We start from the raw sequence: 57671 nt of genomic DNA, 5'->3' as shown, positions 1-57671 counted from the left end.
AGACGGCCGAACCCGCCGGGTGGGTGCCGGCCGTGCCGGCGGAGTCCGTACCGGCGACCCGTGTGGAGTCGACCCGCGCGACCCGGGTGGGGTCGACTCGGGCCACTCCGGTGGGGTCGACCGGAGCGCTGCCGGTGGGTGGATGCTCGGCCACCCGGGTCCGGTCCACACCGACGCGGGTCATCGCGTCCGGCGTGGGTGTGACCGTGGTGGCGTCCAGCCCCTCGACGGGTTCCGGGGGCACCGGTCGGGCGGCGGGGGACGGGGTTGCGCCGGTCGGACCGGCGATCAGCCGCCGCAACAGCTCGGGGGCCTCCGGGCGGGCGTCGGCGTCCTTGTTCAGACAGTCGGCGAGGACGTCCACGAGGGGTCGCGCCACTCCGTCCAGGTCCGGCGCCCCGCCGAGGATGCGCGCGATGCGTGAGGCCTGGGTGGGTGCCGGGAACGCCTCCCGGCCGGTGGCGGCGAACACCATCACCGCGGCCCAGGAGAACACGTCGACGGCGGCGGTCAGGCGGGCGCCCTCCAACTGTTCGGGCGCCATGTAGCCGATGGTGCCGACCACTCCGCTGGCGGTCACCGAGGTGGCCTCCACCGCACGGGCGATACCGAAGTCGATCACCCGCGGGCCGTCCGCCGCGAGCATGATGTTGTCGGGCTTGAGGTCACGGTGCACCACACCGGCGGAGTGGATCGCCGCGAGCGCCGTGGCCGTGGACACCGCCAGACGGTGCAGTTCGCTGCCCGAGCGCGGGCCCTCCTCCTGCACCGCGTCCTGCAGCGTCGGCCCGTCGATGAACTCCGAGGCGATCCAGGGCCGCTCGGCCTCCAGGTCGGCGTCCAGGATCCGCGCCACGCAGAACTCGCTCACCCGGCGCGCCTGCTCCACCTCCGCGGCGAAACGCCGCCGCATGTCCTGGTCACCGGCCCAGCCGACGTGCAACAACTTGACCGCCGCACGAGAGCCATCCTCGGTCTCGCCGAGGAACACCTCACCGAATCCACCGCGCCCCAGGGACCTCAGCAGCCGGTAACCACCGATCACGCTTTGGTGCGCGTCCTGGCTCCGGAGGTCGTCCACAGCCTGCCCCGTCTCTTGCTCGTCGTGTCTCCCACAGGCCCCGCGGGGCCTCTCCCCGACAGGGTGTCACAGGGTGGGACCGTCCAGGCCCCGCCCGGGTTCCCCTCCGGGCCCGAATCGATGTCGGGACGTTACCGTCGCCCGGCGTGGTCGCCGCGCAGGACCCGTTCCACCAGGTCGTCCCGGAGGGTGCCGTAGCCGGTGGCCGCCCACACGCTCTCCTGCGCCGGCACCTCGAAGTAGGGGATCTCCGCCCCGTCGTGATGAGCGGGCAGCACCGTGGGACGGACGCGGCCGCGAACGGCGCGGGCGCACTCTGCGCACAGGGGCACCCGGATCGTACGGGAACCGCCGAATTCGCGCCACTGGGTGGTTCTGGTACCGGTTCCGTGCAGAGGGTTGGCGTAGCACGGTCGACGTGGGGTGCGCCGCCCCACCAGGGCGTCCTCGGCCAGGTCCAGCAGGACGAGTACGCCCACCGCGTCGGGCAGGGTGGGCCCTTCGGCGACCATGCGGTCGTGGACCCGAGCGGCGGCGTCGCGGGCGTCCAAGGCCCGGGACAGGTTCTGTGCGTCGATCAGGTCGGCGGCCTGGAGTCGCTCCCCCAGTTCGATGAGGTCGTGCGCGCCGCTCTCGACGACGGACTCCAGGCGAGCGCGGTCGGCGTTGTCGAACGCGGCGTGCTGTGCGACGGGCGCGGCCGATCGCCGTCGTGTACGCACGTAGAACAGACAGAGTCCGACCCCGACCAGCCCCACCAGGACGACCACGCCCAGGTCCCGGAGTGCGGGATCCATGGTCGATACGGGGTTGGTGAAGCCGCCCGTGCCGCTCTCCTCGCGGTAGGCGTCCATCGCGGCCTCGTAGGTGGCCTCGGGGTCATCCGACAGGGCCGCCTCTATCGCGGCCTCCACCTCGGTGGGGATGAGGCTCTGGCCGCTCATCGTCTCGTATCTCGCGGCGAGCGCCCCGTAGAAGGCGGGCTTGCTCCAGTCGTCGGAGGCGGTGCCCAGGTCGTGGCCTTCCAGATCACCCGAACTGTTGTAGACCAGGTAGTGCCGCTCGCCTTCGCCCAGGCGGTCGTGCACCGCCGAGGCCACGGCCTCGCTCTCGCCGTTCCAGGTGCCGCCCTCGACGAGGGGGACGACGATGACGTACAGGTCGAGGTCGCTGCCCGCGATCCGTTCGGCGACGCGTTCGCGCGCTTCGACGGAGAAGGCGTCCTCGTAGGCGGGGTCGACGTGGACGGGCGACTCCGTCAGGCTCTCGGCGATGGCCTGCGCGGGGGTCACCTCGCCCGGGTCGGTCCCCTCTGTGGGGCCGGTCCCCTCGGCGGGGTCGGCCAAGGCCGCGGGCGCGAAGGCCACGGCCGCGGCCAGCGTCAGGACGGGAACCAATGCCCGCAGCGCCGCCCACGGGCTCCGGTCCGGGGTACGCGGTTCAGTGGACACGATTCACCTCGAGGAGTTCTTCGATCATCCGTTCAGGCCTCTTGGCGCCGAACGAGTACCGGATCCAGGCGTTCTCCGGCGCCTTCCGGTAAGAGTGCGCCGAGCTCTCGGTGCGCAACTTCAACATCCTGATGGCACGCTGGTTCTCATCGAGCACGCCGCAGCCCTCGCACAGGTGGGCGTTCCCGCCGGCGACCCGGGTGCGGTGTCTCTTCCCGGAGAACGGGTGCAGCGGGTTGACCGCGCAGGGATCGGTGGCCGCGTCCGGGTCCTCGGCCACGGCCAGGACCCGGCGGGCGAGCACCACGACGCCCAATAGGTCCAGTACCTCCAGGTCCCGGTCGACGAGCATCAGCACCGCCTCCGCCTGCGGCATGTACCGGGGCGGGATGCCCTCCGGGTCACGGTCGAGCAGCCCGCGCACCCGACCCGCCTCCTTGACCGCCAGGCGGCGCAGCCGACCGGTCCCCACGACGGTCACCAGGCCACCGCCGCGATACCGCTCTCGGAAGAAGGCACCCAGGTAGGTCAGCCCGATCACCAGGGCCGCGAGCAACGGCCCCAGGAACAGCGCCCCGGGAAGGAAGCCCTCTCCGCCCCAGAAGCGCTCACCACGGGGCTCGGGCAGGTTCGGCTCGTCGTCGGCGAAGAGCGGCGTGAAACCGTCGCCGGGCGTGAACTCAAGCTCCGCCAGGTCGGCTACCGTCCGTTCCAGGGCCGCCGCCGGGGTCGGTTCCTCGACACGGCTCAGGGGCGACCACAAACCGAACGCATCGATCTCCAGTCCGCTCGGGGCGGCTCCGACGACGGGTTCCTCGATCCCGGGTCCGATGACCACGTAGACACCGTCCTCCTCGGCCACCGACGCCAGGGCCGCGGCCAAGACCTCGGCCTCGCCCTCGACCTCGTCGTCGGTGGCCAGGGGCACCACGGCCGCGTAGACGGGAACGGAGGAGTCGGTGAGCGTCTCGCGTACCTCCGCCAGCCCCTCGCGGGACAGCGAGGACAACGGATCGACGTACAGGGGGTCCTCGGCCAGCTCCGCGGCCAGGCGCTCGGCCCGTCCGGGGTCGGTCACGTAGGGGGCCTCCAGGCGCACCAGATCCTCGGGATCGGCGACCTCCGCGCCACCGACGGGCGCGCTCATCGTGTACACGTAGCCGACCGCCACCGTCGTCCCGGAGACGGCCAGCGCCGCCACGACGGCGACCACGGGGAGCACGCGCCGGTCCTGACGCACCCAATACCAGGCCGCCCAGCCCCCGACGATCACCACGGCCGCTCCGACCGTACCCACCAGCAGGCCGAGGTTGGCGGGACCGTTGAAGCCGTTCGGATCGACCTCTCCGAGGAACCCCTCGGGCCGCCGCTCCAGGTCGACCGCCGGCGGTTCCTCGCCGGCCAACCCGGCCGCCAGAACCGGCGCCACGTCCCCCACCGGGGCGATGTACAGCTCGGCGTCACGCAGGGCGTCGGTGGCTCCCCGCACCGAGAGATCCACCCCGTACACCTGGAGCTCGGTGGGCAGACCCTTGGGAGGCAGGAGTACGTACACACCGTCGGCACCGAGCCGATCGTGCACGGCCGGCATGATCTCGTCCATGCCGCCGGGCGTACCGGCACCGACGAACGGGGAGACCACCACGTGGTAGGGCGCCCCGAGGGGTTCGAAGGCCGCGTGCAGTTCCTCGGCCAATTCCTCGTGCGGGGTCGCCCCGCCCACCGCGTCGTCCACCACCACGGCCGCGCCCTCGGGCTGCTCGGACAGCAGCCCGGCGTAGTGCTCGGCCATGGTGGGCGGGTTCTCGTACGCCGCGGCGGAATCGGGTGCGGGTTCGGCCATCGCGGCGGGCGACGACGCGAACAGGAGGAACAGCGCCCCCACGAGCAGGGCCGGGATCCGGGAGACGCGGGAGGGGGACCGAAGGACCCGTGGGGATACAGGCATGCTCCGATATTAACCCGGGCCCCCCACGACCGAGACGATCTCCCCTGGTCAGCGCCGGTGATCTCCCCGAAGGACCCGCTCGACGAGGTCGTCGCGCAACGCCCCGTAACCGGTGGCCGCCCACACGCTCTCCTCGGCGGGCACCTCGTAGTAGGGCACCTCCCGCCCTTGGTACCGGGCGGCCATCACCGTGGGTCGGACCCGGTCCCGGACGGCCTTGGCGCACACGGCGCACAAGGGCACCCGGATGTCCGCGGACCCACCGAACTCACGCCAACGCGTCACCTTGACGTCGGTCCCGTGCAGCGGGTTCGCGTAACAGTGCGAACGCGTACGCGCCGAACCCCGCTTCTGGGCGGGGAGCACGGCTCGGGCCATGTGGTCCTCCGCCATGTCCAACAGCACGAGAACGCCGGCGATGTCCTCCATCGCTCCCTCGTCGGGAAGCCCGTCGAAGACGTTCCGGGCCGCCGCGTGCGCGTCCAGGGCCCGGCCCAGCGCCTCGGTCGCCCCGGAGTCGTCGGGCGAGGTTCGGGCCGAACCCACGCGTTCGCCGAGCTCCACGAGTTCGCGTTCGGCCTTGCGCACCAGCTCGCCCCGACGGGCCAGGTTGGCGTTGTCGAAGGCGGCGTGCTGGGGCACGGTGGGCACGGCGCGGGGCCTGCGCCACCGGTGCACCCCGAACCCGAGTCCGACCAGGGCGAGTACGGCGACGACCCAGGGCAGGATCGTGACCAACGAGTACCCCCACGGGCCGAGGGAGTAGAACCAGTCGATCGGTCCCCTCTCCTGGGACTCCACCGCCTCGTCGTAGAGCGCCTTCGGGTCCTCGGACAAGGCGATCTCCACCGACCGTTCCAACTTGTCCACGGCCGGGGAGTCGTACTCGAATTCGTAGGAGACGGTGAGAGCGGAGTAGAAGGCCCGCGAACCCGACTCGTCGTTTCCCGTACCGAAGTCGTGGCCCGAGACGCTCCTGCCGTCCATCACCAGGTAGTGCGCCTCGCCGCCGATCCTGTCGTGCACCGCCGCGACCATCTGGTCGGCCTGACCGGACCAGTCGCCGCCCTCGATCAGCGGCACGGCCAGCACCCGAAGCGGCACGTCCGAACCCTCGATCTGCTCCTCCAGCGCGTCCGCCCGTTCCTCGGGCAGGGCGGAGGAGAAGGCGGGATCGACGTGGACCGGGGACTCCTCCAGTTCGGCCACGACCCGTTCGGTCGGGCTCACCGTATCCGTCTCGGTATCGGCCGTGGCGATCCCGGGGAAGGCGGTCGTGAGGAACACGGCCGAGAGCGCGGCGGCGACCACGACAGGACGGGTCCTCACCGTTCGGTGGTCAGTGGACATCGGACTCCTTCAGCAGGTCTTCCACGTTGAGCCGGTACTTGGTCCCGTATCCACCGCGGTTCCACTCCCGGTCCAGTTCCAGGTAGGGGACACGGCCGCCGCCCGGTCCGGCGACCAGGAGGGTACGGGCCCGCCGCTGGGATTCCGTCAGAGTCGAACAAGACCGGCAGAGGGGTTGTGGCAGCACCACGTTCCGCTTCCTCCCCTTCCCACGCACGGCCCCTTGACGGATGGAGGTCCCGTGCAGGGGGTTGACCGCGCACACGGGTTCCTCGGCCCGGGCCGCGGTCTCCGGGTCCGGGTCGAGACGAAGGACGGCCCGGTCGGCCAGCACCGTGACCCCTACGAGGTCGAGTTCGTCCGGGTGCGCACCCAGGACGGTCAGGGCCATGTCGGACTCCCTCAGGGCCTTGTCCCGTCCGGGGTGGGCTGCCGGGGCGGTCTGGAGCGCCTTGGCCATCCGACGTACCGCGCGGTCGGCACGCGGACGCAGGGCGCGGCCGGGAACGGCCCGCGCCCGGTTCACCAGACGGTTCGCGCACCAGGCCAACGTCAGGAGCACACCGGCGACGATCGGGCCGATCAGGAACAACGACGTGAGGAAGTCACCGGAGAAGAACCGGGAGATCCGTGAGGGTTCCGGTCTGGGGTCGGCCCGAGACTCCACCGTGTAGGGCACCTCCGAGGCCTGGCCCGGGGCGCGTTCCACCTCCTCCTCCACCACGCCCAACAGGCCGTCCAGGGCCTGGGCCGGGGTGGAGCCGTCGAGATATCCGGTGACCCCCTCCAGGTGTGTCCAGTCGCGTTCGCCGTCCGAGTAGTCCACGCCGAAGCGGGCCGTTTCCACCCGGGTCGAGACCCCGGCCTCGCCGGACACGACGACGTAGAACCCGTCCTCGTCCATGACGTGGTGCAGGGCGTGGACGAAGACCTCCCCGTCGCCGCCCGACTCGTCGTGCGGGTTCATCGGCATCACCGCGACGTGGACGGGAACGTTCTCGGGCAGTCCTCGCTCGACGATCCGGTCCAGTCCCTCGGTGTCCACCTGCGCCTGTGGATCCACGTAGATGGGGTCCTCGCGCAGCGCCTCGGCGACACGTTCCAGACGAACGGTGTCCACCACGTAGGGTGCCGTCTCCGGCGGCACGGGGGCCACCTTCTCGACGTCCTCGGGCAGGGTCCCCCGGTCGAGCTGGACCAGGGACGCGGCCACGACCACGACGCCGGTGGCGGTGGCCACGACCATGCCCACCATCAGGGCCCGGTCGCCTCGGAGCCGACCGGTGTGACCGGCCTCGGCGGCCCGTCGACGGCGACCCGAACGCATCACCCCGAACGCCAGCGCCAGGGTGATGGTCACCCCCACCGTGAGGGCTGTGGCCTCACCGAGTCGTTCCGGCGAGTCGTAGGTCTCCATGCGCAGCGGGCGCAGGTGCGACTCCGCCCACCAATAGAGCGGCCCGAGTCGCTGCCAGGGCGAACCCCACCCTTCCTCGAACCTCTCATCGAGGTCGGGGGCGACCAGGGTCCGCGCGAAGAGTTCGGCACTGGTGTCGATGGGCAGGTAGGTGACGAGGTTCTCCTCGTTCAGGAGCACCCTGTTGGCCCTCTCCACGGGCAGACCCACCTCCCTGGACACCGCGGTCACCTCGGCCGACCCGGGTCGCAGGTAGACGTACAGGCCGGGTCGACCGACCCGGTCCTGTACCGCGGCCAGGAAGTCCAGGGGCATGGTGGAGTGTCCGGGCAGGGCGCCGGCCACGACGTAGTACGGAACGTCCAGCGGGGCGAACGCCTCGTGCAGGTCCGTCTCCAACTCGTCCAGGTCGTAGAGACCGGCGATCGAGTCGTCGACGATGACGGCCTCGCCCTCGGGTTCCTCGGTCAGCAGGCCCGCGTAGTACTCGGCGGGCCCCACTCGATCCTCGACGGACCGCTCGGAATCGGCCTGGGCCGATGAGGCCCCCGACAACACGAGGATCGCCAGCAAGGGCACCGAGAGGAACCACGAAGCGCGGCGGGACGCGCTGAGGCGGTGGGGATACATCCGATCTTCCTGTCTCGGCTCGCCGCCGGGGGTCTTCGGGACTTGGGGAACGTGGGGCGCCGGGGGCAAGGGGTGGTCGGGGCCACTCCGCGAGTGGAACCGACACGAAGTGAGCATATCCGGACGTCGCGTACCTGCCGAAACACGGGCACCCGTTCGCCGACGGTCCCGGCCGGGTTCGGAACCCGAACACGAAGAAGGGCCGCCACCGTCGTGTGAACGGTGGCGGCCCGGTGAACCGCGCGTCGTGCCTGTGGGCACGGAGCGGAGCTCGGTGGGACTACTTCGCGATCAGCTGGCGCAGCACGAACTGCAGGATGCCGCCGTTGCGGTAGTAGTCGGCCTCACCCGGGGTGTCGATCCGCACCACGGCGTCGAACTCGACGCCGGTCTCGGTGGTGACCCTCACCGTGGCGGGGATGCGGCCCTCGTTGAGCTCGGTCACACCGGTGATGGAGAAGGTCTCCTCGCCGGTCAGACCGAGGGAGGTGGTGGACTGCCCCTCCGGGAACTGCAGCGGCAGGACGCCCATGCCGATCAGGTTGGAACGGTGGATGCGCTCGTAGGACTCGGTGATGACCGCGCGCACGCCCAGCAGGCTGGTGCCCTTGGCCGCCCAGTCACGCGAGGAACCGGAACCGTACTCCTTGCCGCCCAGGACGACCAGCGGAGTGTCCTGCTTCGCGTAGTTCTGCGCGGCGTCGTAGATGAACGACACCGGGCCACCGGACTGGGTGAAGTCGCGGGTGTAGCCGCCCTCGGTGCCCGGCGCGATCTGGTTGCGCAGGCGGATGTTGGCGAACGTACCGCGGATCATCACCTCGTGGTTGCCGCGACGCGAACCGTAGGAGTTGAAGTCGCGACGCTCCACACCGTTGGACTTGAGGTACTCGGCCGCCGGGGTGCCCGGCTTGATGGCGCCGGCCGGGGAGATGTGGTCGGTGGTGACCGAGTCGCCCAGCTTGGCCAGGACACGCGCGCCGGAGATGTCGGTGACCGGCTCGGGGTCCTGACCCATCCCGTCGAAGTACGGGGGCTTGCGGACGTAGGTCGACTCACCCTCCCACTCGAAGATGTTGCCGGTCGGGGTGGGCAGCTCGCGCCAGCGGTCGTCACCGGCGAACACGTCCGAGTACGCCGACTCGTACATGTCGGAGGCGATCGCGGAGTCCATGACCTCCTGGATCTCCTCGGCGGTCGGCCAGATGTCGGCCAGGTAGACCGGCTCGCCGTCCTTGTCCGTGCCCAGGGGCTCGGTGGTGATGTCGATGTCCATCGACCCGGCCAGCGCGTAGGCGACCACCAGCGGCGGCGAGGCCAGGTAGTTCATCTTCACGTCCGGGTTGATCCGGCCCTCGAAGTTACGGTTGCCGGACAGGACCGCGGAGACCGCGAGGTCGTTGTCCTGGACCGCCTTGGAGATCTCCTCGGGCAGCGGACCCGAGTTGCCGATGCAGGTGGTGCAGCCGTAGCCGACCAGGTTGAAGCCCAGCTTGTCCAGGTACGGGGTCAGGCCGGAGCGCTCGTAGTAGTCGGTGACGACCTTGGAGCCCGGAGCCATGGAGGTCTTGACCCACGGCTTGCGGGACAGGCCCTTCTCCACCGCCTTCTTGGCCAGCAGGGCGGCGCCGAGCATGACCGAGGGGTTGGAGGTGTTGGTGCAGGAGGTGATCGCGGCGATCACGACGGCGCCGTGGTCGACCTCGGTCTCGGTGCCGTCGGCCATGGTGACCGGGATCGGGCGGTGCGGACGGTCACCGTTGGCGACCTGGGCCGGGGCGTCAGAGGCCGGGAAGGACTCCTCGCCCGCCTGGTCGGCCTCGTCGGAGACGTAGTCGCTGACGTCGTGGCGCCAGGTGCGCTTGGCGGCGGACAGCGCGATGCGGTCCTGCGGGCGCTTGGGGCCGGCGATGGAGGGGACGACCTCGGCGAGGTCGAGCTCCAGGTACTCGGAGAACTCCGGCTCCTGGGACGGGTCGTGCCAGAAGCCGTTGGCCTTGGCGTAGGCCTCGGTCAGGGCGACCTGGTCCTCGGAGCGGCCGGTCAGGCGCATGTAACGGATGGTCTCGTCGTCGATCGGGAAGATCGCGGCGGTGGAACCGAACTCCGGGCTCATGTTGCCGATGGTGGCGCGGTTGGCCAGCGGCACGGCCGCGACACCCTCGCCGTAGAACTCGACGAACTTGCCGACCACACCGTGCTCACGGAGCTTCTCGGTGATGGTGAGCACCAGGTCGGTCGCGGTGGTGCCGGGCTGGAGCTCGCCGTTCAGCTTGAAGCCGACCACGCGCGGGATGAGCATGGAGATCGGCTGGCCGAGCATGGCGGCCTCGGCCTCGATGCCACCGACGCCCCAGCCAAGGATGCCCAGGCCGTTCTGCATGGTGGTGTGCGAGTCGGTGCCGACACAGGTGTCGGGGTAGGCCTGGCCCCCACGGGACATGGTCACGCGCGCCAGGTGCTCGATGTTGGCCTGGTGCACGATGCCGGTGCCGGGCGGGACGACCTTGAACTCGTCGAAGGCGGTCTGGCCCCAGCGCAGGAACTTGTAACGCTCGTAGTTGCGCTCGTACTCGATCTCGACGTTGCGCTCGAAGGCGTCGGGACGACCGAAGAGGTCGACCACGACGGAGTGGTCGATCACCAGTTCGGCGGGGGCGAGCGGGTTGATCTTGTCCGGGTCGCCACCGAGGTCGCGGACGGCCTCGCGCATGGTGGCGAGGTCGACGACACAGGGGACGCCGGTGAAGTCCTGCATGATCACCCGCGCGGGGGTGAACTGGATCTCCTGATCGGGCTGCGCCTTGGGGTCCCAGTTACCCAGGGCCCTGATGTGCTCGGCGGTGACGTTCTTGCCGTCCTCGGTGCGCAGGAGGTTCTCCAGCAACACCTTCAGGCTGTAGGGAAGTCGGCCGGCACCTTCGACGGTGTCCAGCCGGAAGATCTCGTACGACTCGTCGCCGACGCGCAACGTGTCACGGGCACCGAAGCTGTTCGCGGACACGGTGTATGCCTCCTGATCTCGCCACTTTGTCCCCAGCATCCTGCCGCATGGGAAGGACGCGGGACCTACTGAGGCCGCCCTGACCGAATTCCCCGAGGGCGGTGGACACTGTCCGGTGCCCTGCCACCCCTGGAATCCCTCAGGGCCGCTTTGACCTGCGACGACGCCACATCGTCGCCGGTAGTGCGACCCATCGGCCGCGGACGCCCCCTCGTTCGGAGCGCGACGTCGAAAAGCGGTCGACCTCACACGCCCGAACCGGGAGCGGGTCGGGGGGAGCCCCGCTATATCTTGACGTCAAGGTATCTAACTTGTATCTCGATATCAAGTTATCGGGTGCTCCCCCGGCCCTCACGGGCACCCCCGACCAACGAACCGCTAGTCCAGCCGCGGCGCCACCGCCGAGGCCACCAACTCCAGGTGGTCCAGGTCGGCCATGTCCAGGACCTGCAGGTAGATCCTCTCCGAACCCACGGCACCGAACCGACCGATCTTGTCCACCACCTCCTCCGGGCTGCCGGCCAGACCGTTACGACGCAGCTCGTCGGGCTCGCGCCCGATGGCGGCGGCCCGCTCGGCCACCTCCGCGTCGTCACGCCCCACGCACAGCACCTGGGCCGCCGAGTAGACCATGGGCGCACCGCGCCCGGAGACCCGGACCGCCTCGGTCGTGCGGTCGAAGGCCGCCTCGGTGTCCTCCAACGAGGCGAACGGAACGTTGTACTCGTCGGCGAACTTGGCCGCCAGACGCGGGGTCCGCTTGAGCCCGGTGCCACCGATGATCACCGGTGGACGCGGCCCTTGCTGCGGTTTGGGCAGTGCCGGCCCCTCCGCCAGACGGTAGTGCCTGCCCTCGTATCGGAAGGTCTCCCCCACCGGGGTCGTCCACAACCCCGTGATGATGTCCAACTGTTCCTCGTAGCGCTCGAAGCGCTCACGGGCCGCCGCGGGGAAGGGGATGCCGTAGGCGGCGTGCTCCTGCTCGAACCATCCCGCGCCGAAGCCGAACTCGACCCGACCACCGCTCATGCGGTCGACCTGGGCGACGGAGATGGCGAGGGGGCCGGGGTGGCGAAAGGTCGCCGCGGTCATGAGGGTGCCGAGGCGGATACGGGAGGTGTCACGAGCCAGTCCGGCCAGGGTGATCCAGGCGTCCGTCGGGCCGGGGAGCCCGTTCAGGTGGTCGCCCATGTGGAGGTAGTGATCGGAACGGAACAGGGCGTCGAACCCCAGGTCCTCTGCGGCCCTGGCGACGGCGAGCTGGTCCTCGTAGGTGGCCCCCTGTTGGGGCTCAAGGAAGATCCTCAGACGCATACGCCCCAGTTTCTCCCACCCCCGGCACCGATACCGAACCCGCCGCGCGGGTATCGTCGAAAAGGCGTGGTCAGACCACCGGGATCCACCAGAACCGGATCCACCAGAACCGTTCCCCCTCCCCACCGCGATAGCCCTTCACGTGAAGTTCCTCCGCCGTGCCCGACAGCGCGCCCCCGAATACGGACCGGACAGCCCCGACCCGGTGCTGCTGTCCGCCGTGGCCGCAGGGGAGACCGACGCCCTGGAGATCCTGCACCGAAGACACGCCCCGTGGCTGCGTCTTCGTCTGCGTTACCGCTGTTCGGACACAGACCAGCTCGACGCCGCACTCCAGGAGACCTTCCTGGCCGTGTGGCGCAACGCCGGTTCCTTCCGACCACGCCCCGGCGACACCGACGCCGGAGCGTGGCTGTGGACCATCGCGATCCGCCAGCTCATCTCGCAGCTGCGCAAACGCGCCAACCGCTGGATCGCCGAGACCGAACCCGAACCGTACGAGACCATCGGCGACGCCTCCGCCGAGGACACCGTGCTCCTCAACATCGAGCACGGCCCTCTGGGCGCCGCCCTGCACGAACTCTCCCCCGAGCTGCGTTCGGCCATCCAGGCGACCGTGCTCGACGGCCTCACCGTCCGCGAGGCCGCGGAGATCCTCCGCATACCCGAGGGAACCGTCAAGACACGGGTCATGCGCGCCAAGGCGCGGCTACGGGAGGCACTGACCACATGAGCTGGCACTTGACCCACGACCAACTCCACCGCTACGCGACCCACACCGCCGACGACGTCACCGCCATGTCGGCGGAGGCCCACCTGACCCACTGCGCCCACTGCCGCGACCGACTGCCCACCGACGAGGCCTGGCTGGATCGCAGCTGGGCGAACCTGCGCGACGTCGTGGACCGCCCCCGCCTCTCCCCACTCGAACGCCTGTTGGGCACGCTGGGACTACGCGAGGGCACCGCCAAACTGCTGGCGGCCACACCGACCCTCTACCGGGCCTGGTTGGTGGCCATGGTGATCGTGCTGGCCACCACCCTGGTCCTGGCCCACGAGATCCCGCGCGGCACCCTGCTGTTCTCCTTCACCGTCCCGGTGATCCCGCTGGCCGGGGTCGCCCTCGCCTACGGACGCGGGGTGGACCCCGCGCACAGCCTGGCCTCGGTCACCCCCTGGGCCGGACCCCGACTACTGCTCCTGCGCACCTGCGCGGTGCTGGCACCGGCGTTGACCCTGTGCACGGTGGCGTCCGCGCTGATGCCCTCCGTCGCCACCGCGTACGAGGCCGTGTTCTGGCTACTGCCCGCCCTGGCCATGGTCGCCGGCTGCCTGATCCTGGGCCGCTGGCTGCACCTGAGCGCGGCCGGCGGACTCATCGGCGGGGGCTGGCTGCTGCTCATGGCCATGTTCGCGCTCATGGAGGGCGCCGACCCGTTCCAACTGTTCTCGCCCCTGGCACAGGCCGGTTGGGCCACCGCCCTGGCCCTGTTGGCCGCCATCGTCGCGCTGAGGATGAGGACGGCATGACCACGACGGCCGAACCGACCGGGCTCACGGGCGGGGTCCGCGCCCGCGGCCTGGTCCGCACCTACGGCACCCGCAGGGCCCTGGCCGGGATCGACCTCGACCTGGGCCCCGGGGTGACCGGGCTGCTCGGCCGCAACGGCGCGGGCAAGACCACCCTCCTGCGCTGTCTGGCCACCGACCTGGAGGCCACCCTCGGAGAACTGAGCGTCCTGGGACTGGACCCGGAACGTTCGGGCGAACGCACCGCGATCCGCCGCCGGCTCGGCTACCTGCCGCAGAACCCGTCGTTCTACCCGCACTTCACCGCGTTCGGGTTGCTCGACTACATGGCGGTCCTGAAGGAAAGGGGCGGGCGTCGGGAGCGCCACGAGGAGGTACGGCGCGCGCTGCGCGGAGTGGACCTGTACGACCGCAGGCACACCCGGATCCGGCGACTGTCCGGCGGGATGCGACAACGGTTGGGGCTGGCCGCCGCCCTGATCGGCGACCCCCGGTTGCTCCTGCTCGACGAACCCACCATCGGGCTCGACCCCGAACAGCGCATCCGCTTCCGCGACCTGGTCTCCGAGCTCGCGGTGCATAGCACGGTGCTGCTGTCCACCCACCAGATCGAGGACGTGGCGGCGCTGTGCCGTCGGGTACTGGTCCTGGACCAGGGGCGGATGATCTTCGACGGAGCCCCCGCCGAGTTGGTCGCCCGCGCCCGGGGCCGGGTGTGGGAACAGGGATCACGTCCACCCGCCGGGGTGACGTCGTGGCGGCTGGCCGACGGCCGCTATCGGGTCCTGGGTCCGGCGGAGTCCGACGTACCCGACGCCGTGGACCGGGTCCCGGTGGAACCGTCGTTGGAGGACGCCTACCTGCTCCTGACCGGATCGGTCCCCCGTTGAGCGGCCCCGTTCGGACCGTACGGTGGTCGAACGCCGTCACCTTCGTACGACTGACCGGGTTCAACCTGCGCCACCTGTCAACGAGCCCGCTCTTCCTGCTCCTGGTCCCGGCCGTGATGGCCCTGGTGTGGCTGACCTCCCACGCCTCCGGGCTGCCGACCATGGGCGAGCTCTTCAACGAGGCCGTGCTGTGCGCCGCCGGGGTGGGTGCCGCCATGTTCGCGGTCACGACCTTCCCGGCCCTGCGCGAAGTACGGCACTCCCGGTCGATGGCCCTGCCCCTGTCCCCGGGGGCCCGGCTGGCGTCGTTGGCCCTGGCCTCGATCACCCTCACCACCGCGCTGATGTGCGCCTTCTTGACGGTGTTCGTGGTGACCGCGCCGGCCCCCATCGCCGGGACACCGCAGCCGGCGGCGTTCGTGGGCGTCGTCGTCCTCGGCTGGGCCGGGCCGATGGGCGCGGTGGCCTCGGTCGCCTGGACCCGGTCCTACGCCCCACTGATCGCGCTCACCCTGCTGTTGCCCCTGTACCTGTCGTCCTCGCTGCTGGCCCTCGGCACCCGTACGGACGTCATCGTCTCCCGTATGGGCAGCCTGCTCAGCATGGCGTTTCAACCGCTGCCGGTCTCCTACCCCGACACCGCCACGACCGCCCTGTTCTACCTGGCGCACACCGTGTCGATGGTGCTCTGCGCCGGTCTGCTCACCCTGGCCGCGCGCCGCGACACCCGGTTCCTGCGGCCGGTCGGCCTGGCCGTCACCGCCGTGGTCTTGGTCGGGATGGCCGCGCTGCACGTCCACGCCCAGCGCGAGTACTCCTACGACGCCCTGAGCGCCAACGCCCGGCCCCGGACCCCGTCGACCGGTTCCTGCCAGGGGTTGGACGGCATGACCTACTGCCCGCTGCCCGGTTACGAGTCGTGGGTGGTGTTCTGGCACGCGGACCTGGAACCGGTGCTGCGCACCCTTCCCGAGGACGTTCACCGACCCACGGTGTGGCAGGCCAACCCCACCCTGCGCGCGGACGTCCTGATCCACCCGCCCGACGACGGCATCGTGCTGACCGAGTACTGGCGACCCGACGAAGAGACCCACCGTGCCCGGTTGCGCTCCGACCTGGTCTCACACGTGCTGGGCATGGGCCGAACCGACGACATGGGATACGTGGGTACCGGGCAGGCCCGAACCGTGGTCGGTGCCTGGTTGGTGTCGGTCGAGGGCGAGGGGGTGGAGGCCGCCGAATGGTTCCTGACGGACTTCTCACCCGGCCGGGACGACCTGCGGCTGACCCACGCGTTGCTCGCCCTGCCAGAGGAACGGGTGGCGGCGGTGGTGCACGAGCACTGGGACGTCCTGACGTCTTCGGCCACGGACCTCGCCACCCTCGCCGAGCTGCTCGGGTTGTCGCTGACCGGGCCCGAAGCGATCCCCGAACCCGACTGGGATCGCTCCACCCTCGATCCGGAGTTCATCGACGGCCAGAACACACCACCGGCCGGCACCTGACGTTCGCCCTGCCCCGGACCACCCCGGTCACACCCCGGGCGCTACCGTGAGGAGGATGAACTACCACTGGCACAAGGTCCTGCCGCCGCTGAGCGCCTGACCGGGCGCACCGGCCGACCACTCCTCCACGCGAAGGCCCCACCCACACGGTGAGCGGCCCGTCCGTCGTGCGCCCCGCGGTTGCCCTTCAGGCGTCGAGACGGAAAGTACGAACGTGCCAGAACACACCTCCCCCACATCGGTGAACCGAAAGAACCCCGCCCCGCCCCGACTCACCGGCGGCCCCCTGCCGATCCTGGGCGCCGCGGTGCTGTGGGGCACCACCGGCACCGCGAGCTCCTTCGCCCCCGACGGCGCCCACCCCGCCGCCATCGGCTCGGCCGGGCTGGTCCTGGGCGGAATCCTGCTGTTCCTCACCGGCCGGGGATCATTCGCCCTGCTCACCCGCTCCGATGGGCGTACTCGGGCGATCCTGCTGCTGGGCGCGATCGCGGTCGCCGGATATCCACTCTCCTTCTATCCTGCGGTCGCCCACGCCGGTGTGGCGGTGGGAACCGTGATCACCCTGGGCAGCGCCCCGGTGTTCGCCGGGCTGCTGGCCTGGCGACTGGAGCGGGTGCGCCCCGACCGGCGCTGGACGGTGGCCACCGTCGCGGCCGTGATCGGCTGCGCCGTGCTCGTCCTGGGGCCCGATCTGGTCGGCAGCCCCACCTCGGTGCGTCCTTCGGGGGTGCTCCTGGCCCTGGTGGCCGGGTTCTCCTACGCGCTGTACACGATCATCGCCGAACGGCTGATCCGCCGGGGGCAAACCTCCGGCGCGGTGATGGGGACGATGTTCGCGGGCGGTGGCGTCCTGGTGCTGCCGGTGGTGGTGGCCACCGGGACGGCGTGGCTGGCCACGGTGGAGGGCGCGCTGGTGGCCCTGCACCTGGCGCTGTTCACCGTGTTCCTCGCCTATCGGCTGTTCGGGCACGGGCTGCGGCACACCTCGGCCTCCACCGCCACCACGCTCAGCCTGGCCGAACCGGCCGTCGCCGCGGTACTGGGCGTGGCCCTGGTGGGTGAGCGTCTGCCGTGGGTGTCCTGGTCGGGGTTGGTCGTCCTCGCACTGGGCCTGGCCGTGCTGAAGGCCCCCTCTCCCCGGAAGCTTCGAGCACGCCGATAGTGCCGGGCGCCCCGTGCCCGCACGGGTGCGGGGCGCCCGCCTCAGTCCTCGTCTCGCCCCTCCACCTCGATCTTCACCCGTCCCGGGTAGAAGGCGACGTGGTCGGCGATTGCGGCGACCCCCTCGTAGGGCCGCTCGTAGGTCCACACCGCGTCGGCGAGTTCCTCCCCGCCCAGGTCCAGGCCGTAGTAGGCGGCGGTGCCCTTGTACGGGCAGTAGGTGGTGGTCTCGGCGCGACGCAGGACCGTGGGGTCCACGTCGGAGATCGGGACGTACTGGACCGGTCGGTACTTCGCCTCGCTCAGGGTGAGCGCGGACGTGGTCCGGGCGATCACCTTGCCGTCCACTCGCACCGTCACGGGCGCTCCGGTGGGTTCGACGGTGATGGGATGGTCCTCCCCCGGTTCGCGCTGTGCCATGGGCGTGTCCCCTCTCACCGGTAACGGCCCCCGCCCTTCGGCGGGTTATCGAAATCCCTATAGCCCTTCCCCTGGTGGCCGCGATACGAACATCAGTACGCTGCGCGACACGTCTCCCCCGATCAAAAGGATCCCCCTGTGCGCAGACCCGCGGCGGCCCTGGCCGCCCTGTCCCTGCTGTCCACGACCGCCGTGCTCTCGGCCCCCGACCGCCCCGCCGAGGCCGCGCCCCTGGACGAGGCCACGGTGGTGCCGGTCCAGGTCACCGGTGACCCCTCCGAACGGTTCAACCTCGTCCTGTTGGGCGACGGCTACACCGAGGACGAGATGGACCTGTACCACGAGCAGGTCGAACAGCACCTCAACGTGCAGTGGAGCATCGAGCCGTTCCGCTCCTACCGGCACTACTTCAACGTGTATGTGGTGCAGACCCCCTCGGTCGAGTCCGGTGTGGACTGCGACCCCGCCGACGGTTGGGAGCAGCGCGACACCGCCCTGGGCATGGGCTTCTTCAACGGTTGCGACGAGGACGCGCTGGAGAGGCTGTTGACCGTGGACTCCGAGGCGGCCGAGGCCGCCGCGGACATGGTCCCCGGTGTGACCGACGACAACCGGCAGATCCTGGCCCTGGCCAACAGCGAGACCTACGGCGGGGCCGGCGGGCGCCTGGCGACGGCGTCCTCGGGCAACGCGCTCTCGGCGCTGATCAGCCCGCACGAACTCGCCCACTCCCTGGGCGAACTCCAGGACGAGTACCCCTACTACTTCCGTGACACCAGCCTGGGCCGCTATGAGGGGGAGGAACCCGACTCGGCCCACCACACGCTGATGACCTCCGAGGAGATGATCGAGGAGGAGGCCCGATGGTGGCGCTGGCTGGGTGAGGAGAGCGAGGCCGGCGGAACCATCCGGGCGGCCGATCCCGACGGGCACGAAGGCGGCCTGTACCACTCCGAGGGCGTGTGGCGGCCCAGTGCCCACTCCATGCTCAAGACCCTGGGCTACTACTTCGACCAGGTCGGCCGGGAGGTCATGACGCACCGGATCTCCGGCCTGCGCGACCAGGCGTCCATGCCGGTCTCCGCCACCCCCGAAGGCGAGGTCGGCGCCGAGGACGTGCTGTGGGTCGAGGGTCCGCACCCGGTCTTCCACGAGCTGGAGTACACCTGGTCGGTCGACGGCGAGGAGGTGGCCGAGGCCGCCGGGGCACACCACCTGGCGCTGGACGAACTGGACCCGGCCGAGGGCGCCGAGGTGTCGGTGACCGTGCAGGACCCCACCGAGTTCGTCCGTGACCCGGCCATCCGCGGGTCCGAGGCGATGACCCGCACGCTCACCTGGACGGTCGGTGAGCCCCTGGAGCCGGTCGAGACGGAGGTCGCCTTCGACAAGCACCGCGACACCGAACGGGCCGTGGCCGCCGAAGAGGTCGTCTATGTCGAGACCACCCGTCCCACCGACCGGGTGCTCGACGTGGCCTGGGAGCTGGACGGAGAACCCGTGTCCACCGCGACCGACGGACGCACCCTGGACCTGGGCGCGTTCGAACACGAGGCGGGCGACCACACGCTGACCGCCACGGTCACCGACCCCGAGGGGTCCGGCTCACAGACGCTCACCTGGACCGTGGACGCGACCGACCCCGAGGCTCCGCGCGAGCTGTCGACGCCGGCCGCCACGGTGACCGGCGAGGAGCACCACCTGTTCCTCAACGAGTTCTCGATGAAACTGACACCCGAGGACGACCGCAACGGGCACGTGGTCGGCGAGTTCCGGGTCGACGGCGACGGCTGGCACCACTACTACGGCTGGCCCCAGGACTCCGAGGCCCCGTTCCGGTTCACCCCCGACGGGATCAACGTCGACGACCTCGTCTACGGCAGCCTGGGCAGCGGTGGCCTGTCCATGGCGGTCTTCGAGGTGGACGGACACGAGAGCGGCTGGGGCACCCACACCGTGGAGCACCGCGCGATCGACTCCGCCGGCAACATCGGCACGCCCGACGACTTCCGCGCCACGGTCGTGCCCGGGGCCGACCTGGAGTGCACCGAGACCGTCACCGACGACGTCTTCGGCGGGTTGACCGTCGACGAGGGCGTGGTCTGCCTCGACGACGTGAACGTGCGCGGCCCGGTCACCGTCGCCGAGGGCGCGTCCCTGGTGATCGAGGGCGGCGCCCTGCGCGGTGGCCTGTCCGCCACGGGCGCCGACACGGTGCGACTGACCGACGCCGACGTGCGCGGCGCGGTCTCCATCACCGGCACCACGTCCGAGGTGACCATCCTGGGCACGGCACTGACCGGTTCGGTGTCCCTGCACGACAACACCCAGGTGCCGGCCGACACCTGGACCGGTGAGGACGGGTACGGCCCCGTCGTGGCGGGCTCCAGCGTGCGCGGTTCGCTCTCCTGCTCCGGCAACGGTCCGGACGTGACCGACTTCGGCGCGGCCAACGATGTCACGGGGGCGGTCTCCGGAGACTGCTCCGGTCTGTAACGGCGGCGGGGCCGGCCCGGAACGTGTCCGGACCGGCCCCGCGGCGTTTCTCGTCAGTCCTGGTCCTCACGGTGACGACGGGCGAGCTTGACCGGCTCCAGCACCGCGACGCACTCCACATGGTGGGTCATGGGGAAGGCGTCGAAGGCGCGCAATCCCACCAGCTGGTAGCCGGAGCGCTCGAAGTCGGCCAGGTCACGGGCGAGCGTGGCCGGGTCACAGGAGACGTAGGCGACACGGCGCGGCTTCATGCCCGCCACCTTGCGCACGACCTCCTTGCCCAGTCCGGCGCGCGGCGGGTCCAGGGTGACCACGTCGGCGCGCACGTCGGCCCACTCACGCATCTGCTTGGCCACGTCGGCGCGTTCGACGCGCACCTGCGGCTGGTCCTTGAGGTTGTACTGGGCGTCGCGAACGGCGTTCTCCCCGTTCTCCACCCCCATCACCCGGCCCTCGGGGCCCACGGCCTCGGCGAGCGCACCGGTGAACAGGCCGGCGCCGCAGTACAGGTCCAGGGCCGTCTCGCCCGGCTTGGGCTCCAGCGCCTCCAGGACCGCGGCGGAGAGCGTCTCGCCCGCGGCCGGGTGGACCTGCCAGAACCCGCCGGCGCCGACCCGGTACTCACGGCCCGCGACGTCCTCGCGCACACCCTTACGGCCGCGCACCGACTGCACCCGACCGCCCTTGAAGCGACGCAGTACCGCGCTGGAGGCCTTGAGCTCGGGCAGGTCTCCGAGCTTGGCAGTGGTGGGGGTGACGACGATGGCACGGTCGGCGCGGGTCGCCGAGGCGACCGCCTCCACCTCCCTCACGTCCTTCCAGGTCACGTCGGTGACACCGAGTTCGTTGACGCCGGGGTGGGCGATCAGGCAGCGGTCGACGGGCTCGATGTCGTGGGAGCGGTGACGGCGCAGGCCGGCCTGGCCGTCCTCGTCGACGGAGAAGCGCACGCGGGTGCGCCAGCCCAGGCCATCGGGGGTGCCGGGCAGTTCCTCCACGTCGACCGCCATGTCGATGCCGGCGATCCGGCTGAGCTGGTCGGCGACGACCTTGCCCTTGAGGCGGCGCTGGGCTTCCAGGGAGGCGTGCTGCCAGTCGCAACCGCCGCACATGCCGGGCCCGGCGAACTCACAGGGCGCCTCGACGCGGTCGGGTGAGGCGGTGAGGACCTCTACGGCCTCGCCTCGCAGGAAACGGGTGGTCTGTTCGGTGACCTTGACCCGGACGCGCTCGCCGGGCAGGGCGTGGCGGACGAAGACGACCTGTTCGCCGTGGCGTCCCACGCACCAGCCGCCATGGGCGACGTCGTCGACGTCCAGTTCGATCTCGGTACCTACAAGGGTCATGGTGGTGTCCTTCGGTGTTCGGGTCCTACGGTGACCCTGCGCGCACAGCCACCCATCCGCCCCAATCTACCGGGCCTTTTCGGGTTCGCGGACTGGATCCGGCATTGCCCGCCGGGGTGGTCGCACGTGTCACACGGATGTGTGCCAAGGTGGAACCATCGGGCCACGGGACCGGAGCCGTGCCTCCCGAAGGTGGACGGGGAGTGCTGACGAGGTGCACATCGTGATCATGGGGTGCGGACGGGTGGGTTCCACCCTGGCGCACACGCTGGTGGATCTGGGCCACACGGTGGCGGTGATCGACCAGGACCCGGACTCGTTCCGACGGTTGCGCGGCTCGGTGGCCAAACACGCGGTGCGCGGCGTTGGTCATGACCGTGAGGTGCTGTTGTCGGCCGGTGTGGACCGCGCGTCCGCGTTCGCCGCGGTCAGCAACGGTGACAACTCCAACATCATCGCGGCGCGGGTGGCCCGCGAGGCGTTCGGGGTGGAGAACGTGGTGGCGCGCATCTACGACCCGCGCCGGGCCGAGGTGTACCAGCGCCTCGGGATCCCCACGGTGGCGACGGTCAGTTGGACCGCGGACTCGATCCTGCGCCGGGTGCTGCCCGGTGACGGCGGGCTCGACACGGCCCCCGAGTGGCAGGACGCCTCGGGCACCCTGGCGATGCGAGAGATGCCGCTGCCCGCGGGGTGGGCGGGGTCGACCGTCGCCGAACTGGAGGAGTCCGTCCCCCTTCGATTGGTGTACCTGGTGCGCCGGGGCCGGATCACACTCGCCGCCTCAGGCGAGACGTTGGTCGAGGGCGACGTGCTGCACGTGGTGGCGCAGGGCCGCGACATGGGTGAGCTGACCGAGCGGTTGGGCAAGCCGCGCGAGGACGAGACGGGGCGTGGGTGAGATGCGGATCGCCATCGCCGGAGCCGGAAGCGTGGGCCGTTCCATCGCCACGGAACTGGCGGGCAGCGGACACGACGTGTTGTTGATCGACCGGGACACCCGGGCGATCGGTGTGGACGACCTGCCCCAGGTGGAGTGGTTGCTCGCCGACGCCTGCGAGCTGGCCACCCTGGAGGACGCCCGGCTGGGCGACTTCGACGTGGTCATCGCCGCCAGCAGCGACGACAAGGTCAACCTGGTGGTTTCCCTACTGGCCAAGACCGAGTTCGAGGTGGAGCGGGTCATCGCCCGCATCAACCACCCCGACAACGAGTGGCTGTTCAACGACTCCTGGGGCGTCGACCTGGCGGTCTCACCTCCACGATTGATCGCCGACCTGGTCGAGGACATGCCCGGCGAGGAGGACTACCCGGAGGAGGAGGGCACCCTGCCGCCGCTGCCGGGCGCGGAGGTCGCCGAGTCGGTGCTGCACGCGGGCAGCCCCTTCGTGGATCGCACCGAGTCCGAGCTCACCGGGGCGCTTCCCGAGGGCGTGGCGCTGGTGGCGGTCCTGGGCCCGGGCGGAGTGCGCCCACCGGACCCCGAACGCACCCTCGCGGTGGGCAACACCGTGGTGTTCCTGGCCGAACCGGACTCCCTCGGACCCTTGGAAGAGGTCTTGGGGCCGGTCGACGAAGCCGACCCGGCCACCATCGACTAGGGGTTGTCCCAAGACTGTGGGACAGGCGCCCACCGGCCCGTTCGACGGGGACGGTGGGCGGGCCGAAGGTCTAGTCGCGGTCGGGGGCCGAGGCCGTGTCCTGTTCGGAGCGCTCTCGATCCTGGTCCAGCGGGGTACGGCCACGGGCCAGTACCCACACCATGCCGGTGAAGGCGGCCACCTGCAGTGGCCAGCCCATGGCGACCTTGGAGAAGCCGAGGATCGCGAAGGTGTCGGCCCAGCCCTGGTTGTCGGCGAGCCACAGCGGATACTGGACCAGGACGCGGATGACGCACGGCAGCACCAGTAGCCAGGTCAACCGGGAGGCCAGCTTGACCACGGCGGGGTTGCTCCGCCAGGAGGTGAAGTCCTCCTTGTGCCCGATGAACGGGCCGATCATCAGCCCGATCGCCGGCCAGCGCACCAGGACCGAGAGACTCAGCACCAACGCGTACACGGCGTTGTAGATGACACCGGGCAGGAACGCGTCGGCGGCGTTGCCGCTGCGCATGGCGAACAGCGCGGCGATACCGATGCCGAACAGGCTGGTGACGACGTACTGCACCGAGGAGCGCTGCACCAGGCGGACCACGCCCAGCAGCAGCGCGGCGACCACACCGAGGATGATCGACAGTCGCAGCTCCGAGCCGACGATGTAGGAGATGGTGAAGGTCAGCGTGGGGATGGCCGCCTCGACCATGCCGCGCTTGCCGCCGAGGGCCTCGGCGAGTTTGCTGCGGACCAGGACCTCCACCGTGCCCTCGGTGATGGTGGCGGCCTCCGCCCGGTCCGCCTCCTGGGCCGCCTCTTCGGAGGCCCGTTGCTGCTCAGTCATCCCACTCCCGCATCTGGACCCCTAGGGCCGCCGGCCATGATGCACCACCCTACGCGAGTGGACACCGGGCGGGTTCGGTGTTCTCGGCGACCGCAGGGGTGGATCGACCGGCCTTGCCCACCTTCGTCACGGCTTGTCTCATGCGACTTGTCACCGGCTCTTTATACGCCACGGAACGCGGCGGGCCCTGGCGTCACGTCGCCGTCGTTCCGTAACCTGACGGCCCACCCGCACGCGCCGAGGAGGCCCGTTTGAGCACCACCGGACAGGATCGTCCACCCCAGGAGGACCACGCACGCTTCGCCGCCGTCCTGGAACGGGAACTGTGGGACGCCGGCACCTCCCACATCTGGTCGCCGTACTCGGTCGGCTCGGTGCTCACCCTGCTGGCCGAGGGCGCCGCCGGCCGGACCCGAAGCGAACTCACAGACCTTCTGGCCCCGGGCGGGGACCTGGCGGAACACGTGAGGGCCCTGGACGAGGCGGTGGCGGCCGCCGAGGGGTTGGACCTGGCGGTGCTGAACGGGCTGTACGTGCCCGCCGACCTTCCGGTGCGCGCCGACTTCGAGGAACGGGTCCGGACTCGGGCCGGCGCGGAGGTGGACCTGGTCGACTTCCGAGGCGACGCCGAGGGGGTGCGCCGGAAGGTCAACGCGCGCGTCGGCGAGGTCACCCAGGGGCTGATCGACGAACTCCTCTCCCCCGGCACCATCGACCCCGACGTGCGGATGCTGCTGGTCAACGCCCTGTGGGTGAAGATGGTCTGGCTCGATCCCTTCGAGGTGGGCCGGACCCGGGACCGCGTCTTCCATGCGCCCGGGGGCGAGCGCAAGGTGCCCACCATGCGTCGCACCGGACGCATGGTCCACGCCGAGCACGACGGTTGGCGGATGGTGAGCCTGCCGGGAGAACACGGACTCACCTTGGACGTGTTCCTGGGTGAGGACGGTCCACCGGATGACCGGACCCTGAGCGCCCTGTACCGGAAACGTCGAGGGGAACAGGTCGAATTGGCGCTGCCCCGGTTCACCGTCGACAGCGACATCGCCCTGCTCGACCCCCTGGCCGCCACCACGGCCCCGGTGCGTGCTCTGGCCACCGACGACGCCGACTTCTCGGGGATCAGCGAGGAACCGCTCAAGGTCGACGCGATCGTGCATCAGTCGGTACTGCGCGTGGACGAGCGCGGCGCCGAGGGCGCGGCCGCCACCGCCGCGGTGATGACGATGGCGGCCGGCTTCCCGCCCAAGCCGAAGAGGTTCACCGTGGACCGCCCCTTCCACGTCGCCCTGCGTCGCGGCCCCGCCCTGCTGTTCACCGGGCACGTCACCGACCCCGTCGACCCCGGCCCCGCCCGATCGGGATCGTGAGCCCGGAGGCCGGGCCCACCGAGGATCCGTCCGCCGACGAGGCACTGGTGCGGTCGTTGTTGGAGTCCCAGCACCCGGATCTGGCCGAGGCGGAACTGCGCCTCGTCGACGGTGGCTGGGACAACCGGATGTGGCGCCTGGGATCCGACCTGGCGGTGCGCATGCCGCGCACCGCGCGCGCCCCCGAACTGCTACGGAAGGAACGTCGGTGGTTACCGTCACTGGCGCCGGAGCTTCCCCTGCCGGTACCCGTTCCCGTCCGTGCCGGGGCGTCCTCCCCCGCTTTCCCGCACGACTGGACGATCACGACATGGGTCCCCGGCGAACCGGTCGACCGGGCTTCGCTCCACGATCCGCGTTGCGCCCGGGTCCTGGCGCGTTTTCTGTCCGCCCTTCACCGACCAGCGCCCGACGACGCCCCCACCAGCGCCCAGCGAGGCGTGCCGTTGTCGGCGGTCGCCGACGGGTTCGAGGAGCTCCTCCGGCGCGGGGCCGTCGATGGCGACATCGACCGGGTCGGACAGGTGTGGGAGGGGGCACGAGTGGCCCCCGCGTGGGATGGGCCACCGGTGTGGTTGCACGGTGACCTGCATCCCGCCAACGTCGTGGGTGCCGGCGGCGCACTGACCGGTGTGATCGACTTCGGCGACATGTGCGCCGGTGATCCGGCCACCGATCTGTCCGCTGCCTGGCTCCTGCTTCCCTCGGGTTCGGCCGAGCGGTTCTTCGCCGAATACGCCCGTGCCGACGAGGCCACCGTCCTGCGTGCGCGTGGGTGGGCACTGCTGCGCTGTCAGGGGCTCATCGAGATCGGTCGTGCCGGGGAGTCCGGTCTTCCCGGTGGTAAACCCACCTGGACGAGGCCGGCTCTGGAAGCTCTGGCCCGGGTCCTCGACTGATCCCCCGACCGTGCGCGTTCAGGAGGTCAGGAACGGCGAGGTGGCCTCGGCCAGCCTCTCGTGGGCCTCCTCCTCGCCCAGCTCCGGTTCCTCGTCACCGGCCTGGGCTCCGTAGGCACCGAACTGGGCGTGGTTCATACCCTCCACGGTCACGGTGACGGTGTCGGCCGGCAGAGACGATCTTCGTTCCGCGATCTCGGTCAGGGGCAGGACCCCGTCTCGGTCGCCGGCGACCGAGAGCACCCGTAGATCGTCACGGTCGGCCAGGTCCGCGGCCTCCACCGCGTAGGAGGCCCACAGCACCAGCCCGGCCCAGTCGACGTCGGTGTCACCGGTGCCCACGTGTTGGGCGGCGAAGGCACCGCCCATGGAGTGTCCGCCCAGGTACCAGGTGTCCACCTCCGGCAGTTCGGTCACCACGTCCTCGGCGCGATCCTGGTCGAACAGGGCCAGGTTCAGGCGCATGTCCGGTACCACCACGGTGACCCCGGTGGCGGCGACGATCGGGGCCCAGGTCGCCACGTAGGCGTCGGGCTCCACCCGGGCACCCGGGTAGAACACGACCCCGGTACCCGATGGCTCCCCGGCCGGGGACAGCAGGATCCGGTCCTGGCCCCGGATCACCTCCACGTCCGGGTTCTCCTGCGCTCGTCGCAGCGCTTCGGGCTCGGCCCGATGCGGGGTGAGCGCCCAGCCGAAGAAGGCCGCGGTCACCACGAGCGACAGCACCACCACCGTGGCCAGGATCCACGACAGGACCCTTCTCAAACGGGATCCGCTCACCACGGCCTTGCCCATCGAACCCTCCCTGCGGTCCTCAGACCTCGAACACCTCGAAGGAGGTGGCCAGCGCCACCCCCACCTGCTCCCCCGCCCGCACGGCTCCCTCACGCAGGAAGGTCTTCTGGTCGAACCCGTCCAGATCGCCCAGGTACACCTCGTGCGCGTCGAGGGAGGCGATCCCCGCGGCCAGGTTCTCCTCGCCCAGTTCCACGTAGTGCGTCGACTCCGGCGCCGCCCCGAAAGCCACCATCCGCACCCCGGACCATGGCCGGTTCCCCTCCGCCGGCTGTTCGGGGAAGACCCACCGGTTCGCGGCGTCGCGCACCGCGTCCAACAGCGCCGGTCCCAACACACGGTGGTCGGCGTGGTTGAACCCGCCACCACCGGCGAAGTGCTCCCGGAAGTTGATGGACACGATCACGTCGGGGCGATGCCGGCGGATCGCCTCGGCCAGGGCTCGCCGCAGTGGCAGCCCGTACTCCAACATGCCGTCGGGAAAGTCCAGGAACTCCACGGTGCCGGCACCGACCGCCTCCGCCGAGGCGTGCTGCTCGGCCATGCGCACCGGGGCGCAGGCGCCCGGATCCAGCGAGTCGATCCCCGCCTCGCCCTTGGTCACCAACAGTTCGACGACGTCCTTGCCCTGCGAGGTCCACCGGTGGATCGCCGAGGAGACGCCGAACTCCAGGTCGTCGGGGTGGGCCACCACCGCCAGGGCACGCTGCCAGTCCTCCGGGAACGGTCGGGGGGCGCTGTTTCGCGTTGTCTCGTCCATGGGGACACACTACGAAAACAAACGCCCCCGGGACCGTTGTCCACAGGCCGTTTCCTCGGAACCGGAACCTTTCCCGGTTCCTCGGGGCCGTGCCTACCTCAGGCCTGCACCGGACCACCGGTGCCGGGCCCCTCGGCCGAACCGTTGGGCGAGCGGCCGGAGTTGCCGTGCTGCGCCGACTGCTGGGCGGCGCGCTGCTTGGCCGCGGCGGCCATCTTCTCCTGGATCTCCTTGGGCACGGTGATCGGCAGCAGTTCGCTGGGCGGCGCCGGCTGGTCCCCGCGCACCACCACGATGTCGGAGAACACCTGCTCGATCTCCGACATCACCTCGGGCTTGGAGGCGCCTTCGCCGCGGATGACACCGCGCAGCACCCAACGCGGCCCGTCCACGCCGATGAACCGCACCCGCTGGCCCAGTTGACGACCGTCCTCGGTCGTCTTGCCCTTGATCGGGATGACGGCCCGCAACTCCGGGCCGAAGGTGCCCTCGTGGTCCTCGACCTTGCCGCCCTGCTGCGTGACCTGTTCGCGCAGCTCCTCGCGCATCTCTTCCCACAACCCGGAGGACTTGGGCGCGGCGAAGGGCTGCACCTGCAGGGCGGTCTTGCCGCGCACCAGGGTCACCCCGATGATCTTCTGCTTGCCCTTGCCGTCCTGGGCGACGTTCACCTGGATCTCGGCACCCTGCTCCGTGGGCAGGAGCATGCTGCCCAGGTCCATCCGCTTGGTCTCGGGAGCACCCTCGGTGGAGTCCCAAGGGCCGCCGACCCGGTAACGGTCCTCGTCCTTGTCGGGCTGCGCCGAGGGGCGCTCCGGTTCCACCTCGTTGTCGAACGAGACGGCCCCGGCGGCTCCACGTCGCTCCTTCGGACGGGTCTCCTCCGCTGCTCTCTCGGTCTCCTGGTCCCGCTTCTTACGGCGGCGTCCGAACACGCCTTCACCTCTTCGCTTCTTCGTGGGTCCCGGAATCACACCGGGGAGTCGGGGACGTCATCACCGTGCGGCGTGGCCCCCGGTCGAACCGAAACCACCCGATCCCCGCACCGAGTCCGGCAACGTGTCCGCCTCGACGAACGCCGCGCGCTCCACGCGTTGGATCACCAGTTGGGCGATCCGGTCACCGCGCGCGAGCTCCACCGGGGTATGGGAGTCGGTGTTGAGCAGGGTCACCCTGATCTCGCCCCGGTAGCCGGCGTCCACGGTCCCCGGAGCGTTGACGACCGTCAGCCCGCAGCGGGCGGCCAACCCCGAACGGGGATGCACGAAGGCCGCGTAGCCGTCGGGCAGGGCGATCGCCAGGCCGGTGGGCACTGTGGCGCGCTCCCCCGGGGCCAGGACCACGTCGGTGGCGGTGTACAGATCCGCGCCCGCGTCACCGGGGTGGGCGTAGGCGGGCAGGGGCAGCCCGGGGTCCAGACGACGGACCGTGACGGGCACCCGGGTGCCTTCCAGGGATGAGGTACTCACATCTGCCGAGCCTATCGTTCCCCGGGCGTTGCCCGGGTGGCCCGACCGTGTGATGCGCCGGGTCGTGGCGAAGCGTTCCACGAGGTGACCCGAGGATGAACGAGGGCGGGGCGGCCCCGGATGTGTTCCCGGTGCCGCCCCGCCCTCGCGTGTTCTCGCCGAATCGTTACTCGGCGGCCGGCTCCTCGGCCGGGGGCATGGTGACCTCGACGGTGAGCTCGGCGTCGTCGGTGGCCTGGAAGCCGATCGCGGTGGCGCGACCGGCGGCCGCGATGTCGGCCTTGGCTGCGCGGGCGGCCTCGACCTGCTTACCGGAGACCTTCACGTGCTCGACCTCGGCGCGCATGGACAGCTTCGCCTCGGACTTGGCCTTGCGGACCTCGCGCAGCACCTCGGCGGTGGCGGCGAGGACGGCCGGGTCGCCGCCCGCGGCGGCGGAACGGTACTCGGCGGCCTCGGGCCAGGCCTGGGCGTGCACCGAACCCTCCCGCCACCAGCTCCAGACCTCTTCGGTGACGAAGGGGACGAAGGGCGCGAACAGCTTGTGCAGGGCACCCAGGGCGATGAGCAGCGCGGCACGGGCCGAGGCGCCCTCGGTGGACTCGGTGTCGTAGGCCCGGGTCTTGACCAGTTCCAGGTAGTCGTCGCAGAAGTCCCAGAAGAAACGCTCGGTGCGCTCCAGTGCCCGGGTGTGGTCGTAGTCGACGAAGGCGGTGGTGGCCTCTTCGACCACCTCGGCCAGTGCCGCCAGCATCGCCCGGTCCAGGGGTTCGGTGACCTTGGTCGGGTCGCTGGAGGCGTCCTCGCCCGCGACCGACATGACGAACTTGCTGGCGTTGAGGACCTTGATGGACAGCCGGCGGCCGATCTTCATCTGGCCCTCGTCCATGGCGGTGTCGGTGCCCAGACGGCCGCTGGCCGCCCAGTACCGGACCGCGTCGGAGCTGTACTTCTCCAACAGCGCGACCGGGGTGACGACGTTGCCCTTGGACTTGGACATCTTCTTGCGGTCCGGGTCCAGGATCCAGCCGGAGATCCCGGTGGTGTTCCAGGGCAGGGTGCCGTTCTCGAAGTCGGCGCGGACCACCGTGGAGAACAGCCAGGTGCGGATGATGTCCTGGCCCTGGGGGCGGTAGTCCATCGGGAAGACCCGCTCGAACAGGTCCTGGTCTCGTTCCCAACCGGAGGCGATCTGCGGTGACAGCGAGGAGGTCGCCCAGGTGTCCATGACGTCGGGGTCGCCCATGAACCCGCCGGCCTGCCCGCGCTGTTCCTCGGTGTACCCGGCGGGCGCCTGGGAGCTGGGGTCGATGGGCAGCTGCTCCTCGGTGGGCAGCAGCGGCTCGTCGTAGTTCGGGTTGCCGTCGGCGTCCAGCGGATACCAGACCGGGAAGGGCACGCCGAAGAAGCGCTGACGGCTGATCAGCCAGTCGCCGTTGAGGCCCTGGACCCAGTTCTCGTAGCGCTGCCGCATGTGCGCCGGGTGCCAGGTGAGCTCACGGCCGCGCTCGATGAGCCGGGCGCGGATGTCCTCGTCCCGACCGCCGTTACGGATGTACCACTGGCGGGTGGTGACGATCTCCAGGGGCTTGTCGCCCTTCTCGAAGAACTTCACCGGGTGGGTGATGGGCGTGGGTTCGCCGACCAGGGCGCCGCTCTCGCGCAGCAGCTCCACGGTGCGCTCGCGCGCGGTGTGGACGGTGGCGCCGACCAGTCGCGCGTAGGCCTCGCGTCCGGCCTCGGACCCCAGACCCCTGGGCGGGTCGGCGATGATGCGGCCGTCCCAGCCGATGATGGGGCGGGTCTCCAGCTGCAGCTCGCGCCACCAGGTGACGTCGGTGGTGTCACCGAAGGTGCAGATCATGGCGATGCCGGACCCCTTCTCGGGGTCGGCCAGGCGATGGGCCTTGACCGGGACCTCGACACCGAAGACCGGGCTGGTCACGGTGGTGCCGAACAGGTCCTGGTAACGCTCGTCGTCGGGGTGGGCGACCAGGGCGACGCAGGCGGCCAACAGCTCGGGGCGGGTGGTCTCGATGTGGACCGGGGTGCCGTCGGGCTTGTGGAAGGCGACCTTGTGGTAGGCGCTGGGACGCTCGCGGTCCTCCAGCTCGGCCTGGGCCACCGCGGTACGGAAGGTGACGTCCCACAGGGTGGGCGCCTCGGCCATGTAGGCCTCGCCGCGGGAGAGGTTGCGCAGGAAGGCGCGCTGGGCGGCCGTGCGGGAGTTGTCGTCGATGGTGGCGTAGGTGTGCCGCCAGTCGACGCTCAGCCCCAGGCGACGCCAGATCGACTCGAAGACCTTCTCGTCCTCGATGGTGAGCTTGTCGCACAGCTCGATGAAGTTGCCCCGGGAGACGGGGACCTGCCGCTTGGGGTCGGGCTTGGCCGGCGGCTCGAAGTCCGGCTCGTAGGGGATCGACGGGTCGCAGCGCACACCGTAGTAGTTCTGGACACGACGCTCGGTGGGCAGGCCGTTGTCGTCCCAACCCATCGGGTAGAAGACGGCCTTGCCGTTCATGCGCTGGAAACGCGCGACGGTGTCGGTGTGCGTGTAGGAGAACACGTGGCCGATGTGCAGCGAACCAGAGACCGTGGGTGGTGGGGTGTCGATCGAGTAGACGTCCTCGCGGCTGCGGCTACGGTCGAAATGGTAGACGCCGGACTCATCCCATACGTCCACCCACTTCGCCTCGATACCGTCCAGCGAAGGCTTGTCGGGCATGCGGAAGGAATGAGAGCGGTTGGTCATGGGGGCAATGGTAATGCTCCCGAGAGCCACTTCGCTCCGGGTTTCCAGGCCCCTGACCGCCCAGGGAACGTGATCCGTGCCTCGAACGCGCGGGGATGTGGGAGCACGCCGCGCTGCGCGGGACGGCCTTGGCGTGAAAGACTTTCACCGCAGACGGTGCGCTTGTGCGCGCACCATCGTACGCACAAGGAAACGGTGAACGATTCACATGGCTAAGAAGGACGGTGAGGTCGCACCGGTCGTCCTCGGGATGGTCGCCGGTTTCGCGGCCGAGTTCGTCACTCGCAAGGCGCTGACCTTCGCCTGGACGCGCGCGACGGGCGAGGAACCTCCGACGGACCTGGAGTCCCCCGACGTGAGCCTGGGACGCGCCCTGAGCTGGGCCGTGGTCGCGGGTGTGGGCGTGGAGGTGGCCCGGGTCCTGGCCGTACGCGCCACCCGAAAGCGGTTGGTCGGGTCCGGCGGACGCGACCTGGAGATCTGACCGCGGATCCGACCACGGCGCGTGTGGGGCCCGCCCCACCTCGACGAACGGGTGGCGGTGGACGGCTCACCCCATCGGGATCCTCCCCGTCTGGAGTCGGCCGTCCACCGCCCGCCGTCGTCGCGCCCACCGCCGTGCGGGACCCCCGTTCACGCGGAGGCGGCGGCCCGGTCACCCAGGGGTGACCGTCACGGGTCCGTTCCCCGGTCCCGTCGGGTTCCCGGGACCATCGGGGGTCGGGGGACCCGCCGATCGATCAGGCGCACTCCTTGCAGACCAGCTGGCCGGCGCGCTGCTCGGCGAGCTGACTGCGGTGGTGCACCAGGAAGCAGCGCGAGCAGGTGAACTCATCGGCTTGGCGGGGCAGTACCCGGACCGCGAGTTCTTCGCCCGACAGGTCCGCACCGGGCAATTCCATGCCCTCGGCCACCTCGTCGGGGTCGACGTCGATGGTGCCGGTGCCCTTGTCCACGCGCCGCGCCTGCAGCTCCTGGAGGCTGTCCTCGTTGATGTCCTCGTCAGTCTTGCGCGGGCTGTCGTAGTCGGTGGCCATCTCTGCTAACTCCATCCCCCTCGTTTAGTGCCTCATCGCGCGGGTGTAACGCTTGAGAGACCTTGGTTGTGCCCGAATCGGCCAATGAGTTTTCCCGAAGTCCGTGTTCGGTGCCCCCTCCCGGGTCACCTTCCACAGGTCAGTAGCATTTTCACGAAATCGTGACCGGAGGCGGCCAATAATCGATGGCCCCTGCACTGGTCGTTCTCGTGTACTACCCAACGTCGAGCGTCTCGTAGACCGGAAAACACGTACGCGCCCACAGGAAGGGCAAGTATGGAACACTCCCCCGGGCCGGGGCGATAACCAAGACATGCCCATGTCAGGAGGGATTCCCTCCGTGTCCACGCCCGGGGAAGCATACCCACCCCGGCTCGTGGCTCGTGACAGGGGTGGGCGTGTCTTCGGACACGTATAAATACCACGAAGCGTGGACGGGCGCAGCTTTGGAAGCGTGGGGACGGTGCGCCCCTCTTTTTCCGATGGGTGCTTCGGAAGGTGGAACCCGCCGTTTCCTCAACGGCGGTCGGCGCTCTCGCCGCCCTGCCCGGGTGAGGGCGGCAGACACACGGTGACGACCAGACCGCCGCCGGCGCGGGGCCAGGCGGTGACCACGCCCTCGTGGGCGCGCACCACCGAGCGCACGATGGACAGTCCCAGACCGGCACTGCGGCCCGAACCCACACGGTCGCCGGAGCCGCGCCGGAACGGTTCGAAGAGACCCTCGATCTCGTAGGCGGGGATGACCTTGCCGGAGTTCTCCACCTGGACCGCGGGCATACCCTCGTACATGCCGCTGCGCACGGTGATCTCACCGTCCTCGACGTTGTACTTGAGGGCGTTCTCCACCAGGTTGGCGACCAGTCGTTCCAGCAGGACGGGGTCGCCCACCACCAGGGCGGGACGCAGGTCCTGACGCAGGGAGAGACCGGAGGAGTCGATGCCCCCGGACAGTTGGCTGAGCACGGTGCCGGCGACCTCGCCCAGGTCGACCTTGGCCTTGACCTCCAGTTCGCGGTCGGTCTTGGCCAGGAACAGCAACCCGTCGATGAGGCGTTCGTGGCGGGCGTTGGTCTCCAGGAGGGTGTGCCCGACGCTCTTGAGGTCGGCGGACACGTCCGGGGCGCTCAACGCCACTTCGAGCAGGGTGCGGTTGATGGCCAACGGCGTGCGCAGTTCGTGTGAGGCGTTGGCGACGAAGCGCCGTTGCCCGTCGAAGGCACGGTCCAGACGTTCCAGCATGCCGTCGAAGGTGTCGGCGAGCTCACGGATCTCGTCGTCGGGTCCGGACAGCGCGATGCGTTCGTGCAGGGAACGTTCGGACAGCCGTCGGGCTATGCGGGTGATCTTCTGCAACGGCGAGAGCGCCCGCCCGGCCACCGCGTACCCCAGCGCCACCGCGAGCAACCCGACCAGGAACAGCGCCAGCAACGAGAAGCGGGTGACGTGGGTGAGGACCTGTTCGATGTGGTGGCTGTGCTCGATGAGCTCGGCCAGGCTCTCCTCGGCCAGGAGCGCGTTGAGCAGGACCGCGACGACCAGGTAGTTGACCAGGACCAGCACGGAGCCCGCCGCGAAGAAGAGCATCCCGTAGATGAGGGTGAGGCGGGCCCGCAGGCTGAGGTTGTCGGTGAAGCGATGAACCGTGGAGTGGGCGGCCGAGCGTTCGGTGCTCTCCCCACCGGGCGCCACCGAGTTCAGGCTGCGCCACGTCCCGGTGTCCCCGGGGCGAGTGGCCTCCACCTGTCCGGGTTCGGGACGCTCGCCCGGTCTCACAGTCGGTACCCGGCGCCGGGAACCGTCTGGATGACCTGTGGGCTGCCGAGCTTCTTGCGCAGGGTCATGACGGTGACCCGGACGACGTTGGTGAAGGGATCGGCGTTCTCGTCCCAGGCCTTCTCCAACAGGCCCTCGGCGCTGACCACGGTGCCCTGCGCGCGCATGAGCACCTGCAGGACCGCGAACTCCTTGGGTGTGAGGCCGATCTCGCGGCCCTCACGGTGCACTCGGTGGTTGGCCGGGTCCAGGGTGATGCCGTGGCGTTCCAGTACCGGTGGCAGCGGCGGCGCCGAACGGCGGCCCAGGGCGTGCACCCGGGCGATCAGTTCGGGGAAGGCGAAGGGTTTGGGGAGGTAGTCGTCGGCGCCCAGGGTGAGCCCGTCGACCCTGTCCTGGACCCCGTCGGAGGCGGTGAGCATCAGGATGCGGCCGTTGTAGGCCTCCGCGACCAGGGTGCGGGCGACCTCGTCGCCATGGATTCCGGGGAGATCGCGGTCGAGGACGACGACGTCGTACTCGTTGACCGCGGTGTGTTCCAGGGCCGTGTCGCCGTCGTAGACCACGTCCACCGCCATGGACTCCCGCCGTAGTCCAACGGCCACGGCGTCGGCCAGGACCCGTTCGTCTTCGACCACGAGTACTCGCAACGTTGTCCTTCAGGGGGGTCGGGAAACAAAAAAGGGGGCCGCTGCCGGCGCATCCCCCAACACACCGGCAGCGGCGTTCTCGGTCCCGACCGCGTCAACCGTTCTCCCACGATCGGGGTAAGGACACGGTAAACCCGTTCGGGGAACACTGTGAAGTGTTCCGCTCGTCCTCTACCCCCGTGTGTCACGGGCGCTGGGCCGGGAGTCTGTACGACCCCTGTGCGCGGAGTGGTCGCCGCCGGCGAATCCCCCAACCGCCGGCGACGACTCAACCCCGCACATCTCAAATCTGACACATCAACAATAAGAAATGAGTAAGCACTGGCCACTGCCGAAAAATGTGTCTTGGGACACTCTTTTCCACGACTTCACTCGGTGCCACGACCCCCTTCCTCGCGGGACCACTCGGCGGACCATGGTCGCCACTGACGGGCGGATTTCCGCTTTGCGGAATCTGGATCTGAATCACGGAAACATCACCGTGCGGGGGGTGGAGGTTTGACCTGGGTCACAGTGAGGTAGACGTAGGAAACGCACGCGTGGACACCGGGCCCTGCCCGGACCGCGACGGGCGTTCATGTCACAGGGTCGTGACGACTTCGGTTCGTGCCACGTGAACAGCGTGGGCACACGCATGTGCACCGGTGCGCCACCATGCTCCGGTGCCTACCCCTGGAAGAGGTGCAATGGGCGAGTTCATGGCGGAGATCAAGGTCCGTATCAACGAGACCTACCGGTCGCTCCAGTCGGCGCAGGCCGCCGGGGACGACTTCCTCGCCGACACACATGCGTCGGAACTCGAGGACCTGTACCGCATCGCCGCCCGAAACGGCGTCGACACTCTGCACTAGCCGGAACAAGGCGGGGCGGCGGACCCGGGTCGGCCGCGCCCGCCCACGAACATTTCGACCCCGGGCGTGATCCGCCCGGGGTCCCTTGTGTCCGGTGAGGACCGTCGGCCGTCAGCCGTCGGTGTCGGCGCCCAACGGCGCCAAGAGCGCGTCGAGCCGCTCGTACAGGCCGGGTCGGGCGGCGATCACCAGGTCTTCGGAGGGCGGCCCGCCCCCGGGACCTCCCAGGCGCACGCCCGCCTCGGTGGCGACCAGACCGGGCGCCGCCCAGTCCCACAGGTTCAGGCCCCGCTCGTAGTAGGCGTTGCAGCGCCCCACCGCCAGGCCGGTGAGGTCGATAGAGGCCGCTCCGATCCGTCGGATGTCGCGCACGTGCCCCACCACCTCGGTCAGCACCCGCGCCTGGTGGACCCGTCGGCCCGCCGAGTACCCGAACCCGGTGGCCACCAGGGCCTGGTCCAGCGGCACCGCGTCCGGGGCGCGCAACGCGCGACCGTCCAGCCGCGCCCCTCCGCCCAGGACCGCCTCGAACATCTGCCCGCGGGAGGGGACGCCGACCGCCGCGGCCACGACCACCCCGTCGATCTCGGCGGCGATCGCCACGCCCCAGTCCGGGGAGCCGTACAGGTAGTTGACGGTGCCGTCGATGGGGTCCACCACCCAGCGCACCCCGCTGGTGCCCTCGACACCACCGCCCTCCTCACCCAGGATCGCGTCGTGCGGCCTGACCGCGAGCAAACGGTCGCGGATGAGTTCCTCGGTGGCCCGGTCCATCTCGGTGACGACGTCGGTCGGGCTGGACTTGGTGTCCAGGACGGTGATGCCCTCCTGTCCCTTGGCCGCGAGTTCCCCGGCCTCCGCGGCCACGGCCACGGCCAGGTCCCGCAGCTTCCCTCGGTCGTGTGGGGACTGGCTGGTGCTCACTGCTGCCCTCTTCCGTTCTGGGCCCCGAACGCGGCTGTCCGGGCACTCTCCTGGCACCCTACGCGGCGAGGATCCTCCGGCCCCGGGCACCATTGGAACACCGTTGGAACATCGAAGCGGGGCCCGGTGGACTCTCCGTCCACCGGGCCCCGCCGGTCGTTCACCCGGCCCTGGCGAGCAGGGTCAGAGCAGGTCGGGCTTGACCCACTCCTTGCCGTGGACGTGGTGGTCCAGGAAGGCGAAGATCGTCTCGTACCAGACCTGTGCGTTGCCCGGGCTGAGGATCCAGTGGTTCTCGTCGGGGAAGTACAGGAACTTGGCCTCGACCTCGTGCAGGAGGAGGTCGCGCCACAGCTTCAGGCCCTCACCGATGGGCACCCGGTAGTCCTTGTCGCCGTGGATGACGAGCATGGGCGTGCGGATCTTGTCCGCGTGCAGGTGCGGGGAGTTGAGCTCGTAACGCTCCGGTCGATCCAGCGGCGTACCGAACTCGCTCTCCCAGACCGGCGGGTAGTCCGTGGTGCCGCTGAAACCGTCCAGCTGCCACAGGGACGCGTGGGAGACGATGGCCTTGAACCGGTCGGTGTGCCCGGCGATCCAGTTGGCCATGTAACCGCCGAAGGAACCGCCCATCATGGCGGTGCGCTCGGCGTCGATGTCCTCGCGCGCCTCGGCGGCGTCGGTGATGGCCATGACGTCGGCGTGGGTGCGCGGCCCCCACTTGCCCCAGGCGCGGCGCAGCATGTCCTGGCCGTAACCGGTGGACAGGGCGGGGTCCGGGAGCAGCACGGCGTAGCCTCGGGCGGCGAGCAGCCACGGGTTCCAACGCCAGCTCCACCCGTTGAAGCTCATGTACGGGCCGCCGTGGACCCAGAGCATGAGCGGGGCGGGCGAGTCGGCGGAGGCCTCCTCCGGCAGCACCAGCCAGGAGCGGATCCGGGTGCCGTCGTCGGCGGTGGTCTCGATCTCGGTGAGCGTGCCCGGCATGGACAACTCCGAACCCGGGGTGCGCAGGTAGGTGGGTTCGCCGTCGGTGACGTCGGCGTCCAGGCGTACCGGCGCGGGCGGGTGGTCCCAGGCGTCGCGCATGGCGAAGACGTGGCGGCCGTCCGGGGAGGGGTTGAGTTCGCTGTAGGCGCCGTGGTCGCCGGTCAGACGAGTCAGCTCGCCCGAGGCCACGTCCACGCGGAACACGGGGCGGCGGCCGTTCTGGTCGGCGACGAGGAAGACCGTGTTCGAGTCGGCGGACCAAGCGTAGTCCCGCGGCCAGAGTTCGTGGCCTTCCAGCAGGTCACGACCTTCGCCGGTGGCCGGGTCGACGATCCAGAGGGTGGCGTCACGGGGCTCTCCGTGGTACTCGCCCTCGGAGTCGGCGTACACCAACAGACGGGCGCCGTCCGGGGAGATGGAGGGGGACCCGAACTCCAGTGCCTCGTCGGGGCCACCGGCGATGGTGCGGCGTCGTCCGGTGGCGGTGTCGATGGCCACGACCTCGCTGCGGCCGGCTCCCTTGGAGGTGGGCACCGACCAGGTCACGTACACGGTGGAGCCGTCGGGCGACACCTCCGGGGCCGAGCCCAACAGGGCCATGCCGGCGTCGGGGGTGAGGTCCCGGGGCTCGCCCAGGCGGGAGTCCTCGTCCTCGGGCGGGGTGGCGGTGAACAGGCGGGGGTGGTCGGGACCGACGTCGCTGTCCCAGGAGCGCACCGGAAGGGCCTCGTGCAGGATCGCGGTGACCCCGGCCTCCTCTCGCGCCTTGCGGGCCTCGGAGTCGGCCTCCTGGTCCTGTGAGCGAGGCAGCACCCGGCCGGTGAAGGCGACCAGGCCGCTGTCCCGGGCGATCCCGAAGGCACCGACGCCACCGTGGGTCGAGGCGACCTGACGGGCCTCGCCACCGTCGGCGGGCAACAGCCACAGCGCCGCCTTGGGTTTGTCCTCGGAGGCGGACTCGGGGTCGGGACGTCCGGTACCGAAGAGCACCGAACCGTCGGGGAGGAACTCCGCACTCGACTCGCCCTTGGTGGAACGGGTCAGTCGTCTGGGCGCGCCCGCGCCCTCGGACTCCGGAGCGACGTCGATCTCCCACAGCGCGCTGCGGAAGGACTTTGCGTCCGGGGCGATGTCGCTCACGGGCGCGACGAGGCGGGTGCCGTCCGGGGACAGGCGCAGCCCGTTCACGCGGCGTAGACGGACGTACTCCGGCAGTTCATACCAGGAACGAACCAAGACAGATACTCCTGAAACCGTCGACTTGTGGTCGGGGACGACCCTATCGTCCGCGGTGACCCGCATCACCACCGGGTTTCCCGTCTTCCCACCTCAGAGGTGGTCAACATCGTTGACCCACACCCTCAGGACGGTACGGTCGCACCACCCGACGCGACGCCGCCCATGACCCCGAGGATGTGGCGCAGGCTGTTGTCGACGTGCTCCGCCGCGGCCCGGGCCGCGGCGTCCTCGGCCCCCTCGTGGACGGCGCGGCAGATCCGGGCGTGCTCACGGGCGCTGAGCACCATCCGCTCGGGCGTACGGCGCGCGAGTCGGCGTAGCCGCCGCAGGTGCCGGCGGACGGAGGTGAGCGAGTCCGCCAGGTAGGGGTTGGCGGCGTTCTCGGAGACCGCGGTGTCCAGGCGGTCGGTGAGCGCGTAGTAGTCGGTGTCGTCGACGCCCTCGCCGGCCTGTTCCAAGCGGGTCTCCCACTCGCGGAAGTCCCCCGCCAGTTCCGCGAACACCGAGCGCTCCCAGGCGCGGGCGCACAGCCGTACGGCGTAGGTCTCCAGCGCCTCGCGCATCTGGAACTGGTGCACGATGTCCTGGAGCGCGATCTCGGTGACGAAGGCGCCCCGGCCCGGACTGATCCGTACCAGGTCGTCCCTGGTGAGGCGACGCAGAGCCTCGCGCAAGGGCGTCCTGGACACGCCCAGGCGCTCGGCCAGCCGGGTCTCGTTCAGGTGCGTGCCCGGGGCCAGCTCCCACTCCACGATCTCCTCGCGCAGCCGCTCGTACACCAGATCGCCCTGTCCCACCCGTGCTCCCCGTTCCCGAGATCCACCATCGCCGTGCCGCTTGACATCGTTCCACGTGGGCCGCCAAGCTCTTCCCGGATTGTATACAAACGGTATCCAGCCCATGGGCGGGTCGATCACCAGGCCCGCCGTGCCGGTACCGAATCGCTGAGAAGGGCCCGAGGATGAGAGCGACCACACGGCTGCGAGCACTGCTCGACGGGGACGGCACCCACGTCGCCCCGGGGGTTTTCGACGGGCTCACCGCCCGACTGGCCGAACAGAGCGGGGCCGAGCTGCTCTACGCCAGTGGCGGCGCGATCGCGCGCGGCCACGGGGTGCCCGACATCGGGCTACTGGGGGTCACGGAGGTCGCGGACCGGCTGGCCCAGATCACGGCGGTGACCTCGCTGCCGGTCATCGCCGACGCCGACACCGGATTCGGCAACGCCGTCAACGCGGTCCGCACGGTGGGACTGTTCGAGCGCGCGGGGGTGGCCGGGCTCCATCTGGAGGACCAGACCTTCCCCAAGCGCTGCGGGCACCTCGACGACAAGTCACTGGTCCCCACCGCCGAGATGGTCGGCAAACTACGCGCGGTGCTGGACGCGCGGACCGACCCCGACCTGGTCGTGATCGCCCGTACCGACGCGATCGCCTCGGAGGGCGTGGAGGCCGCGCTGGAACGTTCGCGCGCCTACCTGGAGGCCGGGGCCGACGTCATCTTCGTGGAGGCTCCGGAGAGCGTGGAGCAGATCGAGCTGATCGCCGGGGAGATCCCCGAGCCCAAGCTGATCAACATGTTCCACGGGGGCAGGACCCCGCTCGTGTCCAAGCGGCGCCTGGCCGAGCTGGGGTACCGCCTCGTCATCATCCCCTCCGACCTCCAGCGGGCGGTGATCAGGGCCGCCCAGCGCACCTTGGAGGCCATCGTCCGGGACGGCGACAGCTCGGCCGTCGCGGACGAACTGGCGTCGTTCGCCGAGCGCGAGGAGATCGTCCGGACCGAGGACTACCTCGCACTTGGGACCTGACCCCGGCCGACACCGTGAGGGTCAGTGCCGCTCACAGCACCGGCCACCGCCCTCGTTGCAGCGCGGCAGGGAGGTGAGCCGCCGTTCCTCGCCCTGCTCGGTGTACTCGCGCACCAGGTCGGAGACCATCGACACGAACGCCGGGTGCGTACCCGGGCTGAGAGCGCGCGCGTAGTCCACGCCGAGTTCCTCGGCCGTCTCACGCGCCTCGACGTCGAGGTCGAACTTGACCTCCATGTGGTCGGAGACGAATCCGTGCGGAATGACCGCCACCGCGCCCACGCCCTCGTCGGCCAGTTCCCGCAGCCGGTCGTTGATGTCCGGCTCCAGCCAGGGTTGACCGGGCGGACCGCTGCGGGACTGGTAGACGACCTCATAGGGGTGGTCCCCACCGACCCGTTCGGCGACCAGGCGGGCCACCGCGGCCAACTGGGCGCCGTAAGCGCCCTCCGGCCCAAAGGTCTGCCCTGGACCGCCACTGGCCTCGGCCATGGTCATGGGGATGGAGTGCGCCGAGAACAGCAGGTGCGCGCTCGCACGCTTGTCGGCGGGCAGCTCCTCCAGGGCGGCGCGAGCGTGTTCGACCAGGGGTTCGATGAACCCGGGGTGGTCGTAGAAGGGACGGATCAGCTCGACCTCGGGGGCGTCCGGGCCGAGGTCGGCCAAGGCTCGCTCGATGTCCTCGTGGTAGGCGGTCCGGCTGGACCAGTTGCAGTACGCGGAGGTCGGCATCGCCAGGATGCGGCGGATACCGTCCTTCCTCATCCGCGCCAGGGTGTCGGTGAGCATCGGCGCCCAGAACCGGTTGCCCCAGTAGATGGGCAGGTCGATGCCCTGTTCGGTGAAGTCGGTGGTGATGGCGGCGAGCAGGTCCCGGCACTGCTGGTTGATCGGGCTCACTCCCTTGAACAGGAAGTAGTGCTCACCGACCTCCGCCAACCTTTCGCGGGGGATGTTGCGCCCGCGGGTGACGTTCTCCAGGAACGGGATGACCTCGTCCTCGCCCTCCGGTCCACCGAAGGAGATCAGCAAAAACGCGTCGTAAGGCCTCATGCTGTTCATGTAACCAGTTTCCGAGGCCCGCCCGGATCCGCCCCCACCCCATGTCGTGGGACTTGCGGCCTGGAAGTGACCAGCTCCACTCAAGACTCTGGTCACATAAGTGACCGGTCGGTAATGTCGCCGCATGACTGATGTGTTGTGGCACACCTGGGCCGACACCTACCAGGCCCGCCCCCGTCGGACGACGACCCCCGGCGGCACCGAGGAGGTCGCGGCGGCGGTGATCACCGCGGCGGCCGAGGACCTGCGGGTCCGTATGGTCGGTACGGGTCATTCCTTCACGGACGTGGCCATCACCGACGGGCTACTGCTCTCCCCCACCTCCCTGACCGGATTGCGTTCGGTCGACCCCGTGGCCGGTACCGCCACCGTGGCCGCGGGCACGCCCCTGTGCGATTTCAACGACGCCCTGGCCGAGCGGGGTCTGGCACTGGCCAACATGGGCGACATCGCCGTTCAGACCGCCTCGGGCGCGGTCCAGACGGGGACGCACGGCACCGGGCGGGACGCGGGCGGCCTGGCGAGCCAGGTGGTCGGTATGGAGATGGTCCTGGCCGACGGTTCGGTGGTGGAGTGCTCGGCCGAACACGAACCGGACCTGTTCCACGCGGCCCGGGTGGGGTTGGGCGCGTTCGGCGTCGTCACGGCGTTGACCTTCGCGGTGCGCCCGGCCTTCCTGTTGCGGGCCGAGGAGGTGCCCATGCCCTTGGACGAGGTGTTGGAGCGGTTGCCGGAGCTACGCGCCGACAACGACCACTTCGAGTTCTTCTGGTTCCCGCACACGGGCAACACCAACACCAAGCGCAACAACATCAGCGAAGGCCCGCCCCGGCCCCTGGCTCCGTTCAAGGCGTGGTTGGACGACGAGTTCCTGTCCAACCGGGTCTTCGAACGGGTCAACCGGGTGTGCCGTCGCTTCCCGGCGACGGTCCCCACGGTCAACCAGATCAGCTCCCGGGCGCTGTCGGCGCGCTCCTACACCGACGTCTCGCACAAGGTGTTCGCCTCGGTGCGCAACGTACGCTTCGTGGAGATGGAGTACGCGATCCCCGCCGAACACGTGGCGGACGTCCTGCGCGAGGCGCGTTCGATCGTGGATCGCGGCGACCATCGGGTGAGCTTCCCCGTGGAGGTGCGCTTCGCCCCCGCCGACGACGTGTGGCTGTCGACCGCCCATGAGCGCGAGAGCGCCTACGTGGCCGTGCACATGTACCAGGGGACGCCCTACCGGGAGTACTTCGCGGACCTGGAGGCGCTGTTCACGTCGGTGGGCGGACGCCCGCACTGGGGCAAGTTGCACACCCGCGACCGTGCCTATCTGGAGGGGGTCTACCCGCGGTTGGGCGACGCCCTGGCGGTGCGGGATCGAGTGGACCCGCACCGCCGTTTCGGCAACGCCTACCTGGACCGGGTGTTCGGCTGACCCGTGGTCGGCGGGTGATCAGCCCGTGGGCGCGGACTCGCCCCGGGCGCCGTTCTGGGGAGCGCCGTCCTGCGGGGCGTCCCCTCCCTGGCCGCCGTCGCCCGGTCCGGGTTCGGCCGGCTCCTCGGGCAGTTCCGGTTCGGGTTCCTCCGCCGGCGGTTCGGCCGGGTCGGTGGGCACGGTCGGGGTGTCGGTGCCCTGGTCGCCCGGGGTCGTTCCGGGTTCGGCCGGCTCCTCGGTCCCCGTTCCGGGGGCGGTTTCCGTCCCCTCCTCCTGTGGCCCCTGGTCGCTCTCGGAGGTGTCGGTGTCCTCATCGTCCTCGTCGTCCTCCCCGGGGTGGGCCGGGGCGGACTGACCACCCAGCAGGGAGGGCGAGGTCGGCTCGTCCTGGCCCTGGGTCCAGGCGGTCAGGGAGCGCCCGGTGAGCAACTCGAAGGCCAGGACGACCAGCATGACCAGGACGAACACCACTCCGGCGGGGATGAGGACGGCGCGCAGGCCACGCTTGGGGCGTGTTCCCCCTTCCCCGGTCGTGTCCGAAGCCACGGCGCCGGAGCGGTCGCGGGGCCCTACCGAGGGCAGGAGTTCGGTCGGCTCGCCCGGGACCGGGTCATGGGGCCGATCCGGGTCGGCGGGATTTCCGAATCCGTGTGCCAGGGTCCGACCGGGCAGATCGTGCCCCAGGGAGGGCATGGCCATGGTCCGGGTGGCGTCTTCGGGGTCCTGGAAGACCGCGGGGGCCCGGAAGGCGGCCGTGGCGCCGAGGTCGTCCCTCTCGATGGCCGATTCCGGCCGTTCCGCGAAAGGAGCGTCGTGGGGATGCTTGGCCTTCCCCGCCAGACCCTTGGCCCGTTCTCCGCTGCGGGTGATCCAGTGCTGGATCACCGGTGTGGCGCTGGTGCTGAGCACGGCCATGACGGCGGTGCCGATGACGGTTCCGTAGACGTTCAGGTAGGAGGCGGCGGTCGCCGCGGTCAGGGTGGCCATGCCGGCCCCCACGACCTGGGCCACGCTCAGGTCGATGCGCTTGCCCTTGTCGTCCTTGTCGTCCTCGCCGCGTCGATCGTCCCGGGCGTCCTCCGTGTCATGGTCCGCGCGATGGGCCCGGCCGGTCGATCGACCCCGCTCGTTCGGCCCACCCCCGTACTCCGGTCTGGGCATGGTGTGCGGTCCCCCTCCGTCGGCCGCGCGTGGGCGCGGCGGGACACTCGTCATGGCATGGGATGGGCGTGTGGTGGGGCAGATATCCCCGTAGGCCCCAAAGTTCACATAACGCCCATAGATGGATACCTCACCTTAAGGGGGGCAGGCCTCTGATAACGCCATCAAATAAGAAGCATCACCATCTGGCGTCCATCGGCGTGTCGAGTTGCGAATCATAAGATGGGTGATGTCTCTACTTGGCCCGAAATCGGAGTTTTTCCCAGGCCTGGGGTGATTCGAGGTACGCGGGATACCATCACCGCGGAGCCTTCGTACGGGATCGGCGACATTCACCGACGATCGCTCCCGGTCGCGCAAGGCTCACCGTGTCAAGATTGGCAACGGAAGCGACCGTGAGGGCCCCGGGCACCCGGGGTCGACTCCCACCGTGGTGACCACCACGGGCCGGGAGGCGGGCACAGTTCGGACATGCCGGGCGCGGTACTGGCCGAACAGTTGTCGGCCGACCAGACTTGGAGAACGCGAGGGACGGTCTATACCGACCCTCGACGGGACGTGAAAGGGAGGGCGATGCACGAGCTTCGCCTCGTGGCCGTGAGCGAGGACGGCACCTACCTGGTGCTGGCCAGCACCGGTCGTGGAACCCGATTCATGCTGCCCGTCGACGACCGCCTGCGAGCCGCCGTACGCGGCCAGTTCTCCCGGCTCGGCCAGTACGAGATCGAAGTGGAGAATCCGTTGCGCCCCAAGGAAATCCAGGCCCGCATCCGGTCCGGCGAGACCGCGGAGGCCATCTCCGAGATCTCCGGGATACCCATCGAACGGGTGCGTTGGTTCGAAGGACCCGTGCTCCAGGAGCGCGAGTACATCGCGCAACAGGCCCAACGCGCCACCGTGCGCGCCCAGGGCGACGCCGTACCCGGTCCCTCCCTGGAAGAGATCGTCACCAAGCGGATCGGCGCCCACCAGTTGGAGACCGGCGACGCCGTGTGGGACTCCTGGAAGCGCGAGGATCGCACCTGGCAACTCAAGCTCGTCTTCCTGCAGGGTGGCGACGAGCGTGTCGCCCACTGGCTGTACGAGCCCAGACACAACTCCGTCGCTCCGGCCGACGAGGAGGCCGCCAGGTTCTCCTTCGAGGAGGCCGCCAGGTTCTCCTTCGAGGAGCCCTCGCCGGCCTCGCCCGCGGCCAACGTCACCCCGTTCGCCCCGCGCCGCAACGAGGCCACCACCGACCTGCCCCGCCTGGACGCACAGTCCGCCGCCGAGCGCCGCCCTGGGCACATCGCTCCGCGTCGCCTGTCGTCCGCGCAGGACACGCCGTTGGACGAGCCCCTGCGCCCGGCCCCGCAGACGGACCAGTTCGGGGTCCCGATCCGCGAGGAGCCCGGGCACCCGACGCGTCAGCGGCCCGAGCGGGTGACCGAACGCCCCGCGGAGCGGGCTCCCGAACGCGGGTCGGAGCACACACCTCAGGAGGCACCACCCGCCGCCCCGATGCCCGGTTTCTCGCGGAACGAGCCACCGCGGCGCCACCCCATGGCGGAGCCGCCCACGCGACCCGAGCGGCCCGCCGAACGTCCGGTGGAACGCCCGGTCGAGCACCCCATGGAGCGGACCGAACGCTACGAGGAGCCCGAACCGGTGCGCCCCTCGGCCGTGTTCGACGAACCGGAGCCCGAACCCCGATACCTGTCCGAGACGCGTGGCCGTCCCGATTCCCCGGGAACCCCGGACTGGCTGGACGCGCGTCCGGCGCCGGCACCGGCTCCCGATCCCGAGCCGGCCCCGCCCGCGGCCGAACCCGAGCGACCGCGTCGACGTCGCGCCACCATCGACCTCAACGACAAGGGCACCCCACGACGAGCCGTGGACGAGCAGCCCCCGGTCCCGGCCGCCGCGGGCGGCACCAACGGGGCCACCGGGGCCAACGCCGGGAACAGTGCCGCTCCCAAGCGCAAGGGGCGAGGACGCCGCGCCTCGGTTCCCTCCTGGGACGAGATCATGTTCGGTTCGAAGAAGAACGAGTAGGCGCCACCCGCCGAGGCGAGGGGGCGATCACCGGTCGGTGATCGCCCCCTCGTTCCCGTCCGGGGTCCTCCCGGCTCGTGGAACCCGTGGCTCAGGTGGTGTCCCGGTGTGGACCCTGGTCGTCCACCAGGAAGGGCCGCACCATCTCCGGGGTGATGCGCCCGGCGAAGTCGACCGACTCCTCCAACGAGGCGTCCTGGGCCGTGTAACCGCCCGCTCCGGCGCCCACGGTCACCTGGAGGTCGGCCAGCCCCGAGCGACGTTGGAACAGCGTCTGGGTCCAGGTCCACCCGATCACCGCCGACCGTTCCACCGTGGCCTGGCCGCGCTGCAACGAACCCGAGCGCACGCTCACCCGTTCCCCGTCATAGCCGTGGCCCAAAGACCGGTACCGGTCCACCGCCAAGGGCACCCCTAGCAGCGCGAGCACCCCGGCCGCGACCGTCAACCAGACCAGGTCCAGGTAGAGGGCCACCGCCGCCACCACGACGAACGGCAGCACGGCGCGCGTGAAACGCCGGTACAGGGCCGCCTGCGGGTGACGGGTGAGCCGGCCTCGGAACAGGTCCAGGGCGCGGTCGACCACCGCCTCCACCTTGGGGCGGGGTCCGATGGGCAGCAGGACCGCACGGTTGGCGGTGTCTCCCAGCCCGGTGACGATGGCGCGCAGTCGCACCGCGCCACGGGTGCGTTCGAGAGGGTTGTCCCGTAGCTCGCACCCGCGGATACGGCGCCGTTCCAGGGTGACGCTGCGGCGGGTGAACAGACCGCGTTCGGCCACCAGGGAGCCGTCCCGGCCCCGGAGCGTGAACCCCCAGTGGGTGAGGGCGTAGGAGACCACCGCGAAGACCGGCATCAACAACACCAGCACACCCGCGGACACCGCGGCGAACACCACAAGGAAGCCTCGATCGGTACTGGTCACCCAGTCCACGAGGAAGTCGGTGGCCATCTGCCCGGCGGACTGTTGGACCATGCCGAACAGGGTGGCCAGGAGCACGAACGGGGTCACCAGGTGGCCCACGCTGAGCGCCCCGAACAGGTACCAGCTCCGGGGCATCCGGAAGTAGGTGACCGTGTCCTCGCCCGACGCGGCCACGGGCCCGGAGGCTCCCGCCCCGGCGGTGGCGGCGGTGGCGGAGGCGATGCCGTCCTCCCCCACGGTGGCCGCCTCCTCGCTCCGTCCGCTGAGCACGGCCTTGCGGTGCAGCAGGACCGTGCGCAGACGTTCGGCCTCGGTGGCGTCCACCGCGTCGAGTTTGCCGTCCTCGGTCTCGCCCGCCCCCGACGCGGCCTCGATGCGCACCACGGCCACACCCAGCATGCGGTGCAGCAGGCTGCTGGTGACGTCGACCCCGCGCACCCGTTCCAGGGGGATGGTGCGCCGGGAGCGTCTGATCAGACCGCTGCGGATCTCCAGGCGTTCCTCGCCGATCTCGTAGCGGAAGGTCTTCCAGGTGACGAACCCGCCGATGAGCAGTCCCAAGACCGCGAGCAGGGTGGCGGTCAGGATCCAGGGGTTGAACCCGCCGACCACCAGACCGGCGGCGATCGGCAACAGCAGGCCCCGGATCTGGATGATGGGTCCGACAACCAGGGTGCGCGGGCTGAGCCTGCGGGCGGTCTCCGCTCCGAAGGGCGAGCCTTGGCCGGCGGGATCCTCACCCCACCAGGAACGGGGAGCCTCTTCCCCTGGTGGGGTGGGTCCAGCCGGTCCAGCGGGTCCGGCGGGTTCGGCGAAGGTGGGGGCTCCGGGGGGCGCGGGCCACCAGTGGCTCTGCCCCTCGACGGGGGCGTACGGGCCCGAGGGAGGTGTGCCGGGCCCGGAGGACTCAGGGGTGCCGGAGGTACTGCCGGGCGCGACCCAACCACCGGACCCGGTCTCGGGTCGATGGGTCTCGGGGTGCTCGTGGGGGTCGTGTCGTGGATCCATCAGGTGGCGTCGTCCCGAAGCGCCCCGGCGCGCACCGCGAGTTCCTCACTGAGCCGGCGCGCCTCCTCGGCGTCCAGACCTTCGATGGTCGAAGAACCGGCGTAGGAGGCGGTGCGTACCTGGAGCGTGGCCACGTCGAAGACCCGCTCCAACCAGCCCTGGGTATGGTCGACCGTCTGCAACCGGTTGACCGGCACCAGCTGCCAGGCCCGGCTGATCCAGCCGGCGCGGGTGTAGATGACGTCCTCGTTGACCTCCCACCTGTGCACCCGGTAACGCCATGAGGGCACGATGGCGATCTTGAGCAGGGCGTACAGGACGTAGACGGAGGGAAAGACCCAGGCGTTCTCGTGCGCCCACGTCGGCACCCAGCCCCAGGCGAAGTTGCCCAGGGCCCAGGCCGCGGCGCTGATCAGGGCCAGGTTGAACAGCGCTCCGAAGGCCATGCGCAACGTCCACACCCCGATCGACCGGCTGCTCACCCTCCGTAGTGGCGGGCGTAGTCGGGCCACGCCCGTCCCCGGGTCCGCTGGGTCGGGTGTCTCCCCCGGCCGGGGTACGGCGTCGTGGGGCGGGAAGTTCGTCACCCGCCCGAGTCTAGGCCGTATCTTCAAGGCCTCCGCTGGGCCCCGGCCCCGGCACGCGCCCTATTCCATCGGCCGGCGCCCTCACCAGGTCCTCCGAGAAAGCAGGGGACGTGGGGAAGGGCTCGTTCCGGTCCGGTGTTCCTTCCACAGCGGGACACCTGCACCTCCTGACACCCGGAGCTGACATTTCAGGGCGTCAGGAACGAACGCACATATCAGCGTTCTGTCAGCACCGGTCGGCACACTGAGGACAGACGCTGAAACGGAGGAACCTGATGACCGACGCCATTCGCGCGGAAGGTCTGGTCAAGGAGTTCAAGGGCGCCCGTGCCCTGGACGGAGTAGACCTGACCGCCAGGACGGGGGCCGTGCTGGGCGTCCTGGGACCCAACGGATCCGGGAAGACCACGACCGTACGCATCCTGTCGACGCTGTTGCGCCCCGACGGCGGATACGCCACCGTCGGCGGGTTCGACGTGGTGCGCCAACCCCACGAAGTGCGCCGACAGATCGGCCTGACCGGCCAGTACGCCGCCGTGGACGCCGAGCTGACCGGGACCCAGAACCTGGTGCTCATCGCCCGCCTGTTGGGCTTCGATCGGGCCCAGGCCCGGACCCGGTCCGCCGAACTGCTGGAGCGCTTCGGGCTCGCCGACGCCGGCGGGCGCGCGGCCAAGACCTACTCGGGAGGCATGCGCCGCCGACTGGACCTGGCCGCGAGCCTGGTCGGGCGCCCGGCGCTGCTGTACCTGGACGAACCGACCACCGGTCTGGACCCGCACAGCCGCAACGGCCTGTGGGCCGTGGTCCGTGACCTGGTGGGAGACGGGGTGACCGTGCTGCTCACCACCCAGTACCTGGAAGAGGCCGACCAACTGGCCGACGACATCATGGTGTTGGACCACGGCAAGGTGATCAGCCAGGGGACACCCGAGGAACTCAAGAACCAGGCCGGCGACCAGGTCCTGGAGCTGCGCACGGTGGACAGCGCTCAGCTGCCCCTGGCGACCAAGATCATCGAGGCGGTCACGAGCGCCCCCGTCAACAGCGACGGACTGGTGGCCGGCGTGCCGGTCAACGACGCCTCCATCCTGCCCGAGGTGGTCCGTCGCCTGGACGAACAGGGTGTGGCCGTGGGTGAACTGTCCCTGCGCAAACCCAGCCTGGACGAGGTGTTCCTGGCCCTGACCGGGCACACCGCCGAGGCCACGGAGACCGACAACGACCCCGAGGGAGCTCGCCCGTGAGCACCGTGACCACCCGGCCATCGGCCGCCTCCTCCGGACCCGTACCGCACATCCCACAGCGGATCAGCCCGCTGGTGACCGTGCAGAACGGGCTCCAACTCACCTGGCGCAGCGTGCTGAAGATCAAGGCCAACCCCGAAGAGGTCTTCGGGCTGATGCTGCAGCCGGTCATGTTCGTGACCCTGTTCGTCTTCGTCTTCGGTCAGGCGATGATGGGCGACTGGCAGACCTACCGGGACTTCCTGATGCCCGGCATCATCGCGCAGTCGGTCATCTTCGCGACCATGGGCACCGGTTTCAGCCTGAGCCAGGACGTGGAGAAGGGGATCTTCGACCGCTTCCGCTCGCTGCCCATCGCCCGTTCGGCGCCGCTGATCGGTGCGATCCTGGGCGACCTCGTCCGTTACGCCATCACGGTCGTCATGGTGCTGCTGGTCGGACTGGCCATCGGGTTCCGACCAGAGGGCGGGGTGGTCGGTGTGCTGGTCGCCGCCGCCCTGATCCTGCTGTTCGCCTTCGCGCTGTGCTGGATGTCGGCCTTCGTGGGGATGCTCGCCCGCACCCCCATGGCCGTGCAGTCCTTCGCGATGATCCTGTTGTTCCCACTGACCTTCGGTAGTTCCGCGTTCGTCGCACCCGACGACATGCCGGGCTGGCTCGCGCCCATCGCCGCGAACAACCCGGTCACCCACGTGGTGGACGCCATGCGCGCGCTGATGATCGGTGGCGACGTCGCCGGACCGGTGACCTGGACCCTGGTGTGGTCGGTCATCATCACGGCGATCTTCTTCCCACTGGCGGTGTGGGCCTACCGGCGCCGCACCTGAGGGACCACCGTGTCCACCCGAACGTCCCGCCCACCGGGACATTCGGGGCTCAGGGCTCAGGGCTCAGGGCTCAGGGCTCAGCGGCGCCAGTCTCCGGCGTCGACGTCGTCGGGCACGATCGGCTCCAGCCACCGCGCCGTCTTCTCCAGGATCCGCGCTCTGGGCGTCTCGCGCCCCCGGGTGATCAACCGCTCCACCTCGGCCTCTCCCAACGTTCGGGCCAGGCGCGAACGCAGGGCCTCGATCCTGGCGGAGGCGGTTCTGAGGACCCCGCGCAATCCAGCGCTGTACCCCAACAGCTCCGCGGCCCATCGGGGATCGGTGTCCTCGGTCAGCCGGGAGAGGATCTCCAACGCGCCCAACCCGGACATGTCGGACCCGTTGCGGGAGAGCCACCACGCCCGCCCCGCCTCGGCCCAGGCCCGTTCGACGTCCCCCTCGGCCCAGGCGAGTTCGGCGGACAGAGTGCGCCAGGTGGGTTCGATGTAGACCGGCGCGAACCCGCCCAGACCACGAACCAGGGGGTCTGTACGTTCCAGCAACCGTCGGGCCCCCGCCAAGTCCCCGGTGGCCTGCATCCAGTGGATCCTGATCATGTGATGGGTGACCCGGTGCTCGTCCTGTGCCGTTTCGGCTTGAATCCTTTCGAGTTCGAGGGCGGCGTCGTCCGTGTCGCCGAGTTCGACCAGGATCTGGGCCATGAGAGTGCGAAAGAGCCCGCCGAGCCCATCCAGCCCGGAGCCCTCGGCCAGGTCGATGCCCTCCCGGAGCAATGCACGGGAGCGTTGCAGGTCGGTGGCCATCGTCGCGTCCACGAGCTGGGCCAGGGCGTTGCACTGTCCCCACACGTCCCCGCACTCGCGCATCGTCGACAGGGCGATCTCCGCCCGTGCGCGAGAGCGGGCGGCGTCACCGAAGACCGCGTCGAGCATCGACAGCGACAGGTACACCATCGCCCGGGCCCAGGGATCCTCCTGCCCTTGGAGAGCCATCTCCGCCCGTGCCCGGGCGGGGCCGTCTGGGTCACCCTCGGTCATCGCCCGGTAGACCAGGCAGGAGATGAGCACCGGATGCCGCTCGACCTTCGTCCCACCGGCCTCGCACACCTCCTCCACCCGGGCCAGGCGTTCCAGCAGGACCGCGCGCCCCGAGGCCATCTCTCCCGCCTTGTGGAACAGACAACCGGCGTAGGCGACCTCCCTCCCCGGCGGCACCTTCTCCCCCACCAGCTCCAGTACCTGCTCGGACCAGCGATGGATCTGCCGCCAGGCCCCGTCCAGTGTCCAGTACCACTGGGTGTACTCCACCAGGTCCAGGGCCAGTTCGGCGTCACCGCTCTCCAACGCCCAGTGGAAGGCGGTGGTGCAGTCGTCCACCTCGCCCCTGAGCCGGTCCAGCCAGAGGACCTGTCCGGGTCCGCGCAAGCCGGGGTCGGCCCGCCGCCACAGTTCCAACACGTGCAGGGCGTGGGCGTCGCGGACCCGCGTCTCCTCCCCGGACTCCACCAGGCGCTCCCACCCGTAGGCCCGGACCGTCTCCAGCTGCCGGTAGGCGGGCGGCGCGTCGTCGTCGGCGCGTCTCTCCGCGATCACGAGGGACTTGTCCACCAGCGCGAACAGAACCGTCCACACGTCCTGTCCGGCGAGCCGACCCGGTTCCCCGTCGGGGTCGGCCACCACCCGTTCGATCGCTTCCAGGGTGGCGCCGCCGGGGAAGACGGCGAGCCTGCGCAACAGTCGACGTTCGGCCTCGTCCAGCAGCTCCCAGCTCCAGTCGACCACCGCCCGCAGGGTGCGGTGACGAGGCAGCGCCGCCCTGCTTCCGTTGGTGAGCAGACGGAACCGGTCGGTGAGGCGTTCGGCGAGCTGCCCGGGGCTCATCACCCGAAGGCGGGCGGCGGCCAGTTCCAGGGCCAGCGGCATACCGTCCAATTCACGGGTGATGCGCACGACGTGGTCGACGTTGCCGGGGGTGAGGCCGAACCCCGGGTGTGCCGCCTGCGCGCGGGCGACGAACAGTTCCACCGCCGAGCAGTCCAGGGCCCGGTCGACGTCGGCCCCTTCCGGTGGCAGGTCGAGCGAGGGGACCGGAAGGAGGGCCTCACCCGGCAGGCCGAGCGGCTCCCGAGAGGTGGCCAGCACTCGCAGACCCGGGCAGCGGGCCAGGAGGGTCCGGACGAATCGTGCGGCTTCCTCGATCAGGTGCTCACAGTTGTCCAGCACCACCAGGCAGGGACGTTGGCCCAGGCGTGCGGCGATCCGGTCCGTCGGCGTGACCTGCGAGGCCCCGGTGCGCGCCGTGATGACGTTGAGTTCGCGCAGTTCGAGGGCGGCGGCGACGGCCTCGGGCAGTTCCTGCCCCTGTCGTACCGGTGCGAGTTCGACCCACCACACTCCTTCGCCCACCAGAGAGGGTGACCGTTCGACCAGGGTCGCGGCGGCCTCGGTGGCCAGGCGGGTCTTGCCCGCGCCCCCGGGGCCGGTGAGGGTGACCACGCGGGTGGTGGTGAGCCGGTCGACGGCCGCCTCGACCTCGGTCTCGCGCGCGACGAACTCGGTCAGGTGGTGGGGCAGCCGGAGCGGCGGCAGCGGCCCGGCTCCCGGTTCGTCACCTCCGGGCGCGGAGTCGGGGGCCCCGCGAGCGGCGGCCCCCTCGGGGCGCGGCGGGGTCGATTCTCCGCGCAGCAGGTCCAGGTGCACCCGTCGCAGCCGGGATGAGGGATCCAACCCCAGTTCGTCGGCCAACCGGCTCCGGAAGGTCTCGTAGCAGGCGAGCGCGTCGGCGGTGCGCCCGCTCCCGGCCAAGGCGCGCATGAGCAGTTCGACGGGGCGTTCACGGTGCGGGTCCCCGGACGCCAACGCCTCGGCCCTGGGCAGGGCCTCCGTCGCCCGACCGAGGGCGACCCGGGCCTCCAGAAGGTCCTCGACCGCCGTGCGATGGGACTCCCCGAGGCGCAGGGCGACCTCCTCCGCCAGACCATGGGAGGTGAGGTCGGGCAGGGCGGGCCCGCGCCACAGTTCCAGGGCCCCGTCCAGGGAGAGTTCGGCCCGTTCGTATCGACCGGCCGTCAGGTCGGCCCGGCCTCGTCCGGCCAGGTCCTCGAAGACGTGCAGGTCCACCTGTTCGGGGGTGACGTCCAACCGGTATCCTCCACCGTCACCGAACAGGCCGATCCCCTCGCCCAGGGCACGGCGCAGGCGTGAGGCCAGGGCCTGCAGGGCGTTGCCCGCCGAGTTGGGGACGGCCTCGCCCCAGATGGCGTCGGTGAGTTCCTCCACGGCCGATGGGCGCCCTGGCCGGAGCAGGAGCAGCACCAGCAGGGTACGCAGGCGGGCGCCGCCCACGGCGACGGGCTCGCCCGAGGAGTCGAGCACCTGAAGGGGACCGAGAATGGAGAACCACACGGCTTCATGATGACCGATCCTCCGGACCGACGCCTTCGGTTATCCACAGGCCCATCGGCCATGGGGGTCCCGGTCCCGGCCCCATCGACCGGCCCGGCACCCGCTCCCGAGAGTCACCGGGGCTCGCCGGACCACAGTAGGGTTCGCTCAGGACCGTGTGACGGCGCCGGATACGGCCCTCGCGCGCACGGTTCCACCGCGACGGGTACCGGGGCCTACCTCCCGTGTGCCGGGTCCGGTGCACAGCGAGTCTCGCCTTATGGCCCGAAAGTCCAGCAGGAGCCCCATTTTGTTCCCGGTCTTGCCTTTCACCCGGACCGTCGCCGAACGCGGCGCCCCCCGCACCCGTCCCGATGCCCGTGCGGGTGCCGTCGTAGCGGGGGCCGCCCTGCTCGCGTCGACCGGTTGTGGCGTGCTCAACACGGAACTGAGCGGCGAGATGCCCACCGACATCAACGTGATCAGTCCGATGATGCAGGAGGGGCAGCCTCTGCCCGCCAGTTACACCTGCGAAGCCGAGGGTGAGTCGGTCTCCCCGCCGTTGAGCTGGTCGGGCCTGCCCGACGACGTGGGTTCCATCGCGCTGGTGGTCGACGATCCCGAGGCCGCCTTCGTGTTCTGGGTCGTCACCGACCTGGACCCGCAGCTGGTGGAGCTTCGACAGAACACCGTGCCGGCCGACGCCAAGATCGGTCAGAACAGCTCGGGAGAGGCCGCCTACGGGGCGCCCTGCCCCGCGGAGGACGACACGCATTCCTACCGGTTCACGGTGTACGCGTTGAACGAACCCCTCGATCTGCCCGAGGGCGCGGCACTGGACCTGACGCTGGAGAACATCGCCGCGCAGGCCGTGGCCAGGGGCTCCCTCATCACCAACAGCGGGTGAAATAGCTCATACCGGCCATTTCACACCCGGCCTCGCCTTCCCCCCAGCGGCCCGGGAACGAACCGAGGAAGCTCCCGTTGCCCTCTGCACACAGCGCACGACAGCACATACAGTAGGGCTGTGTCCCCCGCCCCTTTTCAGATGACCGATTTCCGCCCACCCGCCGCGCGGTATCCCGGTTCGAGACCGCAGCGGGGCTTCGGCGCCCACTTCGCGAAGGCGGAGTGGGTCCGCGACCCCGCGATCGGCCGGAACCAGTGCGCTACCCTCCCCCGGCCGGTCCTCATCCGACCGACACCCGGTGCGCCCCGGACGCGGCAGACCTCCCCAAGGTAGTGCGTACACCATGACCGTCACCATCATCATCATCGCCGTCATCGTCGTGCTCGCCGTGCTGGTGCTCCTCCTACTGGGGATGCGGGCGCTCAGCCTCGGCTCGAACGACGACTATGACGACGACTACGACGACGACGTCCAGGACGATCGCGACGACCGGCCCGCCCGAGGCCGGGGTCGAGGGCGGGCCGACCTCGACGGCGATGACGAGGGGGACCGTGGTCGCCGGCCGAGCAGGCCGGAGCGACGGCCCAAGGGGCGGCGGCAACGCGAGGTCGACTGGGAGGACGACTCCGACGGGCTCTCCGACAACGACTTCTGGTCGAGTCTGAACGACGAGGGGCCCGCGCAGACGAGCCCCCGGGACAGGGGCAGGGACGACGCCTACGACGCGGGGGACGTCGACGGCTATGAGGACTACGACGACGAACCCGTGCGCGGTGGCCACCCGGATCAGGGCCCACCCACGATGGTCGACGCCCCGGTCGAGGACCGGGTCCCGCGCGGAAGCGCCTCGGACCTGGCCATGCTGGCCGGCCTCGGACACAGTGAACCCCCGGGCGCCCCGCCGCCCCAGCGCCCCGAACCACGACACCCGGAGCCGCGGCACAGTCCCGCCGCCCTGGACTCGGGCCCCACTCCGTCGGCGCTTCCGCCCACGCAGGGGTTGCCCCCGTCGCAGCCGACCACGCCCATCGACTCCGGGGTGCGCGCCGACGATCCGCTGGGCACCGGTTGGACCCCACCACCGCCTTCGACGGGGGACCCCTTCGAGGGGCGTGAGCCGCTCACCCAGTCCGAGCGGCTCGGGTTGAACGAGGGGGGCGACGTTCCCGACCCCTACGGCTCGGACCGCACCCCCCTGGGGACGGGGTCGGGTTCCTCCGACCCGCTCGACCCGGGTTTCCGGCCCAACCCCGGCGAAGACTTCAGGTCGCCGATCTGGTCCAGCATGGACACCGGCGCCCACCAGCGCTCCGACCTGAACGGCTACGGCATGCCCGGTACGCCGAGCACACCGAGTGGGTCCGGTCTCGGTGGCCCCTCGGGCGCCATGCCCGCGCCCGGTCAACCCATGGGCGGCCCGAACGTGCCCGGCCACCCGGCCCCCGGGCCGGGTTCGGATCCGCTGACCGGCGGTTACCCGTCCGGGGCGTTCCAGGGTGGGCCCTACGCTCCCGACCTCGCCGACACCAACTCCTTCGGCCGGCCGGAGTACGACACCGGAACCCACCAACGCAACCCCTACGACAGCGGCACCCACACCCGGCCGAGCCACCAAGGCGGGCTCACACCACCCCGCCCCGAATACGACACCGGCCAACACAGCCGCCCCACCTACGACACCGACTCCTTCACCCGACCCGAGTACGACACCGGAACCCACCAACGCAACCCCTACGACAGCGGCACCCACACCCGGCCGAGCCACCAAGGCGGGCTCACACCACCCCGCCCCGATAC

General features: G+C 70.4%; 45 protein-coding genes (1 of these 45 cut by a window edge). 19 read left to right on the top strand and 26 right to left on the bottom strand.

The window, feature by feature from the left end:
* The 7 genes from ABZ717_RS04720 to ABZ717_RS04690 form a co-directional block, all read right to left on the bottom strand.
* On the bottom strand, positions 1 to 1081 hold the 5' portion of the coding sequence (locus ABZ717_RS04720) for a protein kinase (RefSeq protein WP_358505609.1). The gene continues 1181 nt to the left of window position 1, outside the view; only the first 1081 of its 2262 coding nucleotides appear in the window; it begins with the start codon at positions 1079 to 1081; its stop codon lies beyond the left edge, outside the window.
* A gap of 131 nt (positions 1082 to 1212) precedes the next feature.
* Positions 1213 to 2532, bottom strand: coding sequence for a hypothetical protein (locus ABZ717_RS04715; protein WP_358505607.1), 1320 nt, complete (start codon positions 2530 to 2532; stop codon positions 1213 to 1215).
* Entirely contained in the window at positions 2522 to 4480 is a 1959-nt protein-coding gene (locus ABZ717_RS04710) for a hypothetical protein (protein WP_358505605.1), read from the bottom strand. The genes ABZ717_RS04715 and ABZ717_RS04710 overlap by 11 nt, the downstream gene beginning before the upstream one ends.
* A gap of 48 nt (positions 4481 to 4528) precedes the next feature.
* The gene (locus ABZ717_RS04705) at positions 4529 to 5830 is read right to left on the bottom strand and encodes a hypothetical protein (protein ID WP_358505603.1); all 1302 of its coding nucleotides are present in this window, start codon (positions 5828 to 5830) and stop codon (positions 4529 to 4531) included.
* Positions 5820 to 7877, bottom strand: a complete 2058-nt coding sequence (locus ABZ717_RS04700; protein ID WP_358505602.1) for a hypothetical protein — start codon at positions 7875 to 7877, stop codon at positions 5820 to 5822. The genes ABZ717_RS04705 and ABZ717_RS04700 overlap by 11 nt, the downstream gene beginning before the upstream one ends.
* Positions 7878 to 8157: 280 nt before the next feature.
* Entirely contained in the window at positions 8158 to 10881 is a 2724-nt protein-coding gene (gene acnA / locus ABZ717_RS04695) for an aconitate hydratase AcnA (protein WP_358505599.1), read from the bottom strand.
* 378 nt (positions 10882 to 11259) lie between these two features.
* Entirely contained in the window at positions 11260 to 12195 is a 936-nt protein-coding gene (locus ABZ717_RS04690; RefSeq protein ID WP_358505596.1) for an LLM class F420-dependent oxidoreductase, read from the bottom strand.
* 142 nt (positions 12196 to 12337) lie between these two features.
* On the opposite strand from ABZ717_RS04690, the gene ABZ717_RS04685 reads away from it, so the two are divergent.
* The 5 genes from ABZ717_RS04685 (at position 12338) to ABZ717_RS04665 (ending at position 17285) form a co-directional block, all read left to right on the top strand.
* Complete coding sequence (locus ABZ717_RS04685; RefSeq protein ID WP_067599881.1) at positions 12338 to 12928, top strand: RNA polymerase sigma factor; 591 nt, start codon at positions 12338 to 12340, stop codon at positions 12926 to 12928.
* Positions 12925 to 13725: a zf-HC2 domain-containing protein gene (locus tag ABZ717_RS04680; RefSeq protein WP_358505593.1), complete on the top strand. Its 801-nt coding sequence runs from the start codon at positions 12925 to 12927 to the stop codon at positions 13723 to 13725. Before ABZ717_RS04685 ends, ABZ717_RS04680 begins: the two co-directional genes overlap by 4 nt.
* The gene (locus tag ABZ717_RS04675; RefSeq protein WP_358505590.1) at positions 13722 to 14615 is read left to right on the top strand and encodes an ATP-binding cassette domain-containing protein; all 894 of its coding nucleotides are present in this window, start codon (positions 13722 to 13724) and stop codon (positions 14613 to 14615) included. Before ABZ717_RS04680 ends, ABZ717_RS04675 begins: the two co-directional genes overlap by 4 nt.
* Positions 14612 to 16120 (top strand): hypothetical protein, encoded by a 1509-nt coding sequence (locus ABZ717_RS04670; RefSeq protein WP_358505587.1) that lies wholly within the window; start codon positions 14612 to 14614, stop codon positions 16118 to 16120. The genes ABZ717_RS04675 and ABZ717_RS04670 overlap by 4 nt, the downstream gene beginning before the upstream one ends.
* Positions 16121 to 16361: 241 nt before the next feature.
* Positions 16362 to 17285, top strand: a complete 924-nt coding sequence (locus tag ABZ717_RS04665; RefSeq protein ID WP_358505806.1) for an EamA family transporter — start codon at positions 16362 to 16364, stop codon at positions 17283 to 17285.
* A gap of 41 nt (positions 17286 to 17326) precedes the next feature.
* Here the strand turns inward: ABZ717_RS04665 and ABZ717_RS04660 are convergent, their stop codons facing one another.
* Positions 17327 to 17704 (bottom strand): DUF427 domain-containing protein, encoded by a 378-nt coding sequence (locus ABZ717_RS04660; RefSeq protein ID WP_358505584.1) that lies wholly within the window; start codon positions 17702 to 17704, stop codon positions 17327 to 17329.
* A 138-nt stretch (positions 17705 to 17842) separates the two neighbouring features.
* Here ABZ717_RS04660 and ABZ717_RS04655 point away from each other — a divergent pair, with 138 nt between their 5' ends.
* Entirely contained in the window at positions 17843 to 20200 is a 2358-nt protein-coding gene (locus tag ABZ717_RS04655) for a M64 family metallopeptidase (RefSeq protein ID WP_358505581.1), read from the top strand.
* Between the two features lie 53 nt (positions 20201 to 20253).
* On the opposite strand, the gene ABZ717_RS04650 is transcribed toward ABZ717_RS04655, so the two are convergent.
* The gene (locus ABZ717_RS04650; protein WP_358505578.1) at positions 20254 to 21546 is read right to left on the bottom strand and encodes a class I SAM-dependent RNA methyltransferase; all 1293 of its coding nucleotides are present in this window, start codon (positions 21544 to 21546) and stop codon (positions 20254 to 20256) included.
* A gap of 214 nt (positions 21547 to 21760) precedes the next feature.
* On the opposite strand from ABZ717_RS04650, the gene ABZ717_RS04645 reads away from it, so the two are divergent.
* Together ABZ717_RS04645 and ABZ717_RS04640 are read left to right on the top strand one after the other, a co-directional pair.
* The gene (locus tag ABZ717_RS04645; protein ID WP_358505573.1) at positions 21761 to 22447 is read left to right on the top strand and encodes a TrkA family potassium uptake protein; all 687 of its coding nucleotides are present in this window, start codon (positions 21761 to 21763) and stop codon (positions 22445 to 22447) included.
* 1 nt (position 22448) lies between these two features.
* Positions 22449 to 23147, top strand: a complete 699-nt coding sequence (locus ABZ717_RS04640; RefSeq protein ID WP_358505803.1) for a TrkA family potassium uptake protein — start codon at positions 22449 to 22451, stop codon at positions 23145 to 23147.
* Between the two features lie 70 nt (positions 23148 to 23217).
* Here ABZ717_RS04640 and ABZ717_RS04635 read toward each other — a convergent pair whose 3' ends face one another.
* Positions 23218 to 23982, bottom strand: coding sequence for a DUF3159 domain-containing protein (locus ABZ717_RS04635; RefSeq protein WP_358505571.1), 765 nt, complete (start codon positions 23980 to 23982; stop codon positions 23218 to 23220).
* Between the two features lie 251 nt (positions 23983 to 24233).
* On the opposite strand from ABZ717_RS04635, the gene ABZ717_RS04630 reads away from it, so the two are divergent.
* Together ABZ717_RS04630 and ABZ717_RS04625 are read left to right on the top strand one after the other, a co-directional pair.
* Positions 24234 to 25352 carry a serpin family protein gene (locus tag ABZ717_RS04630; protein WP_358505569.1) on the top strand — a complete coding sequence of 373 codons (1119 nt, stop codon included), beginning with the start codon at positions 24234 to 24236 and terminating at the stop codon, positions 25350 to 25352.
* Positions 25349 to 26251, top strand: coding sequence for an aminoglycoside phosphotransferase family protein (locus tag ABZ717_RS04625; protein WP_358505566.1), 903 nt, complete (start codon positions 25349 to 25351; stop codon positions 26249 to 26251). Before ABZ717_RS04630 ends, ABZ717_RS04625 begins: the two co-directional genes overlap by 4 nt.
* Positions 26252 to 26269: 18 nt before the next feature.
* Here ABZ717_RS04625 and ABZ717_RS04620 read toward each other — a convergent pair whose 3' ends face one another.
* The 5 genes from ABZ717_RS04620 to valS form a co-directional block, all read right to left on the bottom strand.
* Complete coding sequence (locus tag ABZ717_RS04620; RefSeq protein ID WP_358505563.1) at positions 26270 to 27049, bottom strand: alpha/beta hydrolase; 780 nt, start codon at positions 27047 to 27049, stop codon at positions 26270 to 26272.
* 19 nt (positions 27050 to 27068) lie between these two features.
* Positions 27069 to 27809, bottom strand: coding sequence for a PIG-L family deacetylase (locus ABZ717_RS04615; RefSeq protein ID WP_358505560.1), 741 nt, complete (start codon positions 27807 to 27809; stop codon positions 27069 to 27071).
* A gap of 98 nt (positions 27810 to 27907) precedes the next feature.
* Complete coding sequence (locus tag ABZ717_RS04610) at positions 27908 to 28744, bottom strand: DUF3710 domain-containing protein (RefSeq protein WP_358505557.1); 837 nt, start codon at positions 28742 to 28744, stop codon at positions 27908 to 27910.
* A 60-nt stretch (positions 28745 to 28804) separates the two neighbouring features.
* Positions 28805 to 29278 (bottom strand): dUTP diphosphatase, encoded by a 474-nt coding sequence (gene dut / locus ABZ717_RS04605; RefSeq protein ID WP_358505554.1) that lies wholly within the window; start codon positions 29276 to 29278, stop codon positions 28805 to 28807.
* A gap of 166 nt (positions 29279 to 29444) precedes the next feature.
* Complete coding sequence (valS, locus tag ABZ717_RS04600) at positions 29445 to 32030, bottom strand: valine--tRNA ligase (RefSeq protein WP_358505551.1); 2586 nt, start codon at positions 32028 to 32030, stop codon at positions 29445 to 29447.
* A 208-nt stretch (positions 32031 to 32238) separates the two neighbouring features.
* Between valS and ABZ717_RS04595 the strand changes: the two genes are divergently transcribed.
* On the top strand, positions 32239 to 32514 hold the full coding sequence (locus tag ABZ717_RS04595; protein ID WP_358505549.1) for a DUF4235 domain-containing protein: 276 nt from the start codon (positions 32239 to 32241) through the stop codon (positions 32512 to 32514).
* A 256-nt stretch (positions 32515 to 32770) separates the two neighbouring features.
* On the opposite strand, the gene ABZ717_RS04590 is transcribed toward ABZ717_RS04595, so the two are convergent.
* From ABZ717_RS04590 to ABZ717_RS04580, 3 genes are all read right to left on the bottom strand, one after another.
* The gene (locus ABZ717_RS04590; protein WP_013153901.1) at positions 32771 to 33067 is read right to left on the bottom strand and encodes a DUF4193 domain-containing protein; all 297 of its coding nucleotides are present in this window, start codon (positions 33065 to 33067) and stop codon (positions 32771 to 32773) included.
* 516 nt (positions 33068 to 33583) lie between these two features.
* Entirely contained in the window at positions 33584 to 34843 is a 1260-nt protein-coding gene (locus ABZ717_RS04585; RefSeq protein ID WP_358505546.1) for an ATP-binding protein, read from the bottom strand.
* Positions 34840 to 35493, bottom strand: coding sequence for a response regulator transcription factor (locus tag ABZ717_RS04580; RefSeq protein ID WP_358505543.1), 654 nt, complete (start codon positions 35491 to 35493; stop codon positions 34840 to 34842). The genes ABZ717_RS04585 and ABZ717_RS04580 overlap by 4 nt, the downstream gene beginning before the upstream one ends.
* 686 nt (positions 35494 to 36179) lie before the next feature.
* Here ABZ717_RS04580 and ABZ717_RS04575 point away from each other — a divergent pair.
* Positions 36180 to 36344 (top strand): hypothetical protein, encoded by a 165-nt coding sequence (locus ABZ717_RS04575; RefSeq protein WP_190318366.1) that lies wholly within the window; start codon positions 36180 to 36182, stop codon positions 36342 to 36344.
* A gap of 111 nt (positions 36345 to 36455) precedes the next feature.
* On the opposite strand, the gene ABZ717_RS04570 is transcribed toward ABZ717_RS04575, so the two are convergent.
* The 3 genes from ABZ717_RS04570 to ABZ717_RS04560 form a co-directional block, all read right to left on the bottom strand.
* Positions 36456 to 37268 carry an inositol monophosphatase family protein gene (locus tag ABZ717_RS04570; protein ID WP_358505540.1) on the bottom strand — a complete coding sequence of 271 codons (813 nt, stop codon included), beginning with the start codon at positions 37266 to 37268 and terminating at the stop codon, positions 36456 to 36458.
* 183 nt (positions 37269 to 37451) lie between these two features.
* Positions 37452 to 39494, bottom strand: coding sequence for a S9 family peptidase (locus ABZ717_RS04565; protein WP_358505537.1), 2043 nt, complete (start codon positions 39492 to 39494; stop codon positions 37452 to 37454).
* Between the two features lie 125 nt (positions 39495 to 39619).
* Positions 39620 to 40294: a GntR family transcriptional regulator gene (locus ABZ717_RS04560; protein WP_358505534.1), complete on the bottom strand. Its 675-nt coding sequence runs from the start codon at positions 40292 to 40294 to the stop codon at positions 39620 to 39622.
* Positions 40295 to 40458: 164 nt separating this feature from the next.
* On the opposite strand from ABZ717_RS04560, the gene ABZ717_RS04555 reads away from it, so the two are divergent.
* A complete protein-coding gene (locus ABZ717_RS04555) occupies positions 40459 to 41307 on the top strand; it encodes an oxaloacetate decarboxylase (protein ID WP_358505531.1) in 849 nt (282 codons plus the stop codon).
* Positions 41308 to 41328: 21 nt separating this feature from the next.
* Here the strand turns inward: ABZ717_RS04555 and ABZ717_RS04550 are convergent, their stop codons facing one another.
* Entirely contained in the window at positions 41329 to 42360 is a 1032-nt protein-coding gene (locus tag ABZ717_RS04550; RefSeq protein ID WP_358505800.1) for a ferrochelatase, read from the bottom strand.
* A 133-nt stretch (positions 42361 to 42493) separates the two neighbouring features.
* Between ABZ717_RS04550 and ABZ717_RS04545 the strand changes: the two genes are divergently transcribed.
* Positions 42494 to 43792 (top strand): D-arabinono-1,4-lactone oxidase, encoded by a 1299-nt coding sequence (locus ABZ717_RS04545; RefSeq protein ID WP_358505529.1) that lies wholly within the window; start codon positions 42494 to 42496, stop codon positions 43790 to 43792.
* An 18-nt stretch (positions 43793 to 43810) separates the two neighbouring features.
* Here the strand turns inward: ABZ717_RS04545 and ABZ717_RS04540 are convergent, their stop codons facing one another.
* A complete protein-coding gene (locus ABZ717_RS04540; RefSeq protein ID WP_358505526.1) occupies positions 43811 to 44953 on the bottom strand; it encodes a hypothetical protein in 1143 nt (380 codons plus the stop codon).
* Between the two features lie 573 nt (positions 44954 to 45526).
* Between ABZ717_RS04540 and sepH the strand changes: the two genes are divergently transcribed.
* On the top strand, positions 45527 to 46987 hold the full coding sequence (gene sepH, locus ABZ717_RS04535) for a septation protein SepH (protein WP_358505524.1): 1461 nt from the start codon (positions 45527 to 45529) through the stop codon (positions 46985 to 46987).
* 91 nt (positions 46988 to 47078) lie between these two features.
* Here the strand turns inward: sepH and ABZ717_RS04530 are convergent, their stop codons facing one another.
* Together ABZ717_RS04530 and ABZ717_RS04525 are read right to left on the bottom strand one after the other, a co-directional pair.
* Positions 47079 to 48920 carry a PH domain-containing protein gene (locus tag ABZ717_RS04530; RefSeq protein WP_358505521.1) on the bottom strand — a complete coding sequence of 614 codons (1842 nt, stop codon included), beginning with the start codon at positions 48918 to 48920 and terminating at the stop codon, positions 47079 to 47081.
* Positions 48920 to 49507 (bottom strand): PH domain-containing protein, encoded by a 588-nt coding sequence (locus ABZ717_RS04525; protein WP_358505518.1) that lies wholly within the window; start codon positions 49505 to 49507, stop codon positions 48920 to 48922. The genes ABZ717_RS04530 and ABZ717_RS04525 overlap by 1 nt, the downstream gene beginning before the upstream one ends.
* 275 nt (positions 49508 to 49782) lie before the next feature.
* Here ABZ717_RS04525 and ABZ717_RS04520 point away from each other — a divergent pair, with 275 nt between their 5' ends.
* Positions 49783 to 50754: an ATP-binding cassette domain-containing protein gene (locus tag ABZ717_RS04520; protein ID WP_358505515.1), complete on the top strand. Its 972-nt coding sequence runs from the start codon at positions 49783 to 49785 to the stop codon at positions 50752 to 50754.
* On the top strand, positions 50751 to 51581 hold the full coding sequence (locus ABZ717_RS04515) for an ABC transporter permease (RefSeq protein WP_358505512.1): 831 nt from the start codon (positions 50751 to 50753) through the stop codon (positions 51579 to 51581). Before ABZ717_RS04520 ends, ABZ717_RS04515 begins: the two co-directional genes overlap by 4 nt.
* Before the next feature lie 77 nt (positions 51582 to 51658).
* On the opposite strand, the gene ABZ717_RS04510 is transcribed toward ABZ717_RS04515, so the two are convergent.
* Positions 51659 to 54985, bottom strand: coding sequence for a BTAD domain-containing putative transcriptional regulator (locus ABZ717_RS04510; protein ID WP_358505509.1), 3327 nt, complete (start codon positions 54983 to 54985; stop codon positions 51659 to 51661).
* A gap of 289 nt (positions 54986 to 55274) precedes the next feature.
* Between ABZ717_RS04510 and ABZ717_RS04505 the strand changes: the two genes are divergently transcribed.
* Together ABZ717_RS04505 and ABZ717_RS04500 are read left to right on the top strand one after the other, a co-directional pair.
* Positions 55275 to 55871: a YbhB/YbcL family Raf kinase inhibitor-like protein gene (locus ABZ717_RS04505; RefSeq protein WP_358505506.1), complete on the top strand. Its 597-nt coding sequence runs from the start codon at positions 55275 to 55277 to the stop codon at positions 55869 to 55871.
* Positions 55872 to 56217: 346 nt separating this feature from the next.
* Positions 56218 to 57671: hypothetical protein (locus ABZ717_RS04500; protein ID WP_358505503.1), on the top strand; the 1454-nt coding region annotated here is incomplete at its 3' end.

Origin of the sequence: Nocardiopsis sp. NPDC006832 (genome assembly GCF_040635885.1) — a bacterium.
GTDB lineage: Bacteria > Actinomycetota > Actinomycetes > Streptosporangiales > Streptosporangiaceae > Nocardiopsis.
Note: the sequence above shows the minus strand (reverse complement) of the source record. Positions and strands in the feature narration are given on the sequence as shown.

Bases quoted from the DNA above. Each gene is read 5' to 3' on its own strand.
- ABZ717_RS04710 (WP_358505605.1), bottom strand. From the start codon at position 4,480: ATGCCTGTATCCCCACGGGTCCTTCGGTCCCCCTCCCGCGTCTCCCGG.
- ABZ717_RS04705 (WP_358505603.1), bottom strand. From the start codon at position 5,830: ATGTCCACTGACCACCGAACGGTGAGGACCCGTCCTGTCGTGGTCGCC.
- ABZ717_RS04700 (WP_358505602.1), bottom strand. From the start codon at position 7,877: ATGTATCCCCACCGCCTCAGCGCGTCCCGCCGCGCTTCGTGGTTCCTC.
- ABZ717_RS04690 (WP_358505596.1), bottom strand. From the start codon at position 12,195: ATGCGTCTGAGGATCTTCCTTGAGCCCCAACAGGGGGCCACCTACGAG.
- ABZ717_RS04680 (WP_358505593.1), top strand. From the start codon at position 12,925: ATGAGCTGGCACTTGACCCACGACCAACTCCACCGCTACGCGACCCAC.
- ABZ717_RS04675 (WP_358505590.1), top strand. From the start codon at position 13,722: ATGACCACGACGGCCGAACCGACCGGGCTCACGGGCGGGGTCCGCGCC.
- ABZ717_RS04660 (WP_358505584.1), bottom strand. From the start codon at position 17,704: ATGGCACAGCGCGAACCGGGGGAGGACCATCCCATCACCGTCGAACCC.
- ABZ717_RS04650 (WP_358505578.1), bottom strand. From the start codon at position 21,546: ATGACCCTTGTAGGTACCGAGATCGAACTGGACGTCGACGACGTCGCC.
- ABZ717_RS04640 (WP_358505803.1), top strand. From the start codon at position 22,449: ATGCGGATCGCCATCGCCGGAGCCGGAAGCGTGGGCCGTTCCATCGCC.
- ABZ717_RS04635 (WP_358505571.1), bottom strand. From the start codon at position 23,982: ATGACTGAGCAGCAACGGGCCTCCGAAGAGGCGGCCCAGGAGGCGGAC.
- ABZ717_RS04620 (WP_358505563.1), bottom strand. From the start codon at position 27,049: ATGGGCAAGGCCGTGGTGAGCGGATCCCGTTTGAGAAGGGTCCTGTCG.
- ABZ717_RS04615 (WP_358505560.1), bottom strand. From the start codon at position 27,809: ATGGACGAGACAACGCGAAACAGCGCCCCCCGACCGTTCCCGGAGGAC.
- valS (WP_358505551.1), bottom strand. From the start codon at position 32,030: ATGACCAACCGCTCTCATTCCTTCCGCATGCCCGACAAGCCTTCGCTG.
- ABZ717_RS04595 (WP_358505549.1), top strand. From the start codon at position 32,239: ATGGCTAAGAAGGACGGTGAGGTCGCACCGGTCGTCCTCGGGATGGTC.
- ABZ717_RS04590 (WP_013153901.1), bottom strand. From the start codon at position 33,067: ATGGCCACCGACTACGACAGCCCGCGCAAGACTGACGAGGACATCAAC.
- ABZ717_RS04575 (WP_190318366.1), top strand. From the start codon at position 36,180: ATGGGCGAGTTCATGGCGGAGATCAAGGTCCGTATCAACGAGACCTAC.
- ABZ717_RS04555 (WP_358505531.1), top strand. From the start codon at position 40,459: ATGAGAGCGACCACACGGCTGCGAGCACTGCTCGACGGGGACGGCACC.
- ABZ717_RS04550 (WP_358505800.1), bottom strand. From the start codon at position 42,360: ATGAGGCCTTACGACGCGTTTTTGCTGATCTCCTTCGGTGGACCGGAG.
- ABZ717_RS04545 (WP_358505529.1), top strand. From the start codon at position 42,494: ATGACTGATGTGTTGTGGCACACCTGGGCCGACACCTACCAGGCCCGC.
- ABZ717_RS04540 (WP_358505526.1), bottom strand. From the start codon at position 44,953: ATGCCCAGACCGGAGTACGGGGGTGGGCCGAACGAGCGGGGTCGATCG.
- sepH (WP_358505524.1), top strand. From the start codon at position 45,527: ATGCACGAGCTTCGCCTCGTGGCCGTGAGCGAGGACGGCACCTACCTG.
- ABZ717_RS04530 (WP_358505521.1), bottom strand. From the start codon at position 48,920: ATGGATCCACGACACGACCCCCACGAGCACCCCGAGACCCATCGACCC.
- ABZ717_RS04520 (WP_358505515.1), top strand. From the start codon at position 49,783: ATGACCGACGCCATTCGCGCGGAAGGTCTGGTCAAGGAGTTCAAGGGC.